This is a genomic window from Klebsiella sp. JN_Kp126, assembly GCF_033843325.1.
Lineage (GTDB): Bacteria > Pseudomonadota > Gammaproteobacteria > Enterobacterales > Enterobacteriaceae > Klebsiella > Klebsiella michiganensis.
In genome coordinates this window covers 1-56,150 of record NZ_JAWXQV010000040.1, presented here as the reverse complement: position 1 = coordinate 56,150, position 56,150 = coordinate 1, and the positions used below count along the sequence as shown (strand labels likewise).

The 56,150-nt window shown below is 55.3% G+C and carries 56 protein-coding genes, 1 other RNA gene and 1 other annotated feature (1 of these 58 running past the window's edge); of the genes, 21 read left to right on the top strand and 36 right to left on the bottom strand.

The features are described from left to right. From SIK97_RS01315 to SIK97_RS01275, 9 genes are all read right to left on the bottom strand, one after another. Positions 1-856: the 5' portion of an inosine/guanosine kinase gene (locus tag SIK97_RS01315; RefSeq protein WP_004137947.1), read on the bottom strand. It extends 449 nt beyond the left edge of the window; the window shows 856 of its 1,305 coding nt (coding positions 1-856); its start codon is at positions 854-856; its stop codon lies beyond the left edge, outside the window. Positions 857-919: 63 nt separating this feature from the next. Then, complete coding sequence (hemH, locus tag SIK97_RS01310; RefSeq protein ID WP_032748303.1) at positions 920-1,882, bottom strand: ferrochelatase; 963 nt, start codon at positions 1,880-1,882, stop codon at positions 920-922. 127 nt (positions 1,883-2,009) lie between these two features. Continuing rightward, positions 2,010-2,654 carry an adenylate kinase gene (gene adk / locus SIK97_RS01305; RefSeq protein WP_004848363.1) on the bottom strand — a complete coding sequence of 215 codons (645 nt, stop codon included), beginning with the start codon at positions 2,652-2,654 and terminating at the stop codon, positions 2,010-2,012. A 188-nt stretch (positions 2,655-2,842) separates the two neighbouring features. Further along, positions 2,843-4,717 carry a molecular chaperone HtpG gene (gene htpG / locus SIK97_RS01300; protein ID WP_009653565.1) on the bottom strand — a complete coding sequence of 625 codons (1,875 nt, stop codon included), beginning with the start codon at positions 4,715-4,717 and terminating at the stop codon, positions 2,843-2,845. A gap of 111 nt (positions 4,718-4,828) precedes the next feature. Further along, the gene (gene recR, locus SIK97_RS01295) at positions 4,829-5,434 is read right to left on the bottom strand and encodes a recombination mediator RecR (protein WP_004129946.1); all 606 of its coding nucleotides are present in this window, start codon (positions 5,432-5,434) and stop codon (positions 4,829-4,831) included. Further along, entirely contained in the window at positions 5,434-5,766 is a 333-nt protein-coding gene (locus SIK97_RS01290; protein WP_004099673.1) for a YbaB/EbfC family nucleoid-associated protein, read from the bottom strand. Before SIK97_RS01290 ends, recR begins: the two co-directional genes overlap by 1 nt. Positions 5,767-5,823: 57 nt before the next feature. Further along, complete coding sequence (gene dnaX / locus SIK97_RS01285) at positions 5,824-7,731, bottom strand: DNA polymerase III subunit gamma/tau (protein ID WP_032748300.1); 1,908 nt, start codon at positions 7,729-7,731, stop codon at positions 5,824-5,826. Next, positions 6,427-6,491 (bottom strand) — a sequence feature (DnaX frameshifting element). It overlaps the preceding gene by 65 nt. 91 nt (positions 7,732-7,822) lie before the next feature. After that, entirely contained in the window at positions 7,823-8,374 is a 552-nt protein-coding gene (gene apt / locus SIK97_RS01280) for an adenine phosphoribosyltransferase (protein ID WP_004099669.1), read from the bottom strand. A 150-nt stretch (positions 8,375-8,524) separates the two neighbouring features. Beyond that, positions 8,525-8,902, bottom strand: a complete 378-nt coding sequence (locus SIK97_RS01275) for a DUF454 family protein (RefSeq protein ID WP_032748298.1) — start codon at positions 8,900-8,902, stop codon at positions 8,525-8,527. 69 nt (positions 8,903-8,971) lie between these two features. On the opposite strand from SIK97_RS01275, the gene priC reads away from it, so the two are divergent. The 3 genes from priC to SIK97_RS01260 all read left to right on the top strand — a co-directional run bounded on the left by priC (position 8,972) and on the right by SIK97_RS01260 (position 10,689). Next, the gene (gene priC / locus SIK97_RS01270; RefSeq protein WP_025107143.1) at positions 8,972-9,499 is read left to right on the top strand and encodes a primosomal replication protein N''; all 528 of its coding nucleotides are present in this window, start codon (positions 8,972-8,974) and stop codon (positions 9,497-9,499) included. A 14-nt stretch (positions 9,500-9,513) separates the two neighbouring features. Continuing rightward, complete coding sequence (gene rsmS, locus SIK97_RS01265) at positions 9,514-9,687, top strand: pleiotropic regulatory protein RsmS (RefSeq protein ID WP_014228211.1); 174 nt, start codon at positions 9,514-9,516, stop codon at positions 9,685-9,687. A 66-nt stretch (positions 9,688-9,753) separates the two neighbouring features. After that, entirely contained in the window at positions 9,754-10,689 is a 936-nt protein-coding gene (locus tag SIK97_RS01260; RefSeq protein ID WP_032748296.1) for an Rpn family recombination-promoting nuclease/putative transposase, read from the top strand. 35 nt (positions 10,690-10,724) lie between these two features. Here SIK97_RS01260 and mscK read toward each other — a convergent pair whose 3' ends face one another. Both mscK and acrR read right to left on the bottom strand, forming a co-directional pair. Continuing rightward, on the bottom strand, positions 10,725-14,066 hold the full coding sequence (mscK, locus tag SIK97_RS01255; RefSeq protein ID WP_032748292.1) for a mechanosensitive channel MscK: 3,342 nt from the start codon (positions 14,064-14,066) through the stop codon (positions 10,725-10,727). A 130-nt stretch (positions 14,067-14,196) separates the two neighbouring features. Next, a complete protein-coding gene (acrR, locus tag SIK97_RS01250) occupies positions 14,197-14,847 on the bottom strand; it encodes a multidrug efflux transporter transcriptional repressor AcrR (RefSeq protein ID WP_014228208.1) in 651 nt (216 codons plus the stop codon). Positions 14,848-14,989: 142 nt separating this feature from the next. Between acrR and acrA the strand changes: the two genes are divergently transcribed. The 5 genes from acrA to maa all read left to right on the top strand — a co-directional run bounded on the left by acrA (position 14,990) and on the right by maa (position 21,182). Then, complete coding sequence (gene acrA, locus SIK97_RS01245; protein WP_004136054.1) at positions 14,990-16,183, top strand: multidrug efflux RND transporter periplasmic adaptor subunit AcrA; 1,194 nt, start codon at positions 14,990-14,992, stop codon at positions 16,181-16,183. Positions 16,184-16,205: 22 nt separating this feature from the next. Beyond that, positions 16,206-19,352, top strand: a complete 3,147-nt coding sequence (gene acrB, locus SIK97_RS01240) for a multidrug efflux RND transporter permease subunit AcrB (RefSeq protein WP_032748290.1) — start codon at positions 16,206-16,208, stop codon at positions 19,350-19,352. Positions 19,353-19,833: 481 nt separating this feature from the next. Further along, the gene (gene tomB / locus SIK97_RS01235; RefSeq protein WP_025107145.1) at positions 19,834-20,208 is read left to right on the top strand and encodes an Hha toxicity modulator TomB; all 375 of its coding nucleotides are present in this window, start codon (positions 19,834-19,836) and stop codon (positions 20,206-20,208) included. Between the two features lie 26 nt (positions 20,209-20,234). Beyond that, positions 20,235-20,453, top strand: a complete 219-nt coding sequence (locus tag SIK97_RS01230) for an HHA domain-containing protein (protein ID WP_004099646.1) — start codon at positions 20,235-20,237, stop codon at positions 20,451-20,453. A 162-nt stretch (positions 20,454-20,615) separates the two neighbouring features. Further along, on the top strand, positions 20,616-21,182 hold the full coding sequence (maa, locus tag SIK97_RS01225) for a maltose O-acetyltransferase (RefSeq protein WP_032748289.1): 567 nt from the start codon (positions 20,616-20,618) through the stop codon (positions 21,180-21,182). On the opposite strand, the gene SIK97_RS01220 is transcribed toward maa, so the two are convergent. Next, entirely contained in the window at positions 21,154-21,288 is a 135-nt protein-coding gene (locus SIK97_RS01220) for a hypothetical protein (RefSeq protein ID WP_223226764.1), read from the bottom strand. The two genes, maa and SIK97_RS01220, sit on opposite strands and share 29 nt — an antisense overlap. Before the next feature lie 20 nt (positions 21,289-21,308). On the opposite strand from SIK97_RS01220, the gene SIK97_RS01215 reads away from it, so the two are divergent. After that, positions 21,309-21,779 (top strand): YlaC family protein, encoded by a 471-nt coding sequence (locus tag SIK97_RS01215; protein ID WP_014228205.1) that lies wholly within the window; start codon positions 21,309-21,311, stop codon positions 21,777-21,779. Here the strand turns inward: SIK97_RS01215 and SIK97_RS01210 are convergent. Next, positions 21,754-23,208 carry a PLP-dependent aminotransferase family protein gene (locus SIK97_RS01210; RefSeq protein WP_057173780.1) on the bottom strand — a complete coding sequence of 485 codons (1,455 nt, stop codon included), beginning with the start codon at positions 23,206-23,208 and terminating at the stop codon, positions 21,754-21,756. The two genes, SIK97_RS01215 and SIK97_RS01210, sit on opposite strands and share 26 nt — an antisense overlap. A 101-nt stretch (positions 23,209-23,309) precedes the next feature. Here SIK97_RS01210 and SIK97_RS01205 point away from each other — a divergent pair, with 101 nt between their 5' ends. Continuing rightward, entirely contained in the window at positions 23,310-24,008 is a 699-nt protein-coding gene (locus SIK97_RS01205) for a GNAT family N-acetyltransferase (protein WP_048261453.1), read from the top strand. On the opposite strand, the gene ykgO is transcribed toward SIK97_RS01205, so the two are convergent. From ykgO to SIK97_RS01190, 3 genes are all read right to left on the bottom strand, one after another. After that, positions 24,005-24,145: a type B 50S ribosomal protein L36 gene (gene ykgO, locus SIK97_RS01200; RefSeq protein ID WP_003859006.1), complete on the bottom strand. Its 141-nt coding sequence runs from the start codon at positions 24,143-24,145 to the stop codon at positions 24,005-24,007. The two genes, SIK97_RS01205 and ykgO, sit on opposite strands and share 4 nt — an antisense overlap. Continuing rightward, positions 24,145-24,408, bottom strand: a complete 264-nt coding sequence (locus SIK97_RS01195; protein ID WP_004848323.1) for a type B 50S ribosomal protein L31 — start codon at positions 24,406-24,408, stop codon at positions 24,145-24,147. Before SIK97_RS01195 ends, ykgO begins: the two co-directional genes overlap by 1 nt. 112 nt (positions 24,409-24,520) lie before the next feature. Further along, entirely contained in the window at positions 24,521-25,594 is a 1,074-nt protein-coding gene (locus tag SIK97_RS01190; protein WP_048261451.1) for a LacI family DNA-binding transcriptional regulator, read from the bottom strand. A 269-nt stretch (positions 25,595-25,863) separates the two neighbouring features. Between SIK97_RS01190 and SIK97_RS01185 the strand changes: the two genes are divergently transcribed. Further along, positions 25,864-27,135, top strand: a complete 1,272-nt coding sequence (locus SIK97_RS01185; protein ID WP_014228201.1) for a maltoporin — start codon at positions 25,864-25,866, stop codon at positions 27,133-27,135. Between the two features lie 123 nt (positions 27,136-27,258). On the opposite strand, the gene SIK97_RS01180 is transcribed toward SIK97_RS01185, so the two are convergent. From SIK97_RS01180 to SIK97_RS01155, 6 genes are all read right to left on the bottom strand, one after another. Beyond that, positions 27,259-27,573 carry a glucose PTS transporter subunit EIIB gene (locus SIK97_RS01180; RefSeq protein ID WP_057173779.1) on the bottom strand — a complete coding sequence of 105 codons (315 nt, stop codon included), beginning with the start codon at positions 27,571-27,573 and terminating at the stop codon, positions 27,259-27,261. A 65-nt stretch (positions 27,574-27,638) separates the two neighbouring features. Continuing rightward, a complete protein-coding gene (locus SIK97_RS01175) occupies positions 27,639-29,696 on the bottom strand; it encodes a beta-galactosidase (protein WP_057173778.1) in 2,058 nt (685 codons plus the stop codon). A gap of 31 nt (positions 29,697-29,727) precedes the next feature. Continuing rightward, positions 29,728-30,930 carry an arabinogalactan endo-beta-1,4-galactanase gene (locus SIK97_RS01170; protein WP_032694156.1) on the bottom strand — a complete coding sequence of 401 codons (1,203 nt, stop codon included), beginning with the start codon at positions 30,928-30,930 and terminating at the stop codon, positions 29,728-29,730. 4 nt (positions 30,931-30,934) lie between these two features. Next, a complete protein-coding gene (locus SIK97_RS01165) occupies positions 30,935-31,786 on the bottom strand; it encodes a sugar ABC transporter permease (RefSeq protein ID WP_014837601.1) in 852 nt (283 codons plus the stop codon). Between the two features lie 10 nt (positions 31,787-31,796). Beyond that, positions 31,797-33,104, bottom strand: coding sequence for a carbohydrate ABC transporter permease (locus SIK97_RS01160; protein ID WP_057173777.1), 1,308 nt, complete (start codon positions 33,102-33,104; stop codon positions 31,797-31,799). A gap of 56 nt (positions 33,105-33,160) precedes the next feature. Next, entirely contained in the window at positions 33,161-34,393 is a 1,233-nt protein-coding gene (locus tag SIK97_RS01155) for a maltodextrin ABC transporter substrate-binding protein (protein ID WP_057173776.1), read from the bottom strand. Between the two features lie 353 nt (positions 34,394-34,746). Here SIK97_RS01155 and SIK97_RS01150 point away from each other — a divergent pair, with 353 nt between their 5' ends. After that, the gene (locus SIK97_RS01150; RefSeq protein ID WP_004848307.1) at positions 34,747-35,856 is read left to right on the top strand and encodes an ABC transporter ATP-binding protein; all 1,110 of its coding nucleotides are present in this window, start codon (positions 34,747-34,749) and stop codon (positions 35,854-35,856) included. 243 nt (positions 35,857-36,099) lie between these two features. Beyond that, positions 36,100-37,686: an EAL domain-containing protein gene (locus tag SIK97_RS01145; protein WP_025107153.1), complete on the top strand. Its 1,587-nt coding sequence runs from the start codon at positions 36,100-36,102 to the stop codon at positions 37,684-37,686. Positions 37,687-37,688: 2 nt separating this feature from the next. On the opposite strand, the gene SIK97_RS01140 is transcribed toward SIK97_RS01145, so the two are convergent. Beyond that, complete coding sequence (locus SIK97_RS01140; RefSeq protein ID WP_004129869.1) at positions 37,689-37,961, bottom strand: metal-sensing transcriptional repressor; 273 nt, start codon at positions 37,959-37,961, stop codon at positions 37,689-37,691. A 167-nt stretch (positions 37,962-38,128) separates the two neighbouring features. Here SIK97_RS01140 and SIK97_RS01135 point away from each other — a divergent pair, with 167 nt between their 5' ends. Further along, positions 38,129-38,995 (top strand): nickel/cobalt efflux protein RcnA, encoded by an 867-nt coding sequence (locus tag SIK97_RS01135; RefSeq protein ID WP_057173775.1) that lies wholly within the window; start codon positions 38,129-38,131, stop codon positions 38,993-38,995. A 46-nt stretch (positions 38,996-39,041) separates the two neighbouring features. Here SIK97_RS01135 and SIK97_RS01130 read toward each other — a convergent pair whose 3' ends face one another. Next, positions 39,042-39,395 (bottom strand): DUF1428 domain-containing protein, encoded by a 354-nt coding sequence (locus SIK97_RS01130; protein WP_004848301.1) that lies wholly within the window; start codon positions 39,393-39,395, stop codon positions 39,042-39,044. A gap of 92 nt (positions 39,396-39,487) precedes the next feature. After that, on the bottom strand, positions 39,488-40,102 hold the full coding sequence (locus tag SIK97_RS01125) for a YczE/YyaS/YitT family protein (protein ID WP_014228193.1): 615 nt from the start codon (positions 40,100-40,102) through the stop codon (positions 39,488-39,490). A gap of 87 nt (positions 40,103-40,189) precedes the next feature. Here SIK97_RS01125 and SIK97_RS01120 point away from each other — a divergent pair, with 87 nt between their 5' ends. Beyond that, complete coding sequence (locus tag SIK97_RS01120) at positions 40,190-41,617, top strand: PLP-dependent aminotransferase family protein (protein ID WP_032748270.1); 1,428 nt, start codon at positions 40,190-40,192, stop codon at positions 41,615-41,617. Between the two features lie 133 nt (positions 41,618-41,750). Here the strand turns inward: SIK97_RS01120 and SIK97_RS01115 are convergent, their stop codons facing one another. From SIK97_RS01115 to ffs, 3 genes are all read right to left on the bottom strand, one after another. Next, positions 41,751-41,966: a hypothetical protein gene (locus SIK97_RS01115; protein ID WP_004129860.1), complete on the bottom strand. Its 216-nt coding sequence runs from the start codon at positions 41,964-41,966 to the stop codon at positions 41,751-41,753. Beyond that, complete coding sequence (locus SIK97_RS01110; protein ID WP_004848294.1) at positions 41,963-42,220, bottom strand: hypothetical protein; 258 nt, start codon at positions 42,218-42,220, stop codon at positions 41,963-41,965. Before SIK97_RS01110 ends, SIK97_RS01115 begins: the two co-directional genes overlap by 4 nt. Before the next feature lie 314 nt (positions 42,221-42,534). Then, positions 42,535-42,631: signal recognition particle sRNA small type (gene ffs, locus SIK97_RS01105), an RNA gene on the bottom strand. A gap of 254 nt (positions 42,632-42,885) precedes the next feature. Here ffs and SIK97_RS01100 point away from each other — a divergent pair. After that, on the top strand, positions 42,886-43,293 hold the full coding sequence (locus tag SIK97_RS01100) for a hypothetical protein (protein ID WP_014228191.1): 408 nt from the start codon (positions 42,886-42,888) through the stop codon (positions 43,291-43,293). Between the two features lie 65 nt (positions 43,294-43,358). Then, positions 43,359-43,670 (top strand): MGMT family protein, encoded by a 312-nt coding sequence (locus SIK97_RS01095; protein ID WP_057173774.1) that lies wholly within the window; start codon positions 43,359-43,361, stop codon positions 43,668-43,670. Positions 43,671-43,709: 39 nt separating this feature from the next. On the opposite strand, the gene SIK97_RS01090 is transcribed toward SIK97_RS01095, so the two are convergent. Beyond that, entirely contained in the window at positions 43,710-44,219 is a 510-nt protein-coding gene (locus SIK97_RS01090) for a YbaY family lipoprotein (RefSeq protein WP_004848288.1), read from the bottom strand. Between the two features lie 220 nt (positions 44,220-44,439). Between SIK97_RS01090 and tesB the strand changes: the two genes are divergently transcribed. Then, positions 44,440-45,303 carry an acyl-CoA thioesterase II gene (gene tesB / locus SIK97_RS01085; RefSeq protein ID WP_004848287.1) on the top strand — a complete coding sequence of 288 codons (864 nt, stop codon included), beginning with the start codon at positions 44,440-44,442 and terminating at the stop codon, positions 45,301-45,303. A gap of 56 nt (positions 45,304-45,359) precedes the next feature. Here the strand turns inward: tesB and amtB are convergent, their stop codons facing one another. Genes amtB through SIK97_RS01055 form a run of 6 tightly spaced genes read right to left on the bottom strand, consistent with a single transcriptional unit; the run spans position 45,360 to position 51,306 of the window. Next, positions 45,360-46,646 (bottom strand): ammonium transporter AmtB, encoded by a 1,287-nt coding sequence (gene amtB / locus SIK97_RS01080; RefSeq protein WP_004848284.1) that lies wholly within the window; start codon positions 46,644-46,646, stop codon positions 45,360-45,362. Positions 46,647-46,679: 33 nt separating this feature from the next. Then, positions 46,680-47,018, bottom strand: coding sequence for a P-II family nitrogen regulator (gene glnK, locus SIK97_RS01075; protein WP_004099573.1), 339 nt, complete (start codon positions 47,016-47,018; stop codon positions 46,680-46,682). 13 nt (positions 47,019-47,031) lie between these two features. Continuing rightward, a complete protein-coding gene (locus SIK97_RS01070) occupies positions 47,032-47,262 on the bottom strand; it encodes a hypothetical protein (RefSeq protein WP_004848281.1) in 231 nt (76 codons plus the stop codon). After that, positions 47,262-49,040, bottom strand: coding sequence for a SmdB family multidrug efflux ABC transporter permease/ATP-binding protein (locus tag SIK97_RS01065; RefSeq protein WP_025107159.1), 1,779 nt, complete (start codon positions 49,038-49,040; stop codon positions 47,262-47,264). The genes SIK97_RS01070 and SIK97_RS01065 overlap by 1 nt, the downstream gene beginning before the upstream one ends. Then, on the bottom strand, positions 49,033-50,805 hold the full coding sequence (locus SIK97_RS01060) for a SmdA family multidrug ABC transporter permease/ATP-binding protein (protein ID WP_025107160.1): 1,773 nt from the start codon (positions 50,803-50,805) through the stop codon (positions 49,033-49,035). The genes SIK97_RS01065 and SIK97_RS01060 overlap by 8 nt, the downstream gene beginning before the upstream one ends. Before the next feature lie 42 nt (positions 50,806-50,847). Then, on the bottom strand, positions 50,848-51,306 hold the full coding sequence (locus SIK97_RS01055; RefSeq protein WP_004135994.1) for an Lrp/AsnC family transcriptional regulator: 459 nt from the start codon (positions 51,304-51,306) through the stop codon (positions 50,848-50,850). 115 nt (positions 51,307-51,421) lie between these two features. Here SIK97_RS01055 and SIK97_RS01050 point away from each other — a divergent pair, with 115 nt between their 5' ends. Beyond that, positions 51,422-52,474, top strand: a complete 1,053-nt coding sequence (locus SIK97_RS01050; protein ID WP_057173773.1) for a PLP-dependent cysteine synthase family protein — start codon at positions 51,422-51,424, stop codon at positions 52,472-52,474. A gap of 46 nt (positions 52,475-52,520) precedes the next feature. On the opposite strand, the gene cof is transcribed toward SIK97_RS01050, so the two are convergent. Then, the gene (cof, locus tag SIK97_RS01045; RefSeq protein WP_025107162.1) at positions 52,521-53,339 is read right to left on the bottom strand and encodes an HMP-PP phosphatase; all 819 of its coding nucleotides are present in this window, start codon (positions 53,337-53,339) and stop codon (positions 52,521-52,523) included. Positions 53,340-53,465: 126 nt separating this feature from the next. On the opposite strand from cof, the gene SIK97_RS01040 reads away from it, so the two are divergent. Together SIK97_RS01040 and queC are read left to right on the top strand one after the other, a co-directional pair. Continuing rightward, entirely contained in the window at positions 53,466-55,166 is a 1,701-nt protein-coding gene (locus SIK97_RS01040) for an SgrR family transcriptional regulator (RefSeq protein WP_057173772.1), read from the top strand. 66 nt (positions 55,167-55,232) lie between these two features. Next, positions 55,233-55,928, top strand: coding sequence for a 7-cyano-7-deazaguanine synthase QueC (queC, locus tag SIK97_RS01035; RefSeq protein ID WP_014228183.1), 696 nt, complete (start codon positions 55,233-55,235; stop codon positions 55,926-55,928). Positions 55,929-56,150 lie beyond the last annotated feature (222 nt).

The window sequence follows — 56,150 nt, the reverse complement described above, 5'->3', positions numbered from 1 at the left end:
CGGCGGTGCACAGTACCAGGTCAACCCACTCCAGCGCCTTGTCGGAAGCCAGCAGCGGATCGGATAGTCCGGTCAGCGCTTCCGCCTCCTCTTCGTTCATCGCCAGAATAGAGACGTGCTCCTTGAGGAACGCCTGCCACCACGCCGGATTATCGGCGATAACGTATTTGGTCCCCAGAGTCAGGACCACCGGTACATCGTGCTTTTTCGCATATGCGATGGCCTGCATCGTCGCGTCCGGCATCGGCTCGCCCGGCTTGCAGCGCACGAGATAGGAGGTCAGCACCAGCGCGGAGGCGCCGGCAATGACGCTTTCCGGAATGCTTTCCGGACGGAGCTTGTTCATATGCCCGGGGCTGATCGCAAAGGTGCGCTCGCCGGAGTCGCTAATCAGCGTAAAGCAGCGCCCAATCGCCCCATCCACCCCCTGCAGGTAGTTCAGATCGGTACGGCTGGAGGTGTTGCACAGGTAGCGGTAGGCGTAGCCGCCGATTTCAATATTGCTGCACATGACGCCAAGCAGAACCGAACGGTCATCCGCCAGCACCGAGTAGTTATGCATGGTGTTACCGATGGTGCCGCCGGCAAACTGGTGGGTAATCAGGTCATTGCGAACCAGTTCCTGATACAGCGCTTCGGCGACATCGTCTTCAATCACCAGCGAATGCCCGGCGCTCAGGCCGTAGCGTACGATAAACGCCTCATCCACTTTCGCTTCGATATCGACCAGGGTTTGATCGATACCGACCACCCAGGCGACGTTAGACTCATTGTCCGGCTGAATTTGCTGCAGCAGCGGATCGCGAGCGTTGACGGGAAAATAGTGTTTGGATTTGCGTTTACCGGGAAATTTCATAGTGGCGATTTATTGACAGTGAACAAGCGGGGAATAGTAGCATACTCCCCGCCGCACGCGCGATCAGCGATATTTCGCCGTCAGGTTGACCATCATTTCAATATGCGCGGTGTCCGCATTAAGCGCCGGAATGTACTCATATTGCTGGCCGCCGGCTTCGAGGAAGATTTCCCGGTTCTGCACCGCGATCTCCTCCAGCGTCTCCAGGCAATCGGCGGAAAAGCCGGGGCAGATAACCTGAATATGCTTCACCCCTTTCTCACCGAGCATTTTCAGCGTTTCGTCGGTGTAGGGCGTCAGCCAGGGCTCACGACCAAAGCGCGACTGGAACGTCATCATCACCCGGTCAGGCGGCAGCCCCAGGGCTGAAACCAGCTCACGGGTCGTATCGCGGCAGCGCTGAGGATAGGTATCCCCTTGCTGGGCGTACCGCTGAGGGATGCCATGATAGGAGAGCAGCAGTAAATCTGGCTCACCGTGCACCGCAAAGGACGCGCGCACGCTGGCGGCCAGCGCGTGAATATAGTCCACGTCATCGGCGTAGTCGCGAATAAAAGAGATGCCGGGGATGGCGCGCTTTTTGGCAAGGATACGCCCTAGTTCATCCCAGACCGCCGCCACGGTGGAGCAGGAGTATTGCGGATAGAGCGGTAGCACCACGATATGCTCCACGCCCTGCTCCAGCAGTTCATCAACCGCGCTCTCCAGCGACGGCGAACCGTAGCTCATCCCCAGCGCCACCGGCGTATCCGGAAGCCGCGCGGCCAGCGCCTGCCGCTGCTGCTGGCTATAGACCATCAGCGGCGAGCCGTCTTCCATCCAGATGGACTGATAGAGCTTAGCGACCCGGGGCGCTCGCAGGGGCAGTATCACGCCGCGCAGCAGCGGCCACCACAGTAGACGGGAGGTATCCACCACGCGCCGATCGCTAAGAAACTGTCGTAGATAGCGCTTTACCGCGTCGGGCGTGGGCGCATCGGGAGTGCCTAAATTGGCTAATAAGATACCTGTTTTCGTCTGATGCATTACCGCCTCTTAACCATTTGAATCGCTGACAATTGTAGCTGAAATGGCGCTAAACGGAACCAATCATAGAAAAAGGTAAAATGAGAGGAGTTCTCACCCCGCCGCGGCGGGGTGAGAACTAACGGAATTAACCGAGGATTTTTTCCAGTTCAACGCGAACGTCGGCCACCGCTTTGGTGCCATCGACTTTCGCGTACTGGGTATTGCCCGCTTCGGCTTCTTTCTGATAGTAGCCGATCAGCGGAGCCGTCATCTGATGATACTCAACCAGACGCTTACGCACGGTCTCTTCCTGGTCGTCTTTACGGGTGGTCAGCTCTTCGCCGGTCACGTCGTCTTTGCCTTCAACTTTCGGCGGATTAAATTTGATGTGGTAAACGCGGCCGGAAGCTGCGTGAACGCGACGCCCGATGATGCGGTCAACGATCAGTTCGTCAGGAACATCGAATTCCAGCACGTAATCCACGGTGATACCCGCTTCTTTCATGGCGTCAGCCTGCGGAATGGTGCGCGGGAAGCCGTCCAGCAGAAAACCGTTGCGGCAATCTTCCTGAGTAATACGCTCTTTGACCAGGGCGATAACCAGTTCGTCGGTGACCAGCTTACCGGCGTCCATAATATCTTTCGCCTGTTTGCCCAGCTCGGAGCCTGACTTCACCGCGGCACGCAGCATGTCGCCGGTGGAGATTTGCGGAATACCGTATTTCTCCATGATGAACTGAGCCTGAGTTCCTTTACCCGCGCCCGGAGCGCCAAGCAGAATAATACGCATTACGAAAATCCCCTCAAAAGTTGATTCAATTTTTCAAAAAACGCTAAACCATACCACCAGAACGCGGATGGCTCAAGGAAGGCGGGGCGGCTGAAACGGTTAATGGTGAGATATTTTACGTAGAGTGCGGTTTGATGCCCTCACTCCGGCCCTCTCCCAGCGGGAGAGGGGTAGAGTGAGGGTAAAGATTACGACGCCAGCAGCTGGTTCATGCGGCGGATAAACTGGTTCGGATCTTCCAGCGTACCGCGCTCGGCCAGCAGCGCCTGATCGAGCAGCAGCTCAACCCACTCGCCGAACTGCGCATCATCCTGGGTATCCGCCGCGCGTTTTACCAGCGGATGCAGCGGGTTCAGTTCAAAGATGTACTTCACTTCCGGCGCGGCCTGGCCCGCAGCGGCAAACAGTTTTGCCATCTGGGTGCTCATTTCATCCGCGTCGGTGGTGACGATGGCCGGCGTATCGGTCAGACGATGGGTCAGACGAACCTCTTTCACCCGGTCGCCAAGCAGCGTTTTGGCACGCTCAACGAACGGCTCCAGCGCCTTCTCGGCTTCTTTAGTGGTTTCATCCACTTCGTCCGTCAGCTTATCCAGCGACTCATCGGCTTTCGCCACCGACTGGAACGGCTTACCGTCGAACTCGGTCAGATAGCTCATCATCCACTCGTCGATGCGATCGGAAAGCAGCAGCACTTCAATGCCTTTTTTACGCAGCAGTTCCAGATGCGGGCTGCTTTTCGCGGCGGCGTAGCTGTCGGCGGTAATGTAGTAAATCTTCTCCTGCCCTTCTTTCATGCGGGAGACGTACTCTTCCAGCGACACGGTCTGCGCGGCGGAGTCGGTATGGGTGCTGGCGAAACGCAGCAGTTTGGCGATGGCCTGCTGGTTGGCCTGATCTTCCGCCGGCCCCTCTTTCAGCACGAGGCCAAACTGCTGCCAGAAGGTCTGATATTTTTCCGCGTCGTCTTTCGCCAGTTTTTCCAGCATCTGCAGGGCGCGTTTGCTCAGCGCGGTACGCAGATTGCGGGTGACGCTGCTGTCCTGAAGGATTTCACGCGACACGTTCAGCGGCAGATCGTTAGAGTCGACCAGGCCGCGGACGAAACGCAGGTAGTTGGGCATAAACTGCTCGGCGTCATCCATGATGAAGACGCGCTGCACGTACAGCTTCAGGCCGTGTTTATGATCGCGATTCCACATATCCCACGGCGCCTGCGACGGGATATACAGCAGGCTGGTGTACTCCTGCTTACCTTCAACGCGGTTGTGGCTCCAGGTCAGCGGATCGCTGTAATCGTGGGCAATGTGCTTATAAAACTCGTTGTACTCGTCGTCTTTGATTTCCGACTTATTGCGCGTCCACAGCGCCTGGGCTTTGTTAATTTTCTCCCAGCTAATGACGGTTTCGCCGTCAACGTCTTCGCGTTTTTCAATTTCCACCGGCAGCGCGATGTGATCGGAGTATTTGCTGATGATCGAACGCACGCGCCAGTCGTTGAGGAAATCGTCCTCGCCTTCGCGCAGGTGCAGCGTGATCTCGGTACCGCGATCGGCTTTGTTAATGTCGGCAACGGTATATTCGCCTTCGCCAGCGGATTCCCAGAAGACGCCGTTTTCGGCGCTGTCGCCCGCCGCGCGGGTACGGACGGTAACTTTATCGGCAACAATAAACGCCGAATAGAAGCCCACGCCGAACTGGCCAATCAGCTGGCTGTCTTTCGCCTGGTCAGAACCCATGGACTCAAGGAACGCTTTGGTGCCGGACTTGGCGATGGTGCCGAGATGGTCGATGACCTCATCGCGATTCATACCAATGCCGTTATCGGCGATGGTCAGGGTGCGGTTGTCTTTATCAAATGAAACACGCACGCGCAGCTCGCCGTCGCCTTCGTACAGATCCGGCTGGGACAGCGCGCGGAAGCGCAGCTTGTCGGCCGCATCGGAGGCGTTGGAAATCAGCTCACGCAGGAAAATTTCTTTATTGGAATAAAGAGAATGGATCATCAGGTGCAGAAGCTGCTTGACCTCTGACTGAAAACCACGAGTTTCTTGTCCTTTCATCTAAATCAACCTCAACAATGCCATTGTTAATGGTAAAAAAACCGTTGAGGGTGAGATGGGGACAGAGGGAGAAGTTTTCAAGCGGAGGCCCCGAAAAGCGCCTCCGTTTGATTAAAAACGAATCTTATGCCGCCCGGCGAGCGAGTGGGATAGCGTCGTGCCGTCAACCATCTCCAGCTCGCCGCCGACCGGTACGCCATGGGCGATACGGCTCGCGTCTACGCCATACTGCGCGCAGAGCTCGGCGATATAATTGGCCGTCGCCTCCCCTTCTACCGTTGGGTTGGTCGCGAGGATCACTTCCTGCATCGATTCGTCACGCAGACGCTGTTCCAGACGATCGAGCCCAATGTCATCCGGCCCGATACCGTCAAGCGGCGACAGGTGGCCCATCAGCACAAAGTAGCGACCGGAAAACTGCCCGGTCTGCTCGATAGCGTAGATATCCGCTGGGCTCTCTACCACGCAGATCTGGCCGTTTTCCTTGCGCCGAGGGTTGCTGCAAATATTGCACACCTCCTGCTCGGTGAAGGTACGGCAATCGGCGCAGTGGCCGATTTCCGACATCGCGCGCGTTAGCGCCTGCGCCAGGCGCATTCCGCCGCTGCGGTCGCGCTGCAGCAGGGTAAACGCCATGCGCTGCGCCGACTTCGGGCCGACGCCCGGCAGGCAGCGCAGTGCTTCCATAAGCTGCGTTAACAGCGGACTGGTCTGCATCAGAACGGCATCTTAAAGCCTGGCGGCAGCTGCATACCGGCGGACACGGACGCCATTTTTTCTTTCTGCGTCTCTTCGATGCGGCGGGCGGCGTCGTTAAACGCGGCAGCCACCAGATCTTCCAGCATCTCTTTGTCGTCTTCCAGCAGGCTCGGGTCGATCTCAACGCGACGGCAGTTGTGCGCGCCGTTGATGGTGACTTTTACCAGGCCTGCGCCGGATTCACCGGTCACTTCCAGCCGGGCCACTTCTTCCTGCATCTGCTGCATTTTTTCTTGCATCTGCTGGGCCTGCTTCATCAGGTTACCCAGACCGCCTTTTCCACCAAACATAGGCTTCTCTCTCAGTAAGTCATCGTTAAGGATGCTGACCGCAAGTCAGACTTGCAATCAAATGGGGCGAATACTCTCTTCATCCAGGTCCGCATCGAAGAATCGACGCAGCGTCTGAATGTTATTATCCGCAATAATCGCTTCACGCGCCTGCGCGAGCTTTTCTTCATAAATTGCCTGCCGCCACTCAAGCGGCGTGCGCATCGCGGGATTATCATCTTCCACGATGGTCAATTCAACCGGCGTACCGTACAAAATACCGAGCGCTTCCGCCAGCTTTTGCTGCGCGCCCGCCGAATTCAGGTGACGCTGGCTCGGACGCAGATGCAGGCAGACGCGATTGCCCTCCTGCTCTTTCCAGGCGTTCAGGGCGACCTGCTCCACCAGTTTGGGTACCGCAAGCCGGCTGACTTCCGCCGCCCAGCTATCGCGCTCGACCGCTTCGACTGCCAGCTTTGCCGCCAGTTCCGGCGTTTTTTCATGCTCCAGCGCTTTTTTCAGCGCCTTCGGCGTCGCTACTTCTTCTTTTACGGCTTCAACAACCGTCGTCGATTTCCAGCGATAGGCTTCCTTTTTCGCCGGCGCTTTCTCCAGCGCAGCCGCCGCCGGACGCGCCTGTACGCGTTCGGTAATTGAACTCAGTCGTTCCAGCGCAGCGTTATTCACCGGCCGCGCGCGGGAAGCGGCTGCCGGTTCACTCTTTTTTGGTGTGGGCGCTCCCTGGCTACGCTGCAGCTGGCTGCGGGCCGCCAGCACCTGGCTGGTGGTCTGCGGCAAATTCGGCGGCGGCGACGGCGGCGCGGATGCCGGGACAGCCTGCTGAGCCGGTGCGGCCTGAATAGCCTGCACCGGCGGCGCCTCCGGTTCCGGCAGCGGCATACGCGGATGGAAAGCCAGCGCACGCAGAAGCGTCATCTCGACGCCCATTCGTCTGTCCGGGGCGTACGGGAGCTCTTTGCGGCCAATCAGTAGCGTTTGATAGTACAGCTGAACATCGGTTGGCGGCACCGTCCGCGCCAGCTCGCGCATGCGCAGCTCAATCGCGGCCATATCCGTTCCCAGCGCCGACGGCGAGAGCTGAACCATCGCAATACGGTGCAGCAGGCTTTGCATCTCCACCAGCAAGGCCTCCCACTCCACGCCGCGGGCGGCAGCCTCATTGACGCCGGCCATGACCCGCTCGCCGTCGGCAGCCACCAGCGCCTCAATCAGCGAAAGCGCCTGATCGTCGTCAAGGGTGCCGAGCATGGTGCTGACGGATTCAGCCGTCAGGCGACCGTCGCCGCTGGCAATGGCCTGATCGGTCAGGCTTAACGCATCGCGCAGGCTACCGTCCGCCGCGCGTGACAGCAGCTGCAGCGCGCGCGGTTCAAAAACGATCTGCTCGGCGCCGAGAATATGCTCCAGCTGATGGCGAATCTGTTCGACGTCCAGCGCCTTAAGATGGAACTGCAGGCAGCGGGAAAGAATAGTCACCGGCAGCTTCTGCGGATCGGTCGTCGCCAGCAGAAATTTAACGTGCGCCGGCGGCTCCTCCAGCGTTTTTAACAACGCGTTGAAGCTGTGGCGCGAAAGCATATGGACTTCATCGATCAGATAGACCTTGAAGCGACCGCGGGCCGGCGCGTACTGGACGTTATCCAGCAGATCGCGGGTATCTTCGACTTTGGTGCGCGAGGCGGCATCGATCTCAATCAGATCGACAAAGCGCCCCTGTTCTATTTCACGGCAGTTATCGCAGACGCCGCACGGCGTGGCGGTAATGCCGGTTTCGCAGTTTAATCCTTTTGCCAACAGGCGCGCGATAGAGGTTTTACCGACTCCGCGGGTACCGGAAAAAAGATATGCGTGGTGAATGCGCCCTAACGACAAGCCGTTCGCCAGTGCGGTCAGCACATGTTCCTGGCCGACGACGTCAGCAAAGGTTTGTGGGCGCCATTTACGGGCTAAGACCTGATAACTCATGGGCTGGCTCTGAAACGCTGGAAGGTGAAATCACGAGGGGTCATGCTATCACAGCCCCGCTCAATCAGCGAGGCTATGTGGCGGGATTTGCTTAGTGGCCCGGGAAAGGGACCAGGCTATAGCAGTTGATTCCCAGTTTTTCCAGGCGCTGCTCGCCGCCCAGATCGAACAGATTAATAATAAAGGCCGCATCGTGCACTTCACCGCCCAGGCGACGAATAAGCTTCACGGTGGCGTCAATGGTGCCGCCGGTTGCCAGCAGATCGTCAACCACCAGGACTTTATCGCCTTCTTTGATCGCATCGACATGGATTTCCAGCTGATCGGTGCCGTACTCAAGCTCGTAGCTTTCTGCGATAGTTTCACGCGGCAGCTTACGCGGCTTGCGTACCGGAACAAAGCCTACGCCCAGCGCCAGCGCAACCGGTGCGCCAAATAAGAAGCCACGCGCCTCGGTGCCCACCACTTTGGTAATCCCCGCGTCTTTATAACGCTCGGCCAGCAGCTCAATGCTGAGCGCGTAGGCCTTCGGGTCTTCCAGCAAGCTGGTGACATCACGGAAAAGGATGCCAGGTTTCGGATAGTCCTGGATGCTTTGGATGCTGTTCTTCAGATATTCAAGCTGCTGTGCTGTTGCGGTCATAAGTGTATGCCTGATTAAAACGGTGTTACTCGCGGGCATGCCAAATGGGCCAAAGAAACTTTTGTTTAACCTTTGACCAGGCTTACCCGCGCTCGAAAACGCCAGAATTTACTGGCTGTCAGCGACAATTGCAACCATCATTATTGCGCATCAGTGCTTTTGTTGCTTTGCATCAACCACCGGAATGCGCCACATAAATATCAGCAGACAGGTCAGAATGATCAGCAGCAAGATGCGCACCCAGGTAAGATTAACCAGCCACAGCGAAATGGCAAAGGTCAGCAAAATCATCGCGACCGCCCGCGGCTTCGCGCCCGGCGGCATGGCGCGGTAATTCTGCCAGTGACGCAGGTAGCCGCCAAACCATGAGCGATACAAAAGCCAGTGGTGAAAGCGCGGCGACGAGCGCGCAAAGCACCAGGCGGCAAGCAGGATAAACGGCGTCGTCGGCAGTAGCGGTAAAAACACGCCCAGCGTTCCCAGCGCTACCGCCAGCCAGCCAATGATGATCAAAATAATACGTGGCATAATGCGAATCGTTATCACGAAGATAACGCTAATGTAGCACAGTTGCTTATCAGGGGATGGAGGAGTTATTTGAAAACCGCCCGGCTTTTACATTCACTGGAAAACCAGCTTGCGGAGCTGGCCGCTCAGGTGGCGCCCATGGCCAATCACGCGACCCTCAGCCCGCGCTTCGATCGTCAGCTGTTCCGTACCCGCAGCACGCAGATGCAGGCTTATCTCAATGAGGCCAGAGACGGCTTAACGGCGTTAAAACAGGCGGCCGAACGCCAGCAGCTTGCGCAGGTCGCCTGGCTGGCAGAACGTCTCGTTGCTCAAATCGCCGCGATTAACCGGGAAACGGCGACCTGGTCATTACGCGCCTGGGATAGCGCGTCGCCAACGCTTAGCCGCTGGCAGCGCCGACGTCTACAGCATCAGGAGTATGAACGGCGCCTGCTGGCCATGCGCAACGACCGACAGAGACGACTGGCGCAAGCCATAAGCCTTGATGACCAGCAGCGGCTGGCAAAGGAAGTTGAAGCCTATACCGGGCGTCTGGCCCGCTGTCGCGACGCGCTGGAAAAAATTGAAAACAGACTGGCCCGCTTAACGCGCTAACGGGAGGAAGAAGTATGTCGCTGGAAAATGCCCCTGACGAGGTCAAGCTGGCCGTCGATTTAATTATGCTGCTTGAGGAGAATAAAGTTCCTGCGCAAACCGTGCTAGCTGCGCTGGAAATTATCCGTCGAGACTATGAAAACAAAGTAAAAAGTGCGGAAGAGGCCTCGCAAAACGCACAGGAGTAGCCTGTTGGCGGATCTTTAGGGGTGGCAGAGTTGTCGCCTGCCCCTTACCACAACGGATAGATGCTCATGGAAAGATTCTCACGTACGCCGCACGATGCTATTTTTCGTCAAATGCTGGCCCAGAAAGAGGTCGCTCGCGATTTTTTACAGCTTTATCTTCCCGCGCAGTTTTTAAGTATCTGCGATCTCAATACGCTGCAGCTGGCTTCCGGCAGCTTTATCGAAGAAGACCTGCGATCCAGCTACTCCGACATTCTCTACTCCCTGCAAACGCAGCACGGCGCGGGATATATCTACGCGCTGATTGAACATCAAAGCTCGCCGGATAAGCTGATGGCTTTTCGCCTGATGCGCTATACGCTGGCCGCCATGCAGCGCCACCTGGATGCCGGCCACAATACGCTGCCGCTGGTGGTCCCGATTCTGTTTTATCACGGCACCGTCAGCCCCTGGCCACATACGCTCAACTGGCTCCAGCTTTTTGACCTTCCTGAGCTTGCCGGCGCGCTGTACGGCGGAGATTTTCCGCTGGTGGACCTGACCGTTATGCCAGATAATCATATCCTCCGCCACCAGCGTATGGCGATGCTGGAACTGTTGCAAAAGCATATTCGCCAGCGCGATCTGGCCGAACTGCAACCGATGCTGATTACGCTGCTGGCGCAAGGATATCTGACGGAAAACCAGATCAATACCCTCATCAGCTATATGCTGCAGGCGGGAACCACGGAAAAACCCGGGCCCCTGATTCGAGAGCTGGCGAAGCAGTCGCCCAGGCACAAGGAGCTACTGATGACAATTGCCGAATGGCTGGAAGAGAAAGGCCGTAAAAAAGGTAGAAAAGAAGGCAGACAGGAAGGTTTGCAGGAAGGTTTGCAGGAGGGCCGTAGAGAAATCTCGCGCAGCATTGCCCTGAAAATGCTCGCCTGCGGGCTGGAGCCGAAGATGGTGATGGAACTGACCGGTCTGAGCCAGGAAGAACTCTCCTCGCTCAGCCATTAACATCTGCGGGGCGGATACCCACCGCCCCGTTATGCTTAGCTTATCGCCGGGGAGGCATTGTCGCCCTTATCCCGCTTCACCTCTGTCACTTCATCGCCCTTCTCATTGCGCAGATGCACCTCCAGCTGGTTAAAGGCGATGTCAATATTGTTCTCGCGGCACAAACGATCGATAGCGCGGTTAAGCTCATCCACCGCATAGCTGCGATCGCGAAGTTCACGCACGTACAGGCGCAGTTCATGATCGAGCGTGCTGGCGCCGAAGGTGGTAAAGAAGACCGAGGGCGCGGGCTCTTGCATCACTTTCGGATGCTCATGCGCGGCCTGGAGCAGCACTTCTTTAACCTTATCCAGGTCGGAACCATAGGCCACGCCAAGGCGGATGACCACGCGGGTGACGGTGTCGGAGAGCGACCAGTTGATCAAGCGTTCCGTCACGAAGGCCTTATTCGGGATAATGACCTCTTTACGGTCAAAATCGGTGATCGTCGTGGCGCGAATGCGGATTTTGCTGACGGTACCGGAGAAGGTACCAATGGTCACCGTATCGCCAATACGCACCGGGCGCTCAAAGAGAATAATCAGACCGGAAACAAAGTTACCGAAGATTTCCTGTAAGCCAAACCCTAAACCAACCGACAGGGCGGCCGCCAGCCACTGAAGTTTGTCCCATGAAACGCCCAACGAGCCAAATACCGTCATCGCGCCAATAACAATAATGGCGTAATTAAGGATGGTCGTAATTGCATACGACGCCCCCTGGCGCATATTGAGTCTCGATAGCACCAGCACTTCCAGCAGGCCCGGCAGGTTGCGGATTAACGCCCAGGCGACCATCGACGCGACAATCGCGAACAGCAGGCTGCCCATGGTGACGCTTTTCACGGCGCTGACGCCGGCTTCCGTACCGTTGTAATGCCACAGCGTAATACTGTCGAGATAGGCGAACACGGTGATCAGATCGGACCAAATCGCCCAGAACAGCACGGCAAACAGCGCAATCATCACCAGCATCGTAATACGCAGCGTTTGCTGGTTAACCTGCTCCAGGGCAATCGTCGGCTCTTCCTGGGGTTCGGCCCCTTCAGCGCCCTCTTTAACCAAATGCTGACGACGCGCCAGCGCACGGCGCCAGGCAATACGCCGGGCGGCCACGCTCAGGCCGCGCAGAACGGTCTGGTACAGCAGGTTCCACAGCATCACCAGGTAAACGGTTTCAATCCAGCGGCCGGCCAGACGCAGCGTCGTGTAGAAGTAGCCGGTTGCCGTCAGCACCATCAGGGCGATGGGCACAATCGATAGCACGGTGACGGTGATAAGGCGCAGGCTGTGGGACTCTTTATCACGCCAGCTCTCGCGGCACATCGGCAAAACAAGCACCGCAATCAGCAGCAGGTTGAGGAAAATAACAAACTGCCCGAGCACGTCATCCATCAGGTGCAGCGGCGACAGCTCCGACATCACCGACCAGAAATTGAGCGGCAGCAGCGCAAGGCTGACGCGGACAATCTGCCGCCGCCAGTGGCTGGTCAACTGCGACGGCATATTAAAGTGGCGCACCGCCACGCCGTCTTTTTCCAGCACCTTCCAGCACAGGCCAAACACCAGCCAGAACAGCGCCAGCTTCTTACTATAGGCCCACAGCAAATCGCTGATATTCAGCTGCATGGTCAGCAGAATCAGGCCAATGGCCAGAATCACCAGCACCACAGGCAGCGCGCGGATCAGATCGATAAGAATCGCTTTCGGCGTATGAAGCTGAGTGTCATTGCGCAGTTGCCCCACCTGTGAAGCCAGCTTCGCCTGATACGCTTTCAGCCAGTTAAGGCGCCAGCGAATCAGACCGGCAATCAGCAGCAACGGCAGGCCGGCAAGGAAAGCGATAAATACCGCAGGCCAGGCTTTTTCCCAGTTTACGGTGATTTTCATCGCCTTAAACTGCCCTTTCAGCGCTTCCGGGAAGGCTTTAACCCACTCCCAGTCCATCGGACGGTTACTGTTTACCCAAAAAATCTGCTGCGTCAGAATGGCTTTCAGGTTGGTCGACACGCTCATTAACTGCTGCTGATTGATCTGCAGGTTAATGGCCATCATCAGCTGGTTACCCAGCTGTTTGTTGAACTGATCGAGCAGCTCCCGGCGCATATCAACGATTTCGAGAAGCGCGCTATGCACTTCGGCATTGACATCGCTGCTGTGCCCTTCCTCCAGCTTCGCGACGTACGCATCGCTCTGGAACAACGCATCGCGCTGCTGGTTAACCTCAAACTGTTCGAGGCGCAGGTCGGCGATGCGGTTCGTCATATCGCTCAACTCCTCCGCAGAGGGCAGCGTTTGCTGCTGCTGATAAAGGATACGCGACAGCAGCAGGCTGCCTTTCAGCACGGAAATCTGCTCTTTTATGTCACGCTCGGATTGCAAAGCGCGATCGAGCCAGGTCTTCACTTTGATGTTGCGCTGAACCAGCTGATTACCATTTTCCGTCGCCGAAATCAGCCTTTGGCTAAGCTGGTGGTTAATCTCCAGCTCCTGCTTCACCAGCGGGTTTGCCTGAATACGCGCCGTTTCGTCCGGGGAAACCGCTTCCTGAGCCGTCTTTTCCGTCAGCGTCAGGCGCTTGCTATTCACCGCTTCCTGCAATAACTGAAGCTGGTGTTCAAGACGGTTGCTGTAGGCGGTGATGTAATCACGCTGCTTTTGCAGGGTATCCTGCAGGACCGTGTTACCTTCCAGGCTTTTGCGCTGCTGGTCTATCTGCGCATTCAGCAGAGCCTGCTGAGCCAGCAGCAAACTCTGCTGGGTAGGACGCAGCGTCTCCTCGCCCGTCGAGGTGCCATTCAGGCGGTTACGGATCTGCTGCAGCTGCTGCGAAGCGGAGTACATCGCATTCTGCACACGTTCCGGCTGGGTTTGTAGGGAGACTAACTGGCTGTTATAGGTTGCCAGATCGTTCTGCGCGTTTTGCAAATCGTCCAGCGTCTGAGAGACGCGTGATTCCAGCTGACGTAGCGATAACGTGCTCAACGTTTTACGCGTCGCCTCATCATCGGGAACATCGCTTAGCGCGTTGAGGCTATCGATAGCCTGATTCATTTTCGCTGGCGCCTGAGCCACCTGCTGACGCAGCTGCGTCGTTTCCGACTTAATGCGTTCGATTTTATCGAGGGTTTCCAGGGTCTGGGTCAGGTCCTGCTGAACCAGCTTGTCCTGCGGAGTCAGCTCTTTTTGCTTATTCAGCGTCGTGAGCTGGCTTTGCACCTCGGAACGTTCGGGTAAGTCAGCCGCCAGCGCCGTGTTAACGCTAATACAGCCGATAAAAAACATCAGGGTAAGAACAAAAGCGGATATGGCGTTTCGCCAACGGATAGTATGCAGCATAGTGTTAACATGAGTGATTGCAAAAGCCGGAGAATACCGGGGATCGTCGCAGCGCGAAGAATAGCACTTCTGTTATCGCGCGAATAGCGGCGGACAGCAGGAAAAATACCCCTTTTGTCCGCGAGGATACTTAAGCTTCCGCGCCTTCAGAACTGCGCAAGGAGGGGCATAATTGATACATTTCAAGCAGCGTTTCGACATATGCCCGCGCTTCATGCTGCAGATCGAAAGCGTTGGGCGCCAGCAGCCAGTTCTCCATCAGGCCAGAAAGATAGCTGCGCATTAAAATCGCCGCCCGCCGGGTGAGTAAATTGGCGGGCAGCATCTTCGCCGCAATGCACTCGTTTAATGTCTGCTCGATACGATCGTAGCTCTCAAGGCATAAACTTCGCTGCGCTTCTTGCAGCGTGACCATCTCTCCGACGAACTCGCATTTATGGAAAATGATTTCCATCATCAAGCGCCTGCGTTTTTCTGTCACCGTTGCTTCAAGGATATACACTAAGATCTCTCTGACAACTGACAGTGGATCGTTGGGGAATTTTGCCCGATACTCAACTTCGAGATCGTTGATGTTGGCTTCTGAAAGCACCCATATTTCATTAAATAAATCTGATTTATTTTTGAAATGCCAATAGATAGCGCCCCTCGTCACACCGGCCTCTTTTGCAATTGCGGCCAGCGAGGTGGATGATACGCCTTGCTGCGAAAACAGACGCAGAGCAACATCCAGAATATGTTGCCGGGTCTCAAGCGCCTGTTGTTTGGTTTTTCGTGCCATAGGTCGATGAGTTTACAGAGGTTACGTTTACATACATTTGTGAATGTATGTACCATAGCATGACCATAATAGAAACACAGCAGTGGGTTTGTGGTCGATTGAGCCACTGAACAATTTGAAATTGGACACTCGAGGTTTACATATGAACAAAAACAGAGGGTTAACGCCTCTGGCGGTCGTTCTGATGCTCTCAGGCAGCTTAGCGCTAACAGGATGTGACGACAAACCGGCTCAGCAAGGAGCCCAACAAATGCCGGAAGTCGGTATTGTGACGCTCAAATCCGCTCCTCTACAAATTACTACCGAACTGCCAGGCCGTACCAGCGCCTATCGCGTTGCGGAAGTTCGTCCTCAGGTCAGTGGCATTATTCTTAAACGTAACTTCACCGAAGGGAGCGATATCCAGGCAGGGGTATCTCTTTATCAAATCGATCCGGCGACCTATCAGGCCACTTATGAAAGCGCGAAAGGCGATTTAGCCAAAGCGCAGGCCGCGGCAAATATGGATCAGCTGACGGTTAAACGTTATCAGAAACTGTTAGGCACTAAGTACATCAGCCAACAGGATTACGATACTGCCGTCGCGACCGCGCAACAGAGCAACGCCGCCGTGGTTGCCGCCAAAGCAGCGGTTGAAACAGCGCGCATTAATCTGGCCTACACCAAAGTCACCTCGCCAATCTCAGGCCGCATTGGTAAATCCGCGGTCACAGAAGGTGCTCTGGTGCAAAACGGCCAAACCACCGCCCTGGCGACCGTGCAACAGCTGGATCCTATCTATGTTGACGTGACGCAATCGAGCAACGATTTCCTGCGTCTGAAACAAGAGCTGGCCAACGGCAAGCTGCAGCAGGAAAACGGTAAAGCGAAGGTTGAGCTGGTGACGAACGACGGTCTGAAATACCCGCAGAACGGTACGCTGGAGTTTTCTGACGTCACCGTTGATCAGACCACTGGTTCTATCACGCTGCGCGCCATTTTCCCGAACCCGGATCACACTCTGCTGCCGGGGATGTTCGTCCGCGCGCGTCTGGAAGAAGGCGTCAACCCGGATGCGCTGCTGGTTCCTCAGCAGGGCGTAACCCGCACCCCGCGCGGCGATGCCAGCGCGATGGTCGTCGGCGAAGGTGATAAAGTCGAAGTTCGCCAGATTACCGCCACTCAGGCTATTGGTGATAAATGGCTGGTCACCGAAGGGCTGAAAACGGGCGATCGCGTCATCATCACCGGTCTGCAAAAAGTCAGACCAGGCGTGCAGGTAAAAGCGCAGGAAGTCGTTTCTGACGATAAACAGCAAGCCGCAGGCAACGCTCAGTCAGAACAACCCAAGTCTTAACTTAAACAGGAGCCGTTAAGACATGCCTAATTTCTTTATCGATCGCCCCATATTTGCGTGGGTGATCGCCATTATCATCATGCTGGCTGGGGGGTTATCGATCCTCAAGTTGCCGATAGCGCAATATCCGACGATTGCGCCGCCGGCAATTTCCATTACAGCCATGTACCCCGGTGCCGATGCTGAAACCGTGCAGAACACCGTGACCCAGGTTATCGAACAGAACATGAACGGTATCGATCACCTGATGTACATGTCTTCTAATGGTGACTCCACCGGTACAGCAACCATCACCCTCACCTTTGAATCCGGTACCGATCCGGATATCGCCCAGGTACAGGTTCAGAACAAGCTGGCGCTGGCGACGCCGCTGCTGCCGCAAGAAGTTCAGCAGCAGGGTATTAGCGTTGAAAAGGCATCCAGCAGCTTCCTGATGGTTGTCGGCGTTATCAATACCAACGGCACCATGAATCAGGATGACATTTCTGACTATGTTGCCGCCAACATGAAGGATTCGATTAGCCGTACCAGCGGCGTCGGTGACGTACAGCTGTTCGGTTCTCAGTACGCGATGCGTATCTGGATGGATCCGAACAAGCTTAATAACTTCCAGCTGACGCCGGTTGACGTGATCAGCGCCCTGAAAGCGCAGAACGCCCAGGTTGCAGCAGGACAGTTAGGCGGTACTCCACCGGTGAAAGGTCAGCAGCTGAACGCCTCCATCGTGGCGCAGACCCGTCTGACCAATACTGAAGAGTTCGGCAACATTCTGCTGAAGGTTAACCAGGATGGTTCCCAGGTGCGTCTGCGCGATGTCGCGAAGATTGAGCTGGGTGGTGAGAACTATGACGTTATCGCGAAGTTTAACGGTCAGCCCGCGTCCGGTCTGGGTATTAAGCTCGCGACCGGCGCGAACGCGCTGGATACCGCCAACGCCATTCGTGCCGAACTGAAGAAAATGGAACCTTTCTTCCCGTCAGGCCTGAAGATTGTTTACCCGTATGACACCACCCCCTTCGTGCAGATCTCCATTCACGAAGTGGTGAAAACGCTGGTTGAAGCCATCATTCTGGTGTTCCTGGTGATGTACCTGTTCCTGCAGAACTTCCGCGCAACGCTGATTCCGACTATCGCCGTGCCGGTCGTACTGCTGGGGACGTTCGCTATCCTCGCGCTGTTCGGCTTCTCGATAAACACCCTCACCATGTTTGGTATGGTGCTCGCCATAGGCCTGCTCGTGGATGACGCCATCGTGGTGGTGGAAAACGTCGAGCGTGTAATGGCCGAAGAAGGGCTACCGCCGAAGGAGGCCACGCGTAAATCAATGGGCCAGATTCAGGGCGCGCTGGTGGGTATCGCGATGGTGCTTTCGGCGGTATTTATCCCGATGGCCTTCTTCGGCGGTTCTACCGGTGCGATTTACCGTCAGTTCTCGATCACTATCGTTTCCGCGATGGCGCTGTCGGTACTGGTGGCACTGATTCTGACCCCGGCGCTCTGCGCCACGATGCTGAAACCCATCCAGAAAGGCAGCCATGGCGCCACCACCGGCTTCTTCGGTTGGTTTAACCGCATGTTCGATAAGAGCACGCATCACTACACCGATAGCGTAGGCAATATCCTGCGCAGTACCGGTCGTTATCTGGTGCTGTACCTGATCATCGTTGTCGGCATGGCCTGGCTGTTCGTTCGTCTGCCAAGTTCGTTCCTGCCGGACGAAGACCAGGGCGTCTTCCTGAGCATGGCGCAGCTGCCTGCTGGCGCAACTCAGGAGCGTACCCAGAAAGTTCTGGATGAGATGACCGACTACTATCTCACCAAAGAGAAAAACAACGTTGAATCGGTATTCGCCGTAAACGGCTTTGGTTTCGCGGGTCGTGGGCAAAACACCGGTATCGCGTTCGTTTCTCTGAAGGACTGGAGCCAGCGTCCGGGCGAAGAGAACAAAGTTGAGGCGATTACCGGTCGCGCAATGGGGTATTTCTCGCAGATTAAAGACGCAATGGTCTTCGCCTTTAACCTGCCGGCAATTGTTGAACTGGGTACCGCAACGGGCTTTGACTTCCAGCTTATCGACCAGGCGGGACTGGGGCATGAAAAACTGACCCAGGCACGTAACCAGCTCTTTGGTATGGTCGCGCAGCATCCTGACGTCTTAACCGGCGTGCGTCCAAACGGACTGGAAGATACTCCGCAGTTTAAAGTGGATATCGATCAGGAAAAAGCGCAGGCTCTCGGCGTGTCTATCAGCGACATTAACACGACGCTTGGCGCAGCATGGGGTGGTAGCTACGTCAACGACTTCATTGACCGCGGTCGCGTGAAGAAAGTGTATATCATGTCTGAAGCGAAATACCGTATGCTGCCGGAAGATATCGGCAACTGGTACGTACGCGGCAGCGATGGACAGATGGTGCCCTTCTCCGCCTTCTCGACTTCACGCTGGGAATACGGCTCGCCGCGTCTGGAGCGTTACAACGGTCTGCCATCAATGGAAATCCTCGGCCAGGCGACACCGGGCAAGAGTACCGGTGAAGCGATGAACCTTATGGAAGAGCTGGCGGGTAAACTGCCTGCGGGTATTGGCTATGACTGGACCGGTATGTCTTATCAGGAACGGTTGTCAGGCAACCAGGCACCAGCGCTGTACGCTATCTCGCTGATTGTCGTCTTCCTGTGCCTGGCGGCGCTGTATGAAAGCTGGTCGATTCCGTTCTCGGTCATGCTGGTTGTTCCGCTGGGGGTTGTGGGTGCGCTGCTGGCGGCTACCTTCCGTGGATTAACCAACGACGTCTACTTCCAGGTTGGTCTGCTGACCACCATCGGCCTGTCGGCGAAGAACGCGATACTTATCGTTGAATTCGCCAAGGACCTGATGGATAAAGAGGGCAAAGGCCTGATCGAAGCCACGCTGGAAGCCGTTCGTATGCGTCTGCGTCCGATTCTGATGACCTCGCTGGCGTTCATCCTTGGGGTCATGCCGCTGGTTATCAGCTCCGGCGCAGGCTCCGGCGCGCAGAACGCCGTCGGTACTGGCGTAATGGGTGGGATGGTGACCGCGACGGTGCTGGCGATTTTCTTCGTGCCGGTGTTCTTCGTGGTGGTTCGCCGCCGCTTTAGTAAGAAAAATGAGGATATTGAGCACAGCCATCCGGTTGAGCATCATTAATCTCTCTCCTCTCAGGGCCGCATTTGCGGCCCTTTTCTTTTGTTCCTCGTTAAAACGCACGGATTGTTATTGTCTAATTTATAAGCTGAGATATAATATTTAATGATGAGTCGCGGTGCTTATCTCCATTTTTTTTCCACAATTTCTTTCCCGCGCCCCTAACTCAGAATATTCTTAATCACTGATTTTATGTATGGTTGTCTCTCTATAACGGCTAAACGCGTCGGCTAACCTGATGAAATATAAGGTCAGTATTCGTTTTTTCCGATCGGGGTAACGGCACGATATAATAAAGTCCGAGGCATTGAAGATAAAAGGACGCTGATAATTGTAATTTTTCGTAATAGCACGATGAAATCTTTTTAAGAGTGGATTATAGTTAAACAGCAAGATTACAATGTATGTGTCAGGTCTGTTAGTCGTGTTCATCCCACAACGGTGTCGATAATCGTCGTTTAAACCACTCAAAAGGGGATGCGTTATGGACGAATACTCGCCAAAAAGACATGATATTGCGCAGCTTAAATTTCTCTGCGAAACCCTGTATCATGACTGTCTTGCAAACCTGGAAGAGAGCAACCACGGCTGGGTTAATGACCCGACCTCGGCTGTCAATCTTCAACTTAATGAATTGATCGAGCACATTGCCGCGTTCGCACTTAATTATAAAATTAAGTATGCAGAGGATAATAAGCTGATTACCCAGATTGACGAATATCTGGATGACACTTTCGTCTTGTTCAGCAACTACGGCATTAACAGCGCAGATCTGCAGAAATGGCGTAAATCTGGCAATCGGTTATTCCGCTGCTTTGTCAACGCCTGTCGGGAAAACCCGGCCAGTCTTTCTTGTTAGTATTATTACAATCAAAAGGTGAATTTATGTCTGATAAAACATTAACCAAAATAGACTATTTGATGCGTTTACGACGCTGTCAGACAATTGATACGCTGGAGCGCGTAATTGAAAAAAATAAATATGAACTTTCCGATAATGAACTGGCGGTATTTTACTCAGCGGCCGACCATCGTCTTGCTGAGCTGACGATGAATAAACTGTATGACAAGATCCCCCCTTCAGTCTGGAAATTTATCCGCTAGTTTATTTCAAATGAAAGTCATACATCTCGTGCCGAAAACGCCCCTCTCTCGTGATGATAATAAGTGTGACAGTGCTCACAGATGTTGGCTCAATGCGAATATGAAACCGGTTTCTTTTTTATACTATGGCGGCCTAACGATAAGGAAATAAGGAAAGCCTCCATGAGCGAAGAGAAACAAAAAATGATTGCCGGCGAACTGTATCTGGCAGGTGACGCCACGTTGAAAGCCGATCGTCTGCGGGCCAGACAGCTGCTGCACCGCTACAATCATTCGGCGCCTGAAGAACGTGAATTAAGAAACGCATTACTTTCTGAACTGCTTGGGCACGCGAGTGACGCGTATATCGAACCCACATTTCGCTGTGACTATGGCTACAATATCTTCCTCGGCAAAAATTTCTACGCTAACTTTGATTGCGTCATGCTTGACGTCTGTCCAATTCATATTGGCGATAACTGCATGCTGGCGCCGGGCGTGCATATTTATACCGCTACGCATCCCCTTGACCCTGTCGACCGCAACAGTGGTCAAGAGTACGGAAAACCCGTCACCATTGGCCACAATGTGTGGATTGGCGGCCGGGCAGTGATTAATCCAGGCGTCACTATCGGCGATAATGCCGTGGTGGCGTCGGGGGCCGTCGTAGTAAAAAATGTGCCGGCAAACGCCGTCGTCGGCGGAAACCCGGCACGGATAATCAAAATGCTGGAGAGCGAAAAACGGTAACTGTTATGCTTTTCTGCAACCAATCTGTTACTTTCCCCATGGATTTACGCAACATAAAATAGCCTTCAGGCTGAGCCCGGTTTGTCACGCCTGGATACGGGCTCATGGCAGAATTTGGGGAATAAGATGACAGAAATACAGCTGCTGCTGAAGAGCACCATTGATGAGCTTAATGTGAAAGAGAAGCGCGACAACCGTCCGCGCTTTAGCATTAGCTTTATTCGCAACCATCCATGGCTTTTTGTCGCCATGTACGCGGCTTTCCTGGCCACGCTTATTGTGATGCTACGTTCCGAAACGCTGGTAGATTCTGTCTGGCTGTTAATTGTGTTATTTGTTCTGCTAAACGGTTTCTTTTTCTTCGACGTCTACCCGCGCTATCGTTATGAAGATATTGACGTTCTTGATTTCCGCGTGTGCTACAACGGTGAGTGGTACAACACCCGATTTGTCCCTGAGCAGCTGCTTGAACGCATCCTGCAATCGCCACGCGTCGGCGGCGAACAAAAGGCTCAGCTACAAAAAATGATCGCCACCAAAGGCGAACTCTCCTTTTACGATGTGTTTTCTCTTACCCGCGTCGGTCCAGCGCAATAAGACGGCTCAGCGTCCGTACCGCAGCCATAAAATGCGAGGCGGACGTATTACCGTAGCCCAGAACAAAGCCGCTTCGCGCCGTGTTTACATCCAGGTAAAAACGGCTTAACGCCCCGGGTGCCAGCTGAAACCGCCGGGCCTGCTGCACAATCGCCAGGTCATCCACGTTGTCGATAGCAACGGTCAGGTGCAGGCCCCCCTCGCCGCCAAACAGTTCATAAGGATGCCTGAGCTCTTGAGCCAGAATCTCCCGCAGCTGCTGCTGACGTTTACGGTATAAACGGCGCATGGCGGCTAAATGACGTGCGTAGTGCCCCTCTTCAATGAACAACGCCAGCGCCCTCTGTTCGGCCCAATGTCCGCCGCGTAATAGCGAACCAATGGCGCCACGTGCGGCCTCCGCCAGCGCGGGAGGCATCACCATAAAGCCAATGCGCAGCGCCGGAAATAGCGTTTTGCTGAATGTCCCCAGATAAACCACCGGCGCCTGCCTGGCCATCCCCAGCATGGCCGGAATGGGCTCACCGCTGTAGCGAAACTCGCTGTCGTAATCATCTTCAATAATCCATGAATCATGCCGGCGGGCATACTCCAGTAGCGCCAGTCGCCTCCCGGCGCTCATCACTGCCCCGCAGGGGTATTGATGGGAAGGTGAAGTAAAGATCAATCGCGGCGCTTCACTATCATTATGACTATCAAAACGCATCCCTTCATGATCAACCGGCACGCCCTCTATATGAAGTCCGGATTTGAGAAAAATGCTTTTTGCTCCCGGATAGCCGGGTTCTTCTACCCATGCCGTATCGCCAGCGACGCTCAGCAAATGCGTGCATAAATCGACGCCTTCCAGCGCACCTTCCGTAATCACAATCTGGCTGGCTTCACAGCGGATCCCCCGCGAGAGCGCAAGGTGGCGGGCAATGGCTTTTCGCAGTACGAGCTCTCCCTGCGCATCGCCGTAGCCCAATAATGCGCTTCCCTCTTCACGCAGTACGCGATCCAGGAGCCGGCGCCAGATGGAAAGCGGAAAGTAGTTAACCGCAGGCATTCCCGGCGTAAAGAGCAGCGTGGGTGAATCACGATGGATTGCCGCCGGTAATCCCTGTAAGTATTCAGGGAGCACAATATGGCGCGCCTCAACGTCCCCCTCTCCCTGAGTTCCTAAAGGCGCGACGGACGTCCCCTGGCGGCTACGTAATAAATACCCCTCTATCGCCAGCTGCTCCAGCGCGCCGTTGACGGTGTTGCGCGACAGTCCCAGACGCTGGGCCATGGCGCGCGAGCCGGGTAAACGGCTATCACCTGCCAGCGCCCCCTGCAAAATCGCCTCGCGTAGTGTCTGATAGAGCGTACGCTGCAGGGTTCCACCTCCCCTGCCGCGCAGGGCCTGCTCCAGTAAAGCAAAAAAAGCATCATCCGGAATATTCATCATCGCTCCTCATGGCACCCTAAAAACATACTCCTGTGGTTCTTTTTATGGAACCAACAAGCGCCTAATCTCGCAGCATTCACCTGCCAAAGGAAAACCTCATGAGCCATCTTAATCAATTCGATCAACCCGTTGGCGCAGCCCTGCCCGACTGGCTGCCCCGTCCGCATCCTGAAAGGTTGAATCTGCAGGGCCGCCTTTGCCGCCTTGAGCCATTGCGCTCCACGCACGCCGGTGCGCTGTTTGACGCCCATCGGCTGGCCCCGGACACCCGAAGCTGGACGTGGCTGCTGCGTGAGCCGGATAACAGCGTAGAGGAATACCGCGCGTGGATAGAGCACGTTTCCGGGCAGGCCGATCCCATTCACTTTGCCGTGATAGATCAACGGACAGACCAGCCCGTCGGCTCACTGGCGCTGATGAGAATCGATGCTAAAAATGGCGTTGTTGAAGTCGGCCACGTTCACTTCTCGCCTTTACTAAGCCGGACGGCGATGGCCACCGAGGCTCAATGGCTGCTGATGCATTATATTTTTGCAACGCTCGGCTATCGTCGCTACGAGTGGAAATGCAACAGTTTGAACGAGCCTTCACGCCGGGCGGCGCTGCGGCTGGGATTTCAGTATGAGGGGCGTTTTCGTCAGGCGCTGGTGATAAAGGGCCACAACCGCGATACCGACTGGTTTTCGATTATCGATTCCGAGTGGCCGCAGATTGACAAGGCAATGCAGCAGTGGCTGGCCGCCGACAACTTTAGCGCCGACGGCCGGCAGTTACGAACGCTGGAGAGCTTCCGTTAACGTCTCTTCTTGCGCCCCTGGACGGCCTTAAAGCGAGGATTACTTTTGCAGATAACGTACAGCCGCCCTTTGCGCTTGACGATCTGGCAATCCGGGTGGCGCTGTTTCGCGCTACGCAATGAGTTGAGCACCTGCATTATTTACTCCTTTTCGCATCAATAAAACCGCCGAAGCGCTGGCGGAAACGCGCGGTGCTGCCTTCATTGTTGAAGGCCTTCTGTTTGCCGGTGTAATACGGATGCGATTTGGAGGAGACATCGAGCGTTACGTAGGGATACGTCTCGCCTTCCAGCTCAATTTCGCGCTCGGTACGGATCGTTGATCCGACTTTGAAGTATTCATTGGCGCTGGTATCGTGAAAAACCACCGTACGATAATGCGGATGAATATTGGGTTTCATAGCGACCTCAATCATTACGTTATAACATAACATTATGGTACGCCGGGTGAATACAAAGATCAACCCTGAGAATGGAAGGGGCTAAAGGGCGGCGCAGGCCGCCCGTTGCGGATTAAGGATTAAGCTGATGCGCCAGCGCTCTGAGCTGTTCGGCAATAGACTGCAGGTTTTTACCCGGCTCCGTTTTTGGCCCGGTAGAGTGGCGCACGACCAGACGAGCCGGAAGGATAGAAGAAGTATGAGATGTCTCGTGATCGCCGCTATCGAGAAGGCGCCGGACGGCCTCTTTTCCTTGTAAATCAAGATCCAGCGAAACGGTGGTGAGCGCCGGGTAAAAGAACGAACTCTCATAGGTGTCATCATAACCAATAACCGATTTTTCCCCCGGAATCGGCACCTGATGTTGGTGAAACGCGCTCAGTACGCCCAGCGCCATCTGATCGTTACCCACCAGAACGGCGGTAAAGTTTGGCGTCTCCCGCAGCATTTGCAGCGCGCCGGCATAGCCGCTCTGCGCATCCCAGTTACCGCGAATCACCGTGACCGGCTGCAGGCCATATCCCTCAAGGGTCTCAATCCAGCTTTTCAGACGCAGTTTGGCCGATACCGAGCTTTCCGGGCCGGCTAGCAGCGCGATCTCCCGATGCCCCATTTCATAGAGATATTTGACGCTGGCCCGGGTGCCGTCAGCCGGGTTAAACGAAACGTTAAACACGGAGCTGTAGGGGTCAACATCTAAAAAAAGACAGACGATATCATCGTTATCAGCGGCAATTTTTTGAGCCAGTTCAGTCTCCAGCGGCACGTTGATGATGACCTTATCTACCAGCTGAGACTTAAGTTCATTAATGGAATCTTGAATACTTTGGTTGACGCTCTCATCAATCATAGAGATGAGCACCTGATAGCCTTCTACATTCGCATAGCGTTTTACCGCAGCAGCCACCTGAGAAGGCGCGTGCAATGCGAGGGAGATGGTGACCAGGCCCACGGTGCGGCTTTGCTTTCCTACCAGCTGCTGCGCCAGGCGGTTTGGGACATAGCGCAGCTCCTCAATGGATTTCTCCACCTTGCTGCGTGTGGCTTTGGATACATTAGCAGATTTATTGAGTACCCTGGACACGGTCTGATAGGAGACGCCCGCATGGCGAGCAACGTCTTCTAAGGTCGCGCTTTTAGACTTCATAGTCCGGTTCCTTATGTTGTTATCCCTGGATTGTAACAGGGGCAATGTGAAAAAACGCTCATCGCCGCGTCCCCTGAACCACAATCATCACAAAAAGTATTACGCTCACAATACAACAAATTGTGAATGGACTCACTAGTCGTTACAAAACCCGCCAATTTATTTGCAGTTAATCACACTATAGCGATCATTTAATTGCCTGAATTCGGGTTTAGGCATTTTATGACATCGGTTATGTGAACGTAATACAAAACAATAAGAGGATAGACATGAACACTACGCTGCGCACACTCTCCGCTGCGTTGGCCGCTGCGCTGATTTCACCATCCGTGTTTGCTGCTTCCGCCACGCTTCCGGGTATCGATTTTCATGGCTATATGCGCGCCGGGGTTGGGGTCTCCGGCGACGGTAGTCAGGCCGAATGGCAAAAAAACAAAATTGGCCGTCTGGGTAATGAGTCCGATACCTACGGCGAGCTGGAGCTGGGATCAGAGGTCTATAAGAAGAATGACGTTAGCTTCTATCTTGATAGCATGGTCAGCATGGTCTCTGACGGTTCTAACGATAACGAAACCACGCTCGATGATGATGCCCAATTCGGCCTGCGCCAGCTCAACCTGCAAATCAAAGGGCTGGTCCCCGGCGATCCGAACGCGGTCATTTGGGGTGGTAAACGCTACTACCAGCGCCACGATCTCCACATCATTGATACCAAATACTGGAACATTTCCGGATCCGGTGCCGGGATCGAAAACTATACGCTCGGCCCGGGGGCCGTTTCATTTGCCTGGATCCGCGGAGATGCCAATGACGTCGACTACCGCGTCGATGGCGATAGCAACGTCAACATTAACTACCTCGACCTGCGCTACGCAGGCTGGAAGCCGTGGGCCGGTTCGTGGACCGAATTTGGTATCGACTACGCGATGCCGAATACCACTAAAAAGCAGGACTCCTACGGTGGTCTATACGATGCTGAAAACGGCGTCATGCTAACCGGTGAAATCAGCCAGGATATGCTGGGTGGTTACAACAAAACGGTGCTGCAGTACGCCAACAAAGGGCTGGCGCAGAACATGGTTTCCCAGGGCGGCGGCTGGTACGACATGTGGAACTACGTCAATGACGCCACCGGATACCGCGTGATTAATACCGGTTTAATTCCGATTACCGAAAAGTTCTCCATTAACCACGTTCTCACCTGGGGCTCCGCGGACAACATCACCGATTACACGGATAAAACGCGCATGCTGTCGCTGGTGGCTCGTGGGCAGTATCAGTTCACCGAATACGTGCGCCTGATTGGCGAAGTGGGCGGCTTTTACCAAAAAGATAGCTACAAGAACAATACTGATTATAAGCAGGCCGGTGAGAAATATACCATCGCGCTGGGCCTGGCCGATGGCCCTGACTTTATGTCTCGCCCGGAACTGCGCATTTTCGCTTCGTATCTGAATGACTCTGAAAACGGTAAACCGTTCGAAGATCAAACTGCCAATAATACGTGGAACTTTGGTGTACAGGTCGAGGCCTGGTGGTAGTCGTCATTTAACTGTTTTATCTCCAGCTGTAAGGTCGTTAATTACCCTCCGGTAATCATTATTGCCATTGAATGCTTTGTTTTCTTTTCGGGATAACTCATTATTGCGTTATCCCGTTTTATTTTATTTACGGCTGGCAAAGTGTTCGTCAAGTAATTGACGCAAAGCATCCGACTGTTTACCGAAAATAGCATGCACCTGCTGCCCAAGGATAATAACGCCAAGCGCTCCCTGCTGCTGTAGCCCCTGAGAGTCAACAATCGACAGATTATTCACCGTGACGCGTAAGCGGGTGATACAGGCGTCAACGTTGACAATATTCGCCTCGCCGCCAAAAGCCTGAATTAAACGTTCAATCTGTTGTTGTTCCGCCTGGCTTAACGTTACCGCCGGACGAGACTGGGAGAAATAATTCAGAAAGGATTTTAAACTCACCATAATAGACTCCTGATAAGCAGATAAAAAAACGCCTGCTCTTGCGAGCAGGCGTGGATAGAGAAAAATTACGCGTGACGGCTGAGAATGCGGCAATCCCACGCTTTTAAGGTCAACGGCGCGTTCAGTGCCGCGCCGGTGAGGCTGTCCTGATAGCCCTGCGGTAAGGTCACCTGCTGCTGCTGCGCGCTGTAGTTTTGCAGGAACACGTAGGTGGTCTCACCGTCCGTCCGTGCGGTCGCCACCACGCCCGGTGGGAAATCGGCTGCCACCGCACGCGGCAGCGACAGCTCTTTACTTATGGCGGTGAAGAAGTCCCGCTGGAAAGCCAGATCGTTGCGCGAAGCGACGTGCCAGGCCTTACCTTTACCCACGTGATTGACGGTAACCGCCGGTCTTCCCGCGTAAAAATCATCGCGGTAGGTCGCCAGCGGCTGCGCCGTTTCGGCATGGATCAGTTCACACAGATGGCGTACCTGATACGGTCCCTGCAGGCCCCCTTCATTGCCCGCCAGCCCCTGTACCAGGTTGCGTTCGCCGTCGTTCAGGCAGTCAATCTCTTCCGCCCAAATGCCCAGCAGTTTACGCAGCGGGCCCGGGAAACCGCCGAGATGGCAAAGGTCGGATTCGTTAACAATACCCGTCCAGTATGTTGTAACTAAATGACCACCGTTAGCCACAAACGCTTCGGCGCGTTCGGCAAATCCCTCACGAACCATATACAGCATTGGCGCAATGACCAGTTGATAAGCGCTCAGGTCAACGTCAGCATCGATAACATCAACCGCAATCCCCTGCTCCCAGAACGGACGGTAATGTTCGTTGACGGTATTTTCATACTCCATGCCGAGATTTCGCGGCCCCTGTGCATCATCCAGCGCCCAGCGGTTTTGCTGGTCGAAGATAATCGCCACTTTCGCATCCGTCCGGCAGCCCACGACGCCCGGCAGCTGGCTTAACATCTCGCCGAGCGCCGTCACTTCACGACCCACGCGCGTATCCAGATGACCGACATGATCGATAATCGCGCCATGAAACTTCTCAACCGAACCGCGGCTCTTACGCCACTGGAAGTACTGCACCGAATCCGCGCCGTGCGCCACCGCCTGCAGAGAAGAGAGAATATGCATTCCCGGTTTCTTCAGCTTACTGGTCAGCTGCCAGTTGGTCGCGCTCGGGGTGGATTCCATTAACACAAACGGTTTGCCGCCCTTCAGGCTGCGCATCATGTCATGATACATAGCGGTGTAGCAGGCCAGCGTGGTTTCATCTTTATCACGGTGCCACATGGGGTAGCTGTCCCATGAGATAAAGTCCAGCACCTGCGCCAGCTGCCAGTAGTCGTAATCGTAGAAATACTCCATAAAGTTGGTTGTTACCGGCAGCGCAGCATTCGCCGCTTTCAGCGGCGCAATTTCGTGGCGGCAGAAGTCCGTCACCTGAGCGGTATTGAAGCGATGCCAGTCCAGGTTCAGACCATGAATGGAGACTTCCCCCTGCGGGGCCGGAGATTCGATCTGCGACCAGTCGCTGTAGGTGTGGCTCCAGAAGGTACTCCACCAGGCGTGATTGAGGTTATCCAGCGTTTCATAGCGCGCTTTCAGCCAGCCGCGGAAACGCTCCTGGCACAGGCTGCAGTGGCACTCTCCGCCGTATTCATTGGAGATATGCCAGCCCAGCACCGCCGGATGCTGCGAGTAGCGCTCCGCCAGCAGGGAATTTATTTTCAGGGTTTTATCACGGTAGACCGGCGACGACATACAGTGGTTATGACGTCCACCGTGCAGCGCAGGCACCCGATCGCGACCGACGCGCAGGACCTGAGGATATTTCTGCGACATCCAGGCCGGGCGCGCGCCGCTTGGGGTCGCGAGAAAGACATGAATGCCGGCGGCATAGAGTTTATCCAGGATACTGTCCAACCAGCCAAACTCAAATACGCCTTCCTGAGGTTCAAGTTTCGCCCAGCTAAATATCCCTACCGACATAACATTACATTTTGCCTGCTGCATCATGGCAATATCTTTATCGATAATATCGGGATAGTTCTCCCACTGCTCCGGGTTATAGTCGGCGCCATGCAATAGCGCATTGACCTTCGGACTCAAAGGCGCAAATTTTTTCATAATAAACATCCTGAAGTGTAAAGCTGAATAATTAATTGAATACCTTCATCGACGGCAATGCTTTTCCCTGGCAATCAAACAGCGCCTGATTTTCCCGGGCATTCCCCTCTTTCCATTCATCATGGATATATTTCATTCCGGCAGGCGTCGCCCAGGTATTTCCCGGTACGGCAATCCACGTCGGCTCCCAATAAAAAATACCTTTACCGCGGTGGTCCGGTACGTCCGCAACGGCCTGCATTAAGTCGTGAATATAATTATATTGCCCCTGTACGGTGGCAGGATAACCGCCATCCTTTTCCTCTTTCGCCTGGAAACTATTTTCGGCGTTGTCGCAGTTTTCCAGGGTATAGGCGTAAGCGGCTTCCACCACTATCACGTCTTTGTTATAGCGCTTGCTGATATCGTCCATATTGGCTTTCAGCGCGCTAATCGGACCATTCCAGTAGGTGTACATCGACAGACCAATGATGTCGTAAGGCACGTTGCGCTTGCTGATTTCATCAAACCACCAGCGGAAGGTGTCGTTTTTCGTGCCTTCGGCCAGATGAAGCATAATTTTAATCTGCTCGCCGCCGGTGAGGTTTTCCTTCAGGCCGTCAATGGCGGCGTTAAGCAGCCCCGCCAGGCGATCGAACTCGCCGCCGCCCTGCCCCCAGCTTTTGCCCTCCGGCCACAGCATACCGCCGTTGATCTCGTTGCCGATCTGGACCATATCCGGCAGCACCCCCTCCTGCTTAAAGCGGGCAATCGTGTCGCGGGTGTAGTCGTGGATCGTGGTTTTCAGCTGCGGATAATCCATTTTCTCCCAGGCCTTCGGCTTGAACTGCTTGCCCGGATCGGTCCAGAAATCGCTGTAGTGAAAATCAAGCAGCAGCTTCATACCCTGCGCTTTTGCGCGCTTCGCCAGCGCCAGCGTCGCCGCCAGATCGTTATCGCCGCCGCCGTAGCGCTGACCCTGGGCGTCTTTTGGATCCACCCACAGGCGCAGGCGAACATAGTTCACGCCGTCGGCCTTCAGAATCGCGATCGGATCCTGCGGCTGATTGTTGTGGTTAAAGAACTTCGCGCCGTGCTTTTCCGCATCCAGCAGCGTGGAGATATCCGCGCCTTTAATAAAATCAGCGGGCATATTGCTAAACGCCTTCGTTTGCAGCGCATCTGCCGCCAGCGTACCGGCGGAAAAACAGCATGCCAGAGAAACAGCAAGCCACGCGGGTGTTAATCTTTTCATGGGGTTATCCTTTTGTACTGCCTGAGGTGAGGCCGGAAACAAAGTATTTTTGTAGCGCCAGATAGAGAATTGCCACCGGGACGGCAATCAGCACCGCGCCCGCCGCGTAGGTGGTATAGCTGGCGCCCATTTTCTGCGCCACCAGGTTATACAGGCCAATCGGCAGCGTGTATTTATCCGGGGTACGCAAAATGGTGCTGGAGAGGATGAAATCCCCCAGCGGGCCGGTAAATGAAAACAGTGCCACCACCGCCAGAATCGGCTTCGACAGCGGCATAATGATTTCGATAAAGATGCGGAAGCTGCTGGCGCCATCCATCCGCGCGGATTCATCCAGATCTTTGGGGATCGCGTCCAGATACCCCTTCATGAGCCAGGTATTCATCGGGATCATGCCGCCAACGTAGATCAGCACCAGCGCCAGATGGCTGTTGATCAACCCCAGCAGCTGAGAGAGAACAAAGATCGCAATCAGCGCCGAGAACTGCGGGATCATCTGCAGCAGCAGAAACAGCATCAGCCCGTTCTGCCGCCCTTTGAAACGAAACCGGGAGAACGCATAGGCCGTGAAGCTCACGCTGATTAAGGTCAACACCATGGTCATGAAGCTGATTTTCATCGAGTTCCAGTACCAGGTGAGATAATTCACATTGCCGTTAAACAGATCCGCGTAATGCTGGAACGACAGGTTTTCAGGAATAATCGACGTACTCAGCAGACTGTTCCCGGCGTTCAGAGACGCCCCTACCGTCCAGACCAGCGGATATATAATGATCGTCGATACGAAGAGGACCACCAGCCAGGTGAGAGACAGGCGAATCCACTTTTCGCGTTTAATACTCGGTGATTTAGCCATGTTGCTTCCCTTACGCCATGTCGTCGTTTTTGAAGGATTTCGTGGCGCGGAACTGCCACAACGCCAGGCCGACGACAAAAATCGACAGCAGAATCGTGATGGTGGCCGCGATGGCGTATTGCGAAGACGACATCGTTAATTTGTAGATCCACGACACCAGAATATCCGTACCGCCGGCATTCGACCCGGCTACCGCCGGTCCGCCGTTATTGAACAGGTAGATGATATTGAAGTTGTTAAAATTGAAGGTGTACTGAGTGATGATGATCGGCGCAATGGAGTAGAGCACCAGCGGCAGAGTAATGGTCCGCAGGCGGGTAAACGCGCTGGCGCCATCCATGGTGGCCGCTTCATACAGATCGTCCGGGATCGCCTGCAGGACGCCGGTGGTCATGGCGAAAACAAACGGAAAGCCCAGCCAGGTTTGCATCATGATCAGCGCCGTTTTAGTCCAGAACGGGTCGGTCAGCCAGGCCTTCGGCGTGATGCCAAAGAAGGACAAAATGGCGTTGTTAATCACCCCGAATGAATCATTGAACATGCCGGCAAAAACCAGAATCGTCACGAAGCCCGGCACCGCCCACGGCAGAATGAAAATTGTGCGGATCAACGGCTTAAAGCGCAGATCTTTCTGGTTGACCAGAATCGCCAGCAGCACGCCGACGGTACATTGCAGGGTCGTCGCCAGCAGCGTCCACACCACCGTCCACTGCAGTACGTCAAAGAAGGTCGAGCGCCAGATGGATAATGTGAAGATATTGATGAAGTTTTTGAATCCCACCCAATCCACCAGCTTCGCCGGCGGCGTGTGATAAAGGTTGTAGTTAGTAAAGGCGATAGCAAAACCAAACAGGATCGGGAAGATGACCACAAACACCAGCAGTATGAAGCCGGGCGTGATCATCAGATACGGGAAACCCTCGCTGAGCAGCATCTGATACTGCTTGCGTACGCTATTCAGCGCCATGCCTTCATCGCGCTTTTTGCCGTTAACCCAGGCATCGCGCAGCGAGAGGAAATAGACCAACAAACCGAATGCGATAATCAGTACGCTGATTATCCCTTCCGCCAGCAGGAAAATAGAATTATCCCGCGGGACTTCCTCGCCTAAGGTATATAACCCCCACAGGCCTTCGCTGAGAAAGTCATAGAAAATGCTCATAAAACTGCTCAGCAGCACCAGGAAGACAATCCCCTTCAGCCACTGGCGGTGATAAAACTGCCCAAAACCCGGCACGATAGCCAGCAACAGGCCGCACCACGCATGGCGTCCTGCGCCGCGCGCTTCGGCAATATTTTCGCTGGGATTGATAATCACACACGACTCCTTCTGAAAACGGGAGGACGGCCCTCCCGTTCTGTTACATCACCGAATTATTGATTGCTGGCCTGCATGGCTTCGATCTGCATCTTGATCTGCTTTTCAGCGTTATCGAGCGCCGCCTTCGGCTCCTGTTTACCGGTCAGGCTAAGCTCGAGCGCGGCGTTCGCCGGGCCCCATACCTCTCCCATTTCCGGGATCCCGGGCATCGCCGTCGCCCGCGCTGACTGCACCGCCACCGCGCTGGCCTTTTCGTCATTCTTAATCAGCGGATCGTCAATCATGGCCTTCAGCGGCGGGATTTCTCCGGTGGCGACATAACGCGCTTTCACGTACTGCGGCTGGTTGATGAACTCGATAAACTGCTGCGCCAGCGCTTTATCTTTACTCCACGTCGAGACGACATAGCCCTTCACGCCGAGGAAGGAGCTCATCGGTTTGCCATCCGGCAGCGTCGGCAAAGGCGCGACGCCATAATGAATGCCTGCCGCTTCATACGGCTGGAAGGCCCACGGGCCGTTAATCACCGCAGCCGCTTTCTTCTCGGTGAACAGCGAGTCGATGGCGTTCAGCCCGTTATCGCCGAGGATCCCCGCCGGGAATACCTTGTCGGTGTAGAATTTTTTCAGGAAAGTCACCGCTTCCACCGCGCCTGGCTTATTCAGGCCGACATCCTGCGGGTTGAAGCCCCCTTTATCGTTTTTGCCAAAGATATAGCCGCCCATTGGGCCAATAGCGCCCCAGCTGTAATAGATCTGGTCAAACTTCGCCAGCAGGCCGTACTTACCCTCTTCGCGCTGCTGCTTCGAATAGTCGAACCAGGCCTGCAGGCTATCCAGCGGCTTATCGATCAGGTCTTTGTTGTAAATCAACACCAGGGTTTCCACCGCTTTCGGTACGCCGTAAAGCACGTTATCCATATGGAACGCGTTGATTGATGCCGGCGTAAAGGCCTCCTGCTTCGCCTGGTCCAGCGTCAGGGGAGACAGCAGTCCCTGGACGACCGCACCGCCTAGCTGGTCATTAGGGATCACCAGCACGTCCGGGCCAATGCCCGCCGGGCCATCAAGGCGCAGCTTTTCCAGTTGCTGGGCGTACGGCATTTCCTGCACGTTCACCTTAACGTTGAACTGCTTTTCAAAATCGCTTACCGCGGCCTTAATGCCGTCGGATTTTTTGATGTCTTCCCAGACGTTGAGCTGTCCGGCCGCGTGCGCCTGCAGGCTAACCAGCTGCCCGGCAGCCAGAGTAGTAAGGATCAGTGCAGCAAGAGTGTTCTTTTTCATTATCAACCTCATGTGAAGGTATAACAATTTAATGGTTTTTATTGGGCGATGTGACTTCCGAGAATCTTTCAGTTAACTGATAAACGGTGATTCATAAACAAATATGCCGTTATTCCTGATTTGTTATACGGTACGCTTTGAATGCTGACAAAACTACTGAAAGCTGCCAGTTGTGTGATCGTGATTGCAGAAATGAAACATCGATATAGGGCGCTAAAACTCTGGAAGTTATAGTCACTGCATGATTTTAGTGTCGTTGAGCATCGCCCGGCTGAATTGTTACACGTTATACAAATAACGCATCACAGCCCAAATCCCAACGGCAAAAACGGCTACTAACCCGGGGAATGTTGATGTCCAATATACGACTGAGGAATGTCACCAAACGGTTCGGCAGTACAGTGACGCTGCATCAGGTAAATCTTGATATTGAAGATGGCGAGTTTGCGGTTTTCGTCGGTCCGTCAGGCTGCGGCAAATCGACGCTACTGCGAATGATTGCCGGTCTCGAAGAGGTGAGCGAAGGTGAAGTGCTTATTGGCGATGAGGTGATGAATGATGTCGTTCCTGCCCATCGCGGCGTCGCCATGGTATTCCAGTCCTATGCGCTCTACCCGCATATGACGGTAGCGGAAAATATGGGCTATGGCCTGAAGGTGAATAAAGTGCCAAAAGATGAAATTCGCCGCCAGGTTGAAATGGTGGCGAAAACGCTGCAGCTCTCTCATCTGCTGGATCGCAAACCTAAGCAGCTTTCCGGCGGCCAGCGCCAGCGCGTGGCGATCGGTCGCGCCATCGTGCGTAATCCACGGGTGTTTATGTTTGATGAACCCCTCTCCAACCTGGATGCCGAGCTGCGCGTTGAGATGCGCCTGCATATTGCTAAACTGCATCATGAACTCAAAACCACCATGGTTTATGTCACCCACGATCAGGTTGAAGCGATGACGCTGGCCGATAAAATCGTGGTAATGAACTACGGCAAAGTTGAGCAGATGGGTTCGCCGATGTCGCTGTATTACAACCCGGTCAATAAGTTCGTTGCGGGATTTATCGGTTCGCCGAAAATGAACTTCCTGCCCGCGACGGTCACCGCATGGCAGCCGGGCCAGCTTAGCGTGAAGATGGCGCAAGATCATAATCTGACGCTCAATATCACCACATCGCCGCTGCAGCCCGGCGCTGCCGTTACCCTCGGTATTCGCCCTGAACATCTCTCAACTGATGTGAATATCGGTACCGTAGTTGAGTTTCAATGTGAAGTCGTGGAGAGACTGGGTAACAACACCTATCTGTTCGGCCAGTGCTACGGCCACGATAACGTCAAAATTCTGCTGCCCGGCGACGTTCATTTCCGTCCATGGCAGAAGATAAGGGTCGCGTTTGACGATCGCTACTGCATGGTCTTCGACGAAAACGACCAGCGGATTAGCGCTGACATCGCTGCGCCGGACGCCCATTAAACGCAACATATGACTGTCATGATTGCGCTTTAGAATATGAATCTGTGCTGACAACGCTTATTGCCAGCATACCAGCCCTCGTTTTTCTCCGCGACGCTCCAGGCCTTGGGCGTCGCGGTTCATCCACTGTTAGCCCGAATTCGTTGCTATCTTGCGGTTCGGGCCTTTTTCTACCCCGTGCTGAACCCTCTTTTATCTTTCGCGTATACTCATCGAACCCCTCAATAAAATAAGGAAATACTCATGACGACCCGGCATCAGGTGAGTCTGGTTACAGGGGTATTGATACTGGCCATTATCCTGCCGGTCGCGCTGAGCATCTGGCTGGCAATGCAGCAGGCCAAAGAGCAATTTTATAGCGAACTGGACAACTTTTCCGTCCGCGTACTGGCCCGCGTTCAGCAGGTTGCCGATCAGGCAAGAGAGGCGCTGAACGAAGCTGATGCGCATGCGGCTACCACCTGCAGTCCGCAGCATTTGCTCACGATGCGACGGATCGCCTATACCCATCGCTACGTTCAGGAAGTGCTGTGGTTACATGAGGGTATTCCGCAGTGCTCTTCCCTCGAAGATCATCAGGTTTCGGTTACCTTTCCTGCTCCCGACCACATCACGGCCGATGGCTATCGTACCTGGCTTACCTCAGTTAACGATCTGGGTCTGAAACATAAAATGACGGCCATGGGCAGCGAGCATCACGTGGTGATGATCGATCCCGAGTCGTTTATCGATGTCATTCCATTAGGCCATGAACAGATTCACACGCTCTTGTTCGGCACGCAGCGCAATCAAATCATCATTAGCAGTAAACCGCTCAACGCTGCCGTCTGGGAGAGAATTAAGCATCAGTATGCCAGGACCCTAACCCTCGATAGCACCGTTTATCGTCTTCATCGTCTCCCGGAGCTGGGGCTGGCCATTGCCACCTGGTCCTCGACGGTGCCGCTGCAGAAAAAGCTACATCAGCAGCTGATGCTGTGGCTGCCGATTGGTCTGTTCACCAGCCTTCTGGCCTCATTTCTGCTGCTTCGCCTGCTGCGAAGGCTGCGCTCACCGCGTAATGGGATGCTGGACGCGCTGAATTCTCATGCCATCCAGGTTTATTACCAGCCCATTATTTCGCTGCAGAGTGGAAAGATCGTCGGCGCGGAGGCGCTTGCTCGCTGGAGGCAACCCGATGGCAGTTTCTTATCGCCGGATATTTTTATTCCGCTTGCCGAACAAACCGGGCTGATTACCCGCTTAACCGAAGATATTGTACGGAAAATATTTACCGATCTCGGTACCTGGCTGCGGCAGCGCCCGGAGATACACATCTCGATAAACCTGTCGGTTGATGATTTGCGTTCGCCAAGGCTGCCGATGCTGTTACAAGATCAGCTTCAGCGCTGGGGCATCAGCGCTCAGCAGATCATTCTGGAAATCACCGAGCGCGGTTTTGTCGACCCGCAAACCACTCTGCCAGTCATCGCCGGCTATCGTCAGGCAGGACACCGTATCTCCATCGATGACTTCGGCACCGGCTATTCCAGCCTGAGCTATTTACAAAAGCTGGACGTTGATACCCTAAAAATCGATAAAGCATTTGTCGATACGCTGGAGTGTGAATCGCTGACGCCGCACATCATTGAAATGGCGAAAGCGCTCAATCTGGCGACCGTCGCAGAAGGCGTCGAAACCGAAAGCCAACGCGACTGGCTGCGCATGCATGGCGTGCTGTATGCACAGGGCTGGCTTTATAGTAAGGCGCTGCCAAAAGAGAAATTTATTCTGTGGGCCGAGAATAACCTCAAGGCGTATTCATCACCGTCCGGAACACATGATGACTGAGCCTATTTCAGATAGGATTTTATCACCTGCATCACCACATCAAGGTCAGCCTCACGCTGACCTTCTTCCGGCTCCTTCACGACATGATCCGTTAAATGCCCCTGGATAACCTGCATCATCATGCCGTTTACCGCACCGCGAATGGCAGCCAGCTGCTGTAGAACCTCTGCGCATTCATGCTCGCGGTTAAGCATTTTTTCCAGCGCGGCGCTTTGCCCCTGAATTTTCTTCAATCGGGTCAATAACATCTTCTTGTGACGAACGGTATGTGACATTTCGCGATCCACTATTTGATTAATCGATCGTTTCCACTAACGACCCTTGTATGCAATCAGAACAGCATAACATGCCCTACTCCCCCGGAGTATTTTTCTACTGGGGGGTAGTATTTATGTACTGGGGGGGAGTAGCATACAAGCACTTTTTAGTTAGGGATCACGTTATGAACGATTTCGCTTCACTCCTGCAGCAGGGCAACGCCTGGCTATTTATTCCCAGCGCGATTCTGCTGGGCGCGCTGCACGGCCTTGAGCCCGGGCACTCAAAAACCATGATGGCGGCATTTATCGTGGCGGTGCGCGGAACATTAAAGCAGGCGGTGCTGCTGGGGCTGGCGGCGACGGTATCGCATACGGCGGTGGTCTGGCTGGTGGCCATGGCAGGTCTGTGGCTCGGCCGCGGCTGGAATGCGCAAACGTCGGAACCCTGGTTTCAGCTGATCTCAGGGGGCCTTATCGTACTAATTGCCTGCTGGATGCTGGCGCGTACCTGGCGCGAATCGCGTTCACATACCCATACCCATGCCCATACCCATGACCATACCCATGAACATGAACATGAACATGAACATGAACATGAACATCATCACGATCGCCACCTTGCGCATCAACATCATCCTCACGCTCACCAACCTTCGCGGGTTGCCGCCGATGACTGGCAGGACGCCCATCAGCGCGCGCATGCGCAAGCGATCAATCGCCGCTTTAACGGCCAGCGGGTCACCACCGGGCAGATCGTCTTGTTCGGACTGACCGGGGGACTCATTCCCTGCCCGGCATCCATTACCGTACTGCTCATTTGCCTGCAGTTGAAAAAGTTCTCGCTGGGGGCAACCCTGGTACTGGGGTTTAGCGTTGGGCTGGCGATCACCCTGGTGGCTTCCGGCGCAATTGCCGCCCTCAGCCTGAAGCACGTGGCAAACCGCTGGCCCGGGCTGAACGATCTCTCGCGCAAAGCGCCGTGGATTTCCGGCATCCTGATTATGGTGGTGGGTTTTTATATGCTGCTGCATGGCTGGAGTCATCTGTAGCGCGTCTATCGCCATCCCCAAAAGCTATGGGGATGGCAAAGATGAATTACTCATCCAGAAGCGGGGCAAAGCCGCCGTATATCATTCGTTTTCCATCAAAGGGCATCGATTCGCCAAACTCTTTCATCCGCGGGTCGGCCATCATTTTGGCATTCGCGGCATCGCGAACCTCTTTAGAGGGATACTCAATCCAGCTGAACACCACCTCTTCACTCTCCTCCGCTTTCACCGCCAGGCGAAAATCGGTCAGCTTGCCATCCGGGACATCATCCGCCCAGCACTCGACCACGCGGAGTGCGCCAAACTCTTTAAATAATGGCGCGGCCTTTGCTGCCATCTCGCGGTATGCCTCCTTATTTTCCGCCGGTACGGCAACGACAAAACCATCAACGTACTTCATGAGTCTGCTCTCCGAAGTGAACAGTACGGCCGGAGAATCCGGCCGTATCTGAATTGATAAGTTTAGTCTCCAGGTCTGATGGCAGCGTAAAATCAGGAGATAGCCTCACCGGGTTTCGCCAGAGCCTTCCGCGCGGCTGGCTGATGAAACCACGGCAGACACAGCTGGATTAGCGGGCCGATAGTTAACGCATAGAGTACGGTTCCCACGCCAAACTTGCCGCCCATCATCCAGCCAATCAGCAGGACCGAAACTTCAATCGCGGTGCGGATACCGCGCAGCGACCACCCCGTACGAGCATGCAGACCGGTCATCAGCCCATCGCGCGGCCCGGGACCAAAGCCCGCGCCAATATACATCCCCGTCGCCAGCGCATTCAGTACGATAGCGCCCGCCAGCAGCAGGCTACGCGCCACCAGCGAATCCAACGGCGGCAGCACGGCTAAGGTCGCGTTTGCCGCCAGCCCCAGCACAATCACGTTGCTCACCGTACCCAGCCCCGGCATTTGCCGTAGCGGGATCCACAGCAGCAGCACTGCCGCTCCCGTCAGGATCATGACCGTACCAAAATCCAGATTAAACTGCTTACCGATCCCCAGATGAAAAACATCCCACGGATCGGCCCCCAGATTGGCATGCACAAATAACGCGGTCGACACGCCGTACAGGACCAGACCAATGTAAAGTTGCAGCAAGCGACGTACCATTTTTCACCTCAGGACAATTGCGATTTCCCTTATCATCAGTAAAAATGGATTGATAATTAATGGCCAGTTTTTAAAAAGTGGATTGCTATGTTATCTCGTCGCTTTGGTGCACAATCGCTGGTACGGCTGCTCGGTCACTGGCAGGAGTCCACTTCTCGCACGCCTATCTGGCGTCAGCTTGCAGAAGCGCTGCGCCTGCTCATCCTCGATGGCCGCCTGGCGCTGGAAACGCGACTGCCTGGGGAACGTGAACTGGCGGCTGCCCTGAATATCAGCCGCACCACGGTTGCCAGCGCGCTCGGTCAGCTTCGGGAAGAAGGTTATCTCTACAGCCGTCAGGGAAGCGGTTCGCGGATCGCCTTGCCGGAGCGTCCGGTAGAGGCGGCGGCCAAACAAACGGACCCGCTATCGGTGAATCTGGCCGTTGCCGCCCTTAGCGCCGGCCCCGAGATCCATCAGGCCTACAGCCAGGCCTTAAAGATCATGCCTGAACATTTATCCAACACCGGTTACGATCAACAAGGGCTCCCGCTTCTGCGCGAAGCCATCGCCCGCCGCTATAGCGAACGCGGGCTGCCAACCCGCAGCGATGAAGTGATGATCGTCAACGGGGCCCTTAGCGGCTTTGCGCTGGTACTGCGTTTATTCACCGGGCCCGGCGATCGGGTGGTGGTGGATGCGCCAACTTACCCCATGGCGCTTAGCGCGATACAGGGCGCATCATGTCGTCCGGTTAGCGTGGCGTTACCGCAGCAGGGATGGGATTGCGATGGTCTGGCGGCAACGATTGCCCAAACGGCTCCGCGTCTGGCCTGGCTGATGCCGGATTTTCATAATCCCACCGGCCGCTGTATGGATAGCGCAACGCGCCAGCGGGTAGCGGACATCGCCGCACAAACCCGCACCACGCTGGTGGCAGATGAAACAATGGTGGATTTATGGTATGACGCCCCGCCGCCGCCGCCTTTAGCGGCATTTAATCCTGATGCCCCGGTGATAACCATCGGTTCAGCGGGAAAAAGCTTCTGGGGCGGCCTGCGCATAGGTTGGATCCGCGCATCTTCGCGAACCATTGCTTCGCTGGTTCAGGCCCGCGACTCTCTCGATCTCGGCTCCCCGCTGCTGGAACAGCTGGCCTGCTGCTGGTTGCTTGAGAATGAGAACAGGCTGCTACCGTCACGGCGCGCCATGCTGGCGACTCGCCGGGATATGTGCGGCGCGCTGATGGCGGAATATTTTCCCCACTGGCACTTCACGCCGCCGGAAGGAGGACTCTCTTTTTGGGTGGAATTACCGGGAATGCTGGCGACGCTCTTTTCCGTTCGCGCTGAAAGCCGGGGGATTCACATCGGGACGGGAACTCGCTTTGGCCTGGCCGGCGCGTTTGATCGCTATTTGCGTTTACCCTTTACCCTTTCGGATGACGAACTGCGCAGCGCGTTTACGACATTACAGCCGTTGTGGCATAGTCTGACTGAGCAGAAAGAGAGCTTCCGCCTGAGGAAAATCATTTAAGAAAATATCGACGGGCTGGAGTCAGCCCGTCAAAAACCATCATCCATGACGCATATGAGATGTTTTTATAAAATTGCGCTTCAATTTTGTCTTTCTGACGTGTCAGCCCGATGACAAAATTGCAATAGTTTCATTAATGCTGACGCGGGATCGGAAACCCTTTCAGAGAAATAATAAAGCCGTCTTCATCTTTTTTTATTTTTGCCCCTGTGTCACACCAGTCGGAGGCAATGCGAAAGAACTCATCGCTACCGATATTCCAGTTCAGGCGTACGTGCTTAACGTATCCGGAACGCAGCATATCGCAGGCTTCGCTATAGTTGCTGGCTGTAGAGAGTTGTTGTTTCATTTTTTCTTCTTCAGAATTTTACGTAATGCTTTGATTTCTTTAGGGGTTAATGGAGACGCTTCCTCTTCGGTATGCTGGCTATCGATATCTTCTTCCGAAACCCCCGCCTCGTCTGCTGATTCCGCTACCTGAAAGGCCAGCAGCAGCAGTTTCTCCGTAGCTGTTCCTAAATTTTCGTTATTTTCTTCCGCATACTGACGCAGCTTTTCTTTTAACTCGCCATCAATTTTTACGTTCAGAACCACAGTGGTCATAGTCACGCTTCCCGTGAAATAAAATCATCATATAATTAATACACGAAGTTAACATGCTGATCCAGAGATATATTTTTAGCTTATATCAAACAACATTTTCCCATGAATAATCTGCACGTTATATATGACATAAAGATGACAATAATATTTCAGTTAAATTTCAAATTTATGACGTAGTGAATTTTTAGCATAAAAAATAGAGGGTTTAGAAACCAAAAATACTCACAATATATTTGTGGATATTAAATATGAAGGCTGAGGGAAACCATGGAATGAATGCGAATAGCGAGAGGGTACCCTGAAATGGGTGGGGGCCCTGCCAGCTACATCCCGGCACACACGTCGTCTGCTCTGGCTGCTTCCTTCCGGACCTGACCTGGTAAACAGAGTAGCGTTGCGGGAGAACCAACAGAGCCCCCATTGAGAGCGCTAGTTACCTAACGCGCTGGCGCATTATCCCTGCTGAACCCCTGAATTGCAAGCCGCCGGCGATTGGGTGCTGGTTTATTGCGCAAAGTCGCGTCTACAGCGGCTTCTCAGCGTAAAATGGCCCCGATCCCCTGATGAGATTGCGAGCACACTCTCAGCGGAAATCCTCGCCAGCGGCCATAATGAGGCTTATCTACCGTCTTTTTTAATCAACGCACTGTCTCAATGGTATAGGCATGAGCGAATCACCGCGTTTAATCACTACCCTGGCGATGCCGGCCATCGCCGAAGTGACCGTTTCCTTCCGCGGTTTAAACTTTCTGCGTCCGGAGGTCATCCTCGATTTTGTGACGATTAGCAATAATCAGCTGCTCGCCGTTACCCCGGTCGCGCTGCTCTACTCTACCGTCGGCGTCCTTCAGCACATTGAATTACGGAAACTCCCCATCGACGTCAGCGGTCGCGTGGTGTATCCGATATCAACGCTTAAGCTTCCGGCAATGCGCGCAAAGCTGGTGATTAACGCCCAGTCAAAACGCCTGAAGTTTCTTGAAACACTGCTGAGCAATACGGCGAATGAAAATGTTCATGGCATGCAGGTGCTGGGTCTGGCGCTGGAATTTACCGTCGTTAAATCGGCCTGACCCGCTATCTGTACAGCCCGTCATACAACGCTTATCCTGAGCCTTTTCCGGCAACAGGACGTACTATGGATTCTCACGATACTTTTCCACAGCGGGTCTGGCAGATAGTCGCCTCGATTCCAGAGGGATACGTTGCCACCTACGGCGACATTGCTCAGCTGGCGGGTTCACCGCGAGCGGCTCGCCAGGTGGGCGGAGTATTAAAGCGCCTGCCGGAAGGATCGACTCTCCCCTGGCATCGGGTCGTCAACCGCCACGGCGATATCTCCCTTACCGGACCAGATCTGCAGCGCCAACGCCAGGCGCTACTGGCGGAGGGCGTCCAGGTTTCAGGCAACGGACATATTGATCTGCAGCACTACCGCTGGATTTATTGAAGGCAAAAAAATGCCCCTGTAAAGGGGCATGGTGGGGAGTTACTGGGCAGCAGGAGCGCTGTTGTTCGCCACCGGCACCGCCGTTTGCTGAACCGGCACCAGCACCAGATCGGCCCGGTTACCGCCCTGGTTAATCACCGTCTGCACGGTATCAGTAATAAACATCAGCTGACCGTTAACGGTAATCGCCGCGCTGAGAAGAATGCGGGCATTAGGCTGAATTTGCGCCTGGTTATAGGGCAGGACAAAGTTAAACGGCGCCTGCTTCCCTTCGGTCCTTACCGCTTTTTGCGACAGCACGTGCGCTGGCGCATCGGCCAGAGACGCATCCGACAGGGTTACGGTCAATACCGCGTCCGGCGGTAACGCCACGCGCTGTCGAATATTGATGGTCCCGGATACGTTAGGCTGCTGCTGCGAGGAGCTTAGTGAGGCAATGCCATAAGGATCGGGCGCCGCCTGGTTCGCTGCATTGCTGTTGTGGTTGTTCGCACAGGCAGACAGCGTAGCCGCTACGGCTAAAGCACTTAACATATAGGCAAATTTCATTCTTTTCTCCTTTTCATCCCTTCTTTAACAGGAGTACATCCAGCCACAATCGGGGACAGGACATTAGTATCGTGAATAAGTGTGGCACAGATCTCAGATCTCTTCCTGGAAAAGAGCCCATATTCAGATTATTGAACCCATCGGACCACTTGCGATTCCAGGTTATACTTTGCCTCAATAACGCGCTGCGCCAGGCAGTCATCATTGATTGAGGATAACTATGAGTCAGGCACTAACCCATTTGCTGGCATTGTTAAATCTGGAAAAAATTGAAGAGGGATTGTTCCGCGGACAGAGCGAAGATCTGGGATTGCGACAGGTCTTTGGCGGCCAGGTAGTGGGTCAGGCGCTGTATGCGGCAAAAGAGACGGTGCCCTCAGAACGCCTGATTCACTCGTTTCACAGCTACTTCTTGCGTCCCGGCGATAGCCTGAAACCTATCATCTATGATGTTGAAGTCCTGCGCGATGGCAATAGCTTCAGCGCCCGCCGGGTGGCGGCGATTCAAAACGGGAAGCCCATTTTCTATATGACCGCCTCTTTCCAGGCGCCAGAACCCGGCTATGAACATCAGAAAACTATGCCAGCGGCACCCGCTCCGGACGCGCTTCCCTCCGAAACGGATATTGCCCGCAAGCTGGCCCACCTGCTGCCGCCGCAGGTCAAAGAGAAATTTCTCTGCGATAAACCGCTGGAGATTCGCCCGGTCGAATTCCATAACCCTCTGAAAGGACACGTTGCAGAACCAACGCGTCAGGTCTGGATCCGCGCCAACGGCGCAGTGCCGGAAGATCTCCGCACCCATCAGTCTCTGCTGGGCTACGCTTCGGATTTTAACTTCCTGCCCGTTGCCCTGCAGCCTCACGGCGTCGGTTTTCTGGAGCCGGGCATGCAGGTTGCCACCATCGATCACTCAATGTGGTTCCACCGCCCGTTCAACATCAACGACTGGCTGCTGTACAGCGTTGAGAGCACCTCCGCCTCCAGCGCGCGCGGTTTTGTCCGCGGCGAGTTCTACACTCAGGACGGTACGCTGGTGGCTTCCACGGTGCAGGAAGGCGTCATGCGTAATCGCAACGCATAAAAAAGCAGAGCCTCCCCGAGGGGAGGCTCTGCAGCTTCAGGAGATAACTCGTTTTATCAGGCGTTGTAGGCGTTTTCGCCGTGGCTGTTTACGTCCAGCCCTTCACGCTCTTGATCTTCCGGTACGCGCAGGCCAACGGTCATATCGGCAACCTTGTAACCGATAAAGGCGACGACGCCGGACCAGACGATGGTGATACCGATGCTTTCCAGCTGTACCAGAACCTGATGGCCCATGGTGACGCCTTCCGCGTAGCCCACACCGCCCAGAGAAGTCGCGGCGAAGATACCGGTCAGGATGCAACCTACGATACCGCAGACGCCGTGGACGCCAAACACATCGCACGGGTCATCAACGCGCAGCCAGCGTTTCAGAACGGTGACGCCCCACAGACCCGCAAGGCCCGCAGCGATACCCACAATCAGCGAGCCGCCGACGCCAATATAGCCACAGGCCGGAGTGATGCCGACCAGACCGGCAATCGCCCCTGAACAGGCGCCCAGCAGTGACGGCTTGCCGCGGGTTGCCCACTCGCCGAAGGTCCATGCCAGGATAGCCGCCGCCGTTGCAACCACGGTGTTAACGAACGCCAGACCGGCAATTTCGTTCGCCGCGCTTGCTGAACCGGCGTTAAAGCCAAACCAGCCAACGTAGAGGATGGCGGTACCGGTGAAAACCATCGGCAGGTTATGCGGTTTGAACGCTTCTTTACCAAAGCCGACGCGTTTGCCCATCATGTAGGCGCCCACCAGCCCCGCGACCGCGGCGTTGATGTGAACAACCGTACCGCCGGCGAAATCAAGCGCGCCGTGCGTAGCCAACAGACCGCCGCCCCATACCATGTGCGCAATCGGCACATAAGAGAGCGTCATCCATACCACAACGAATATCAGTACCGCCGAGAAGCGAATACGTTCCGCCAGCGCACCGACGATCAGGCCAACGGTAATACAGGCAAAGGAGCCCTGGAAAGCAACGTGGATGTACTGATAGAAGCTCCCCATCAGCGCTTTCAGTTCAATATTTTTCAGCAGTACCCAGTCGAAGTTGCCGAAGAAGCTGCCGCCAGCGCCGAAGGCCAGCGTGTAGCCATAAACCACCCACAGTACGCAGACCAGCGCAAACGTCACGATGACCTGCGTCAGCATGGAGAGAACGTTTTTACCGCGGATCAGCCCGCCGTAGAACAGCGCGATGCCCGGAATCGTCATAAACAGCACCAGCGCGGTGCAAATCATCATAAAAGCGTTGTCGGCTTTGTCCGCGACCGCCGGTGCGGCCATCGCCAGCCCCGGAAGAAGAGCCAACGCTCCCAGACCTGTTTTCATTGTTGCTATCTTCATTGTTTCGTTCCCCATCACTGTGTGGTCTGAAAGTTACAGTGCCGCTTCGTCTGATTCGCCGGTACGGATGCGAATCACACGCTGCAGCTCGGCGACAAAGATTTTGCCGTCGCCAATCTTTCCGGTGTAAGCCGCTTTACTGATGACATCGACGACTTCGTCCAGCTGATCGTCGGCAATCGCGACGTCAATCTTCACTTTCGGCAGAAAATTGACGCTATATTCCGCGCCGCGATAGAGCTCCGCGTGGCCTTTCTGACGGCCGAACCCTTTAACTTCAGTGACCGTCAGGCCCTGAATACCCATTGAAGATAATGCTTCACGCACGTCTTCCAGTTTGAATGGTTTGATTACCACGGTAACCAGCTTCATAAGTCCCCTCCAGTCAGAATTCGGTAATGGCCGCAGCTAACACGTCTCTAATAAAGCAAGGGCTATGCCAGAAATGAAAAAGGACCGCCAGGCGGCCCTTTTTGAGGAGGAAGGAGAATAATTCGGCGGAAACGAAGCGGCAAAATGCCTCTTTTGCCTGAAACTGCACCATTTCAGTGCGCAGCTTGTGACGATTTTGCACCACCTCAGGCCGCGGCGGCGCCGCTGCCTGTTTATGGTGCATCAGGCGATAAGCGACTCTTCCTGCGCGCTGGCCGCCAGCTCTTCGCCAGCCAGCTGCAGCTGATACATCTGCCAGTAGCGGCCTCTGGCCGCCAGCAGCTGCTGGTGACTTCCGCGCTCAACGGCCTGACCGCGGTGCAGTACCAGGATCGTATCGGCCTCGACGATGGTCGATAAGCGGTGCGCAATCACCACCAGCGTGGTGTGCTCGCGCACCCGAGCCAGAGCCTGCTGAATCGCCTGCTCGGTACCGGAATCGATATTGGCCGTCGCCTCATCAAGAATCAGCACCTGCGGCGTATCGACCAGCACCCGCGCCAGCGCCAGCAGCTGTTTCTGGCCAACGGAGAGATTATTCCCCTGCTCGCCCAGCAGCGTATAAATACCGTTTTCCATTTCACGGGCCAGCGCCGCCAGCTGTACCGCTTCCAGCGCTTCCCACACCTGCTCTTCGCTGATGTCGCGACCGAGGGTGACGTTGGCATAGAAGGTGTCAGCCAGCACCACCGGATCCTGCTGCACCATTGCAATCCCCTGACGCAGCGCGCTGTGGCTTAAGGAAGAAAGCGGACGACCGTCGATGCGAATCTCTCCCTGGGTTAACGGGTAGTAGCCCATCATCAGGCTGGCCAGGGTGCTTTTACCGCTCCCGGTATGACCAACCAGCGCCACAAAGCTGCGGGACGGGATATCGAGATTAATATCCTGCAACACCAGGCTATCGTCGCGGTAGGCAAAAGAGACATGATCGATACTCATCGCCCCGCTGCGCAGCGGCTCGCTATCTTCACCCCACGCCTGACGCGGTTTGTCCATGAGCTCGAAGACGCGCTCGCCCGCCACGACCGCCTGCTGCAGCATTGACTGCTGGGTGGTCAGCTCGATCAGCGGCTCGTTCAGTCGCCCAAGATAGCTAATAAAGGCGTATAGCACCCCGACTTCGATCGTTCCGCTGCTGCTGAAACCAAACAGCATCAGCAGGCCGCAGAGAATTAATGAAGAGAACAGGCTCAGCAGTGGGCGCAGCAGGAAGCCATCAAGACGCAGGGTTTGCATACGCGCCAGATAGTGGGCGTAGCTGGCCTCGCGCATCCGCTCGCCGAACCGCGCCTGCTGGCGGAACTGCTGGATGACGCCCATGCCGTTAATCACTTCATTAAAACCGTCGTTGATGTCCGCCAGCCAGGCGCGAACCCGCCTGACGATGGGCGTGCTGTAGCGCTGATAAATCATCATCACGATCAGCACCGCCGGGAAAATAGCGATAGCCACCAGCGCCATCCGCCAGTCAAGGCTGAACATCGCCACCAGCATCGCGCCAATCAAAGCGGCGCTTCGTAGCACGGTCGCCACCACGGTCACGTAGAGATCGCGAATCACTTCGGTATCGTTGGTAACCCGCGAGATGAGCTGCCCGACCGGCTGCGTATCAAACTCGCTGAGCGGCTGACGCAGCGCGGCGTCCATCACATCGCTGCGCAGCTGCTGCACCACGCCGACCGCCGCGCGATTAAACAGCAGCGCCTGGCAATAATGCAGGCCAGCGGCAAGAAGTTGCAGGCCGATATAGGCCACGGCGAGACCGCAGACCAGCTTCAACGGCAGCGAGTGCTTCGCCACCATATTGTCGATAAAGTAGCTGATCAGCAGCGGGCCGCTGACTTCCGCCACCGCCGCAACCCACATCATGGCAACCGCTATCATCAGCGGTTTACGCCACGGGGAGCCGTAGGCCAGCAGGCGCTTTAAGGTCGGCCAGAGTTCAGTGAAACTACGCACCGGCGACCTCCTTATCTTCCTGCGGGACATCATCCAGCGCCGCTTCCAGCTGCTGATAACGGTACATATCCCGATACCAGCCCGGCTGCGCCGCCAGCGCCTCATGGCGACCGCGCTGGGAAATATGCCCGTGCTGCATCACCAGAATTTCGCTGGCCTCGGTCAACGCCGACAGGCGATGGGCGCTAATGATCACCGTCCGCCCCTCTCCCCACTGCCGCAGGTTATGCAAAATCTGGTGCTCCGTTCTGCCGTCCACCGCCGACAGCGCATCATCAAGGATCAGGATCTCCGCCTCCAGCAGCAGCGCGCGGGCGATGGAAATACGCTGTTTTTGCCCACCGGAAAGCATCACGCCGCGCTCGCCGACTTCGGTGTTATACCCCTGCGGCAGGCGCAGGATATCCTCATGCACGCTGGCAAGCCGCGCAACGTGCTCGATTTGCTCCTGCGTGGCGTCCGGTTTACCGAGGGCAATGTTGCTGGCGACGGTATCGGAGAACAGGAACGGTGTCTGATTGACGACCGCCAGCCGGGCGCGCCAGCTATCCAGCTGTAGCCGGGTCAGGGGAACGTCGTGGAAGCGGATATCGCCTTCAGTCACGTCAAAGTGGCGCTGAATCAGCGCCAGAATGGTGCTCTTGCCGGAGCCGGTCGGCCCGCAAATCCCCAGCATCTGCCCGGGCTGGAGCGTAAAGTTGACCTTTTCCAGCGAGACCTTGTTCGCCTGCGGGTAGATAAACTCGCGCACGGCGACGCTAAGCGTACCGCGCCCTTCCGGCGTCGGCTCGCTGCCGTCGTTCACCACCGGCGCCTCCTCCAGCATGGTGCGAATGCGCGCATAGGCCGCGCTACCGCGCTCCACGATGTTAAACATCCACGCCAGCGCCAGCATTGGCCAGATCATCAGGCCGAGGTACATCACAAAGCTGGTGAGCTGACCCAGAGTCAGGCTGCCCTGGATCACCATCCAGCTGCCGCCGCCGATGGCCAGCAGGTTAGCGGTCCCGATAGCGATATAAATCGTCGGGTCAAAGCGGGCGTCGATACGCGCCACGCGCATGTTTTTCGCCCCGGTATCCGCGGCGTCGGCGGCAAACAGCGCCGACTGTCGGTCTTCGAGACCAAAGGCTTTGATCATGCGGATGCTGGTCAGGCTCTCCTGGGTGCGGTCGTTGAGGCTGGAGAAGGCCGCCTGCGCGACGCGAAAGCGTTCGTGTAATGCATCGCCGTTACGCTTAATCGCCAGCGCCATCAGCGGCATGGGCAGCAGCGCCAGCAGGGTTAACTGCCAGCTGATTTGCGTCGACATGACAATCAGCACCGCGCAGCCCATGACCAGCGAGTCAACCAGGGTTAATACCCCCTCGCCGGCGGCGAACACCACCCGATCCACATCGTTGGTGGCGCGAGCGATCAGATCGCCGGTACGGTGGCGCAGGTAAAAGGCCGGATGCTGGCGGCTGAGCTGGCGATAGAAATCCTCGCGCAGTTCGACGGCCAGCTGATAAGAGGCGCCGAAAAGCAATACGCGCCAGACGTAGCGCAGCAGATAGACCATCACCGCAATAACGACCAGCAGGCCGATCCACATCCACACCTTTTCCGCGGTGTAATGTTGTTTTGTTACGCCGTCAACCACGATACCCACCACCTTTGGCGGCACCAGTTGCAGAATGGCAATGACGATCAGCAGAGCAATAGCGCCGAGGTAACGACGCCACTCCCGGCGGAAATACCAGCTAAGTTGGGCAAATAATCGCAAGCAGTTAAATCCTGAGTGTGTAATTCGTAGCGGCTGATGCCGTTAATCAATCGGCAAGGCAGTGGTGTATTTTATCTGTTCCATGGCAAAACTCGAAGTCACATCCGAGAGCCCCGGCACGCTGTTTACCAGGCGTTTATAAAAATCATCGTAGTTCTTCATATCCGCCACCTGGACCCGCAGCAGGTAGTCATACTCCCCCGCCATACGCCAGAAACCGAGAACCTCCGCCATCTGCGTGACTTCGCTGACGAAGCGGCAATACCAGTCGCTACTGTGATGCTGAGTCTTAATCAGCACAAACGCCGTCAGCCCAAGCCCGACCTTTTCCGCATCCAGCAGCGCGACGCGCCCACGCAGAATACCTTCATCTTCCAGCCGCTTCAGGCGCTTCCAGCAGGGCGTGGTGGTCAGATTAACGGCATCGGCCAGCGCCTGCAAAGAGAGGGTGCAGTCGGTTTGCAGTAAAGAAAGCAGCTTACGGTCAATTTTATCTAACATAGGGCACCTTGGGAGAAAAATTTACTCCATTCATTGTAATTGAAAGGCTAAATGGCAACAATTTTTCCTTCGATTTCCGCTAAGCTGGGCACAAAATGACAAACAGGAATTTAAGATGAACAGCGCCTGGGTTAAACACGCGATTAGTGAAATTAATGCCGATTATCAGCGTTCCGCCGACACGCACCTTATTCGTCTGGCGCTTCCGGGGTTCCCGGGGATCGAGCTCTACCTGAAGGATGAAAGCACCCATCCAACCGGTAGCCTGAAGCACCGCCTGGCCCGCTCGCTGTTTCTCTATGGTCTGTGCAACGGCTGGATTAAAGAAGGGACAACGATTATCGAATCCTCTTCCGGTTCGACCGCCGTCTCTGAAGCCTACTTCGCCCGTCTCTTAGGCCTGCCGTTTATCGCCGTGATGCCTTCCTGTACGGCAAAACGTAAAATTGAACAAATTGAGTTCTACGGCGGCCGCTGCCACTTCGTCGATAGCGCCTGCGAAATCTATGCCGCCTCCGAAACCCTGGCCCGCGAGCTGAACGGCCATTATATGGATCAGTTTACCTATGCCGAACGGGCGACCGACTGGCGGGGAAACAATAATATCGCCGACAGTATCTTCCGTCAGATGAACCACGAGCCGCATCCGCAGCCGTCGTATATCGTGATGAGCGCGGGCACCGGAGGCACCTCTGCCACCATCGGACGCTACATTCGTAGTCAGGGCTACGATACGCAGCTGCTGGTGGTTGACCCACAAAACTCGGTGTTTATGGACTACTGGCAGAGCCGCGACGCCAGCCTGCGCAGCCCGGTCGGCAGTAAAATTGAGGGCATCGGCCGCCCGCGCGTCGAACCGTCGTTTATTCCCGACGTGGTCGATGAGATGCTGCGGGTACCGGATGCCGCCAGCGTCGCCACCGCGCTATGGCTGGAAACGCTGCTCGGACGTAAGGTCGGCGCCTCCACCGGCACCAACATGTGGGGCGTACTGCAGCTGGCCGTGCGGATGCGCGAAGAGGGGCGCACCGGCTCTCTCGTCACGCTGCTGTGCGACAGCGGTGAACGTTATCTGGAAACCTACTACAACCCGCAGTGGGTAGCGGCCAATATTGGCGATATCTCCTCATGGCAGGCACAAATCGCCGACATGCTGCAGGCAAAATAAAAGAAGCCAGATATCACAGGATATCTGGCTTGCTGGCAGGGTCTCTTTATTCGGGGGAATAAGGAAGATCGGGATTATCCAGCCAATGAGTCAAAAAGTGGGAGACGGCCTGATGACGGCAGTCGCCAATAACCGGTAGATGTGGGAGTTCCGCTTTCAGCTGATTCATCGCATTGCCCATAATCACGCCGCGCCCGACGCTGCCGAGCATTTCCAGGTCGTTCATGGCGTCACCGAACGCCATACAATCCTGCATCGTCAGCCCCAGATGCTGGCTTAATACCGCCAGCGCCGCGCCTTTGTTACAGCCGCCAGGCAACACTTCAAGGCAATCCATCGCCGAAAAACAGAGATCCGCTCGGCCGCCCAGCGCTTCACTCAGTTGAAGCCTTAGCCGCCGCAAATCGTCATGATCGCCGCAGAAGCAGATTTTAGTGACCTGATGCGCCGGTATTCGCTTTGGATCGTACAGCTGATAACGAAAACCGCTAAAGACGTGCGCTTTCAGTAATTCCGGGATCGCCTGCCCGGTGTACCAGCCGCCGTCGTTAAAGAAATGCATACTGGCCGTGGTTTCCCAGGCGCTGTGCAGCACCTCTTCCGCCACATCGGGAGCCAGATCGCGGCGATACAGCTCCTCACCTTCCAGAGAGTGAATGCGCGTCCCGTTGCCGGTGATTAAAAACGCATCCAGAGAGAACTCGCCGATAACGTGGCGCATTTCCAGAGCATGACGACCGGTGGCGAAAGTCAGGGTGATATCGCGATCGCGCAGACGTTTGAGCGTCGAAAGCGTTTTTTCTCCCAGACGATGGTCCGGCATCAGTAGCGTACCGTCCATATCGAATGCAGCCAGTCTTGCCATCTTCTGCTCCCCAAATCGTGGTGGATTTTGCTTGTGTTGCAGTATTGCCTGAGATATACGGAAGTAATAGTGAATAGATAAATTTTATTGTTCCGGGTTTACCAATCTACGCAGGATTACACAGCGATGAGGCTATTAAACCGTCTGCATCAGTACCAGCGACTCTGGCAGCCCTCCGCCGGAGAGCCGCAGCAGGTAACCGTCGGCGAGCTGGCCGAACGCTGCTTTTGCAGCGAACGCCACATTCGAACCCTGCTGCGCCAGGCGCAAGAGTCAGGCTGGCTAAGCTGGCAGGCCAGCTCCGGTCGCGGAAAGCGCGGGCTACTCCAGTTTTATAAAGCGCCGGAAGCGCTGCGCAATGAGATGATGGAGCAGGCGCTGAATAAAGGGCAGCAGCAAAATGCCCTCGAACTGGCCCAGCTGGCGCCGGTGGAGCTTAAAGCGCTGCTTTCCCCCTTTCTCGGCGGCCAATGGCAGAACAATACGCCGACCCTGCGTATTCCTTACTACCGTCCGCTGGAGCCGCTGCGCCCGGGTTTTATGCCGGGACGCGCGGAGCAGCACCTGGCCGGGGAGATATTTTCCGGTCTGACCCGATTTGATGCGCAGAGTACCTGTCCGATAGGCGATTTAGCCCATCACTGGGAGGTGTCGCCTGACGGCCTGCGCTGGCACTTTTATATTCGTTCTACCCTGTTCTGGCACAACGGCGATCCGATTAAAACCTCACAGCTGCAGCAGCGGCTCCTGATGCTGCTGCAGCTGCCCGCGCTGCGCACGCTGTTCGCCAGTATCAGCGAGATTAGCGTCACCCACTCCCAGTGTCTGACTATCACCCTGCATCGTGCCGATTACTGGCTGCCGTTCCGCCTTGCCAGCTACTGCAGCGTGCTGGCGCATCCTGACGATCCGGCGATCGGCAGCGGACCGTTTCGCCTGAAGCGATTTACTCCGGACCTGGTGCGGCTGGAAAACCATCAGCGCTATCATCTCACTCACCCGCTGCTGCAGGCCGTGGAATACTGGATCACGCCGCAGTTGTTCGAGCAGGATCTGGGAACCAGCTGTCGTCATCCGGTACAGATAACCATTGGCGATCCTGACGAGCTGACCAGGCTACGTCAGGTCAGCAACAGTATTAGCCTCGGCTTTTGCTATCTGACGCTGCGCCAGAGCCCTCGTCTTAACAAAGCGCAGGCGCAAAGGCTGGTCTCGCTGATTCATCGCTCCACCTTGTTAGAAACCCTGCCGCTGGATGAGGATCTGATCGCGCCCAGCAACGAAGTATTGCCGGGCTGGTCTATTCCGCAGTGGCCTGAAAATCATGATACCCCTCTGCCCGAACGGCTTACGCTGCTCTATCACCTCCCCGTAGAGCTACACGCTATGGCGGATCGGCTTCGTCAACGGCTGGCGGAGCTGGGCTGTGAGCTGACGATTATTTTCCATGATGCGAAAAACTGGGATGGCTGCCAGCAGTTTGCACAGGCGGACCTGATGATGGGCGACCGCCTGATTGGCGAAGCGCCGGTCTATGCGCTGGAGCAGTGGCTACGCTGCGACGTGCTGTGGCCTAATTTGCTGACCGGGGCGCAATATGCGCATCTCCAGGCGACGCTGGATGCCGTTCAGGCCTTACCGGACGAACGCAGCCGTAGCGAAGCGTTGCGCAACGTCTTTAACAGTCTGATGGACGATGCCATCATGACGCCGCTGTTCAATTATAATTATCGCATCAGCGCGCCGCCGGGGGTCAACGGACTACGGCTGAACGCGCGCGGCTGGTTTGATTTCGCCAGCGCCTGGCTACCGGCCTCTACGCCGTGACGGGGCTGGTGGTCACGTTCATCAGGCGCTACCATATGCGCCTCACTTCGATTGTCAGGAATTACCATGAAACGCGCCGTAGTTGTCTTCAGCGGAGGACAAGATTCGACGACCTGCCTGGTGCAGGCTCTGCAACAGTATGATGAAGTGCATTGCGTCACTTTTGATTATGGCCAACGTCATCGCGCGGAGATTGACGTTGCTCGCGAACTGGCGCTAAAGCTGGGGGCCGTGGCCCATAAAGTCCTTGATGTCACCCTGCTTAACGAACTGGCGGTCAGCAGCCTGACCCGCGATAGCATTCCGGTTCCGGATTATGAACCGGACGCCAGCGGCATTCCGAATACCTTCGTACCCGGGCGCAACATTCTGTTTTTAACCCTGACGGCCATTTACGCGTATCAGGTGAAGGCGGAAGCTATTATCACCGGCGTTTGCGAGACCGACTTTTCGGGCTACCCGGACTGCCGCGACGAGTTCGTGAAAGCGCTGCACCATGCCGTCAGCCTCGGTATGGCGAAAGATATTCGCTTTGAGACGCCGCTAATGTGGCTTAACAAAGCCGAAACGTGGGCCCTGGCCGATTACTGGGGCCAGCTCGACCTGGTGCGCCATGAAACCCTCACCTGCTATAACGGCATTAAAGGCGACGGCTGCGGGCAGTGCGCCGCCTGTAACCTCCGCGCCAACGGGCTGAGCCAGTATCTGGGCGATAAGGTTGGGGTGATGACGGTGATGAAGCAGAAAACCGGGCTCCAGTAACCGGTTACTTCCCGGCGGCGCGGCGGGATCGCAGGCGGCTCACGATGCATAGCCCGGTCAGATACGCAGAAGCGCCTTCGGGAAGTTCTGCCACTTTCTGTGCGCTTGCTCCCGGGGGCGGCGCGATGCGCCTGCCCGCGCTACCGGATCGCAGACAGCTAAGGAAACGTAGATACTGTGAACGCCTGCAACCATTTTTAGTTGCCGATACTTTCTCCGGCT

Excerpts from the sequence above, each read along its gene's own strand:
- mscK (WP_032748292.1), bottom strand. The coding sequence starts at position 14,066 with ATGCTGCATACTATCCGTTGGCGAAACGCCATATCCGCTTTTGTTCTT.
- htpG (WP_009653565.1), bottom strand. The coding sequence starts at position 4,717 with ATGAAAGGACAAGAAACTCGTGGTTTTCAGTCAGAGGTCAAGCAGCTT.
- amtB (WP_004848284.1), bottom strand. The coding sequence starts at position 46,646 with ATGAAGATAGCAACAATGAAAACAGGTCTGGGAGCGTTGGCTCTTCTT.
- ykgO (WP_003859006.1), bottom strand. The coding sequence starts at position 24,145 with ATGCAGGTGCTCAACTCATTGCGTAGCGCGAAACAGCGCCACCCGGAT.
- SIK97_RS01115 (WP_004129860.1), bottom strand. The coding sequence starts at position 41,966 with ATGAAACAACAACTCTCTACAGCCAGCAACTATAGCGAAGCCTGCGAT.
- SIK97_RS01040 (WP_057173772.1), top strand. The coding sequence starts at position 53,466 with ATGAGGCTATTAAACCGTCTGCATCAGTACCAGCGACTCTGGCAGCCC.
- dnaX (WP_032748300.1), bottom strand. The coding sequence starts at position 7,731 with ATGAGTTATCAGGTCTTAGCCCGTAAATGGCGCCCACAAACCTTTGCT.
- maa (WP_032748289.1), top strand. The coding sequence starts at position 20,616 with ATGAGCGAAGAGAAACAAAAAATGATTGCCGGCGAACTGTATCTGGCA.
- SIK97_RS01125 (WP_014228193.1), bottom strand. The coding sequence starts at position 40,102 with ATGGTACGTCGCTTGCTGCAACTTTACATTGGTCTGGTCCTGTACGGC.
- glnK (WP_004099573.1), bottom strand. The coding sequence starts at position 47,018 with ATGAAGCTGGTTACCGTGGTAATCAAACCATTCAAACTGGAAGACGTG.
- adk (WP_004848363.1), bottom strand. The coding sequence starts at position 2,654 with ATGCGTATTATTCTGCTTGGCGCTCCGGGCGCGGGTAAAGGAACTCAG.
- SIK97_RS01100 (WP_014228191.1), top strand. The coding sequence starts at position 42,886 with ATGAGCGAATCACCGCGTTTAATCACTACCCTGGCGATGCCGGCCATC.
- tesB (WP_004848287.1), top strand. The coding sequence starts at position 44,440 with ATGAGTCAGGCACTAACCCATTTGCTGGCATTGTTAAATCTGGAAAAA.
- queC (WP_014228183.1), top strand. The coding sequence starts at position 55,233 with ATGAAACGCGCCGTAGTTGTCTTCAGCGGAGGACAAGATTCGACGACC.
- SIK97_RS01195 (WP_004848323.1), bottom strand. The coding sequence starts at position 24,408 with ATGAAACCCAATATTCATCCGCATTATCGTACGGTGGTTTTTCACGAT.
- acrR (WP_014228208.1), bottom strand. The coding sequence starts at position 14,847 with ATGGCACGAAAAACCAAACAACAGGCGCTTGAGACCCGGCAACATATT.
- SIK97_RS01180 (WP_057173779.1), bottom strand. The coding sequence starts at position 27,573 with ATGGTGAGTTTAAAATCCTTTCTGAATTATTTCTCCCAGTCTCGTCCG.
- SIK97_RS01185 (WP_014228201.1), top strand. The coding sequence starts at position 25,864 with ATGAACACTACGCTGCGCACACTCTCCGCTGCGTTGGCCGCTGCGCTG.
- SIK97_RS01215 (WP_014228205.1), top strand. The coding sequence starts at position 21,309 with ATGACAGAAATACAGCTGCTGCTGAAGAGCACCATTGATGAGCTTAAT.
- SIK97_RS01095 (WP_057173774.1), top strand. The coding sequence starts at position 43,359 with ATGGATTCTCACGATACTTTTCCACAGCGGGTCTGGCAGATAGTCGCC.
- recR (WP_004129946.1), bottom strand. The coding sequence starts at position 5,434 with ATGCAGACCAGTCCGCTGTTAACGCAGCTTATGGAAGCACTGCGCTGC.
- SIK97_RS01055 (WP_004135994.1), bottom strand. The coding sequence starts at position 51,306 with ATGTTAGATAAAATTGACCGTAAGCTGCTTTCTTTACTGCAAACCGAC.
- rsmS (WP_014228211.1), top strand. The coding sequence starts at position 9,514 with ATGTCGCTGGAAAATGCCCCTGACGAGGTCAAGCTGGCCGTCGATTTA.
- tomB (WP_025107145.1), top strand. The coding sequence starts at position 19,834 with ATGGACGAATACTCGCCAAAAAGACATGATATTGCGCAGCTTAAATTT.
- SIK97_RS01130 (WP_004848301.1), bottom strand. The coding sequence starts at position 39,395 with ATGAAGTACGTTGATGGTTTTGTCGTTGCCGTACCGGCGGAAAATAAG.
- acrA (WP_004136054.1), top strand. The coding sequence starts at position 14,990 with ATGAACAAAAACAGAGGGTTAACGCCTCTGGCGGTCGTTCTGATGCTC.
- SIK97_RS01220 (WP_223226764.1), bottom strand. The coding sequence starts at position 21,288 with ATGAGCCCGTATCCAGGCGTGACAAACCGGGCTCAGCCTGAAGGCTAT.
- SIK97_RS01275 (WP_032748298.1), bottom strand. The coding sequence starts at position 8,902 with ATGCCACGTATTATTTTGATCATCATTGGCTGGCTGGCGGTAGCGCTG.
- SIK97_RS01135 (WP_057173775.1), top strand. The coding sequence starts at position 38,129 with ATGAACGATTTCGCTTCACTCCTGCAGCAGGGCAACGCCTGGCTATTT.
- SIK97_RS01230 (WP_004099646.1), top strand. The coding sequence starts at position 20,235 with ATGTCTGATAAAACATTAACCAAAATAGACTATTTGATGCGTTTACGA.
- SIK97_RS01110 (WP_004848294.1), bottom strand. The coding sequence starts at position 42,220 with ATGACCACTGTGGTTCTGAACGTAAAAATTGATGGCGAGTTAAAAGAA.
- SIK97_RS01170 (WP_032694156.1), bottom strand. The coding sequence starts at position 30,930 with ATGAAAAGATTAACACCCGCGTGGCTTGCTGTTTCTCTGGCATGCTGT.
- SIK97_RS01210 (WP_057173780.1), bottom strand. The coding sequence starts at position 23,208 with ATGAATATTCCGGATGATGCTTTTTTTGCTTTACTGGAGCAGGCCCTG.
- SIK97_RS01155 (WP_057173776.1), bottom strand. The coding sequence starts at position 34,393 with ATGAAAAAGAACACTCTTGCTGCACTGATCCTTACTACTCTGGCTGCC.
- SIK97_RS01165 (WP_014837601.1), bottom strand. The coding sequence starts at position 31,786 with ATGGCTAAATCACCGAGTATTAAACGCGAAAAGTGGATTCGCCTGTCT.
- hemH (WP_032748303.1), bottom strand. The coding sequence starts at position 1,882 with ATGCATCAGACGAAAACAGGTATCTTATTAGCCAATTTAGGCACTCCC.
- SIK97_RS01070 (WP_004848281.1), bottom strand. The coding sequence starts at position 47,262 with ATGCACCATAAACAGGCAGCGGCGCCGCCGCGGCCTGAGGTGGTGCAA.
- apt (WP_004099669.1), bottom strand. The coding sequence starts at position 8,374 with ATGACCGCAACAGCACAGCAGCTTGAATATCTGAAGAACAGCATCCAA.
- SIK97_RS01120 (WP_032748270.1), top strand. The coding sequence starts at position 40,190 with ATGTTATCTCGTCGCTTTGGTGCACAATCGCTGGTACGGCTGCTCGGT.
- SIK97_RS01050 (WP_057173773.1), top strand. The coding sequence starts at position 51,422 with ATGAACAGCGCCTGGGTTAAACACGCGATTAGTGAAATTAATGCCGAT.
- SIK97_RS01290 (WP_004099673.1), bottom strand. The coding sequence starts at position 5,766 with ATGTTTGGTGGAAAAGGCGGTCTGGGTAACCTGATGAAGCAGGCCCAG.
- SIK97_RS01205 (WP_048261453.1), top strand. The coding sequence starts at position 23,310 with ATGAGCCATCTTAATCAATTCGATCAACCCGTTGGCGCAGCCCTGCCC.
- SIK97_RS01260 (WP_032748296.1), top strand. The coding sequence starts at position 9,754 with ATGGAAAGATTCTCACGTACGCCGCACGATGCTATTTTTCGTCAAATG.
- SIK97_RS01140 (WP_004129869.1), bottom strand. The coding sequence starts at position 37,961 with ATGTCACATACCGTTCGTCACAAGAAGATGTTATTGACCCGATTGAAG.
- SIK97_RS01150 (WP_004848307.1), top strand. The coding sequence starts at position 34,747 with ATGTCCAATATACGACTGAGGAATGTCACCAAACGGTTCGGCAGTACA.
- SIK97_RS01175 (WP_057173778.1), bottom strand. The coding sequence starts at position 29,696 with ATGAAAAAATTTGCGCCTTTGAGTCCGAAGGTCAATGCGCTATTGCAT.
- SIK97_RS01145 (WP_025107153.1), top strand. The coding sequence starts at position 36,100 with ATGACGACCCGGCATCAGGTGAGTCTGGTTACAGGGGTATTGATACTG.
- SIK97_RS01090 (WP_004848288.1), bottom strand. The coding sequence starts at position 44,219 with ATGAAATTTGCCTATATGTTAAGTGCTTTAGCCGTAGCGGCTACGCTG.
- acrB (WP_032748290.1), top strand. The coding sequence starts at position 16,206 with ATGCCTAATTTCTTTATCGATCGCCCCATATTTGCGTGGGTGATCGCC.
- SIK97_RS01190 (WP_048261451.1), bottom strand. The coding sequence starts at position 25,594 with ATGAAGTCTAAAAGCGCGACCTTAGAAGACGTTGCTCGCCATGCGGGC.
- cof (WP_025107162.1), bottom strand. The coding sequence starts at position 53,339 with ATGGCAAGACTGGCTGCATTCGATATGGACGGTACGCTACTGATGCCG.